A 56,165-nucleotide genomic window follows, 5' to 3' on the forward strand; every position below is an offset into this window, starting at 1 on the left:
TGACGCCGACCACATCCCTTACGCAGGCCATCTCGGTGTCGCCGGACCAGAAAGCCCCGGGCAGCGTGCGATCCGCCTCAAGGGCGTTGCTGCGCACATAGTCCTCGCCCTTGAGATCGTAGACGCCCCGGACGAACTCGCGCCACCCGAGGATCTGGCGAACAAAGCCTTCAACGGCGTTCAGAGGCGCCCGGCCAGCGCGGTACTCGGCCTCGGCTCGGCGGCAGATGTCGAGCGGATCCAGGAGGCCGATGTTCAGAGCCGCCGAGATGCGCGCATGCCAGAGGAACGGCTCTCCGCCCTTCATGCTGTCCTGCCAGTCGCCGAAGTCCGGCAGGATATCGGCGATGAAGTGGGCGAGCAGCGACTGGGCTTCGGCGTGCGACGTAGCCCAACCAAACATCGCCGTATCGCCGAAGTGATCGGAGAACCGCGCTTCCACCAGCCGGATAACATCCTGGACCACAGGTCCCGGCGCGATCCGCAGCCGATCGGGCGGACGTACGGTGCGGGGCAGGCGCTTCCGGTTCTCGGCGTCGTAGTTCCAGCGCCCGCCGACGGGCTTGTCTCCGTCCATGAGCAGGCCGGTGCGTCGACGCATGTCACGGTAGAAGAATTCCATGCGAAGTTCTCGTCGATCGCGCGCCCAGGCCTCGAAGACAGGTCTAGGGCAGATGAACCGATCGTCCGGTCGAACCTCCAGCGGGACCGGCGCCTGCAAGACAAGACTCTCGAAGGCGCGTGTCAGTCGATGTTCGCCGGGCTGGGTTGCGACGATCCGGTCGAGACCGCCGTCCTCCAGCGCCCGCAGGACCTCTCCGGGGATATCCTGCGTGTTGTCCGGATCGTCGAGACGCACGTATCGAACATCCACGCCACGCTCGGAAAGCCTGTCGGCGAAGCGGCGCATGGCGGCGAACACCAGGACCAGCTTCTGCTTGTGGTGTCGTACGTAGGTGGCTTCGGCCATCACTTCGGCCATCAGCACCCGATCCCCCGGGGCCAGATCCCGCAGGGCCGAGAGATTGTCGGAAAGCTGATCACCCAGGACCAGACGCAGCGTTCGGGGCATTCCGCATCTATCCCGGCTCTTGGGGCCAACGAAAAGCGCCGCCGCAGTCTCCTGCGGCGGCGCCTCAATTCGAAAGGGTTTGACGCTTAGACGACCCCGAACGCCAGCATGGCGTCGGCGACCTTCTTGAAGCCCGCGATGTTCGCGCCCTTCACGTAGTCCGGCACCTTGGAGCCCGCGCGACCGCCGTACTCCAGGCAGGACGTGTGGATGCCCTGCATGATGTCTTGCAGCAGCCGTTGGAGCTCTTCTTCCTTCCACGAGATGCGGGCCGAGTTCTGGCTCATCTCGAGGCCCGACACCGCCACGCCGCCGGCGTTGGCCGCCTTGCCGGGCGCGTACAGGATCTGGGCGTCCTTGAAGACGTGCACGCCTTCCAGGTTGGTCGGCATGTTGGCGCCTTCAGACACGCCGATGCAGCCGTTCTTCACCAGGGTGCGCGCGTCGTCGCCCAGCAGTTCGTTCTGCGTCGCGCACGGCAGCGCCAGTTGGCAGGGCACGCCCCAGGGCGTCTTGCCGGCGTGGAATTCCGAACCCTTGAACTCCTTGGCGTACTCGCTGATGCGGCCGCGACGCTTGTTCTTCAGGTCCTTCACCCAGTCGATCTTCGCCTGAGTCAGGCCCTCGGGGTCGTAGATGAAGCCTTCGGAATCCGAGAGCGTCAGCACCTTTCCGCCCAGCATCGTGACCTTCTCGGCGGCGTGGGTTGCGACGTTGCCCGAACCCGAGATCACCACCGTGTGGCCGGCGATGTCCTTGCCCTGGTTCTTGAGCATGTTCTGCAGGAAGTAGGTCGCGCCATAGCCGGTAGCCTCGGTGCGGATCAGCGAGCCGCCGTATTCCAGGCCCTTGCCGGTCAGCACGCCCGTGAACTCGTTGGTCAGGCGCTTGTACTGGCCGAACATGTAGCCGATCTCGCGAGCGCCCACGCCGATATCGCCGGCCGGCACGTCGACGTCGGCGCCGATGTAGCGATAGAGCTCGGTCATCATGCTCTGGCAGAAGCGCATGACCTCGCCGTCCGACTTGCCCTTCGGATTGAAATTCGAGCCGCCCTTGCCGCCGCCCATGGGCAGGCCGGTCAGCGCATTCTTGAAGGTCTGTTCGAAGGCCAGGAACTTCAGCACGCTCTCGGTGACAGAGGGGTGGAAGCGGATGCCGCCCTTGTAAGGACCGATCGCGTTGTTGTTCTGAACGCGCCACGCCCGCTGGACGCGCACGTTCCCCTTGTCGTCCTGCCAGCAGACGCGGAAGCTGATCACCCGATCAGGTTCTGCGATCCGGCGCAGGATCTGGGCCTCGTGATACTTTTCCTTGTCCTGGATAAACTCGAAGATGTCTTCGGCCACTTCCTGGACCGCCTGCACGAACTCCGGTTGCCCCGGATTGCGGCGCTTCACCCCTTCGATGAAGGTCGGAAGATCGACGTGATCGCTGACTGCCATGTTTGAATCCCCCAATGTCCGGCGCACTCTCGCCCGGGCGTTTCCCGCGCAACCTTAGCGGCGAATTCGGTACGGTCTAACGCGAATTGCGGACGCACTCGCCTCTCAGACGTTTCGCCCTTCACAAGTCCTCGGAATTTGCGACAACACGTTGTGTTGGGATGGGGGCTATCAAAATGACCAAGGCGTCTGATCTTTTCGTGCAGTGCCTGGAAGAGGAAGGCGTCGAGTACGTCTTCGGCGTCCCTGGCGAGGAGAACCTGGACTTTCTGGACAGCCTTTCGCGCTCCACGAAGATCAAGCTCATCCTGACGCGCCACGAACAGGGCGCGGGCTTCATGGCCGCCACCTACGGTAGGCACACCGGCAAGGCCGGGGTCTGCGTGGCCACCCTGGGCCCGGGCGCAACCAACTTTGTGACGGCTGCGGCCTATGCCCAGCTGGGCGGCATGCCGATGATGATGATCACCGGCCAGAAGCCCATCAAGAAGTCCAAGCAGGGTCGGTTCCAGATCCTGGACGTGGTCGACATGATGAAGCCGATCACCAAGTACACCCATCAACTGGCCTCGGCGGACAACATCCCGTCGCGGATCCGCGAGGCGTTCCGCCTGGCGCAGGAAGAAAAGCCGGGCGCCGTCCACCTGGAATTCCCTGAGGACGTGGCCGACGAGGACACCGACTCCCTGCCCCTGGCCAAGAGCAACGCCCGCCGCCCGGTGGCCGACGAGAAGTCGATCCGCGCCGCGGCCAAGCGCATCGAGCAGGCCAAGGCCCCGATCCTGGTGATCGGCGCCGGCGCGAACCGCACCATGACCAGCCGGATGCTCACCCAGTTCATCGAGAAGACGGGCATCCCCTTCGTCTCGACACAGCTGGGCAAGGGCGTTGTCGACGAAACAAGCCCCAAGTTCATGGGCTGTGCGGCGCTCTCGGCCGGCGACTTCGTGCACCGCGCCATCGGCGCGTCGGACCTGATCATCAACGTCGGCCACGACGTGATCGAAAAGCCGCCATTCTTCATGCAACGCGGCGGCTCGGAGGTGATCCACATCAACTTCCGCTCGGCCGAGGTCGATCCGGTCTACTTCCCGCAGTACGAGGTGATCGGCGACATCGGCAACGCAATCTGGCAGATCAAGGAAGACATCCTGCCCCAAGCGGGTTGGGACTTCTCGGCCATGTACAAGGCCCGCGCCGCCGAGGTGGAGCACGCGGCCAAGTACGACACCGACCAGCGCTTCCCGATCTACCCGCAGTACCTGGTGAAGCAGATCCGCGAAGCGATGCCGGACGACGGCATTATCTGCCTCGACAATGGCGTCTATAAAATCTGGTTCGCCCGCAACTACGCGGCGCGGCGCCCCAACACCGTTCTGCTGGACAATGCGCTGGCGACCATGGGCGCGGGCCTGCCGTCGGCCATGGCCTCGTCGATGGTCTACCCGGACCGCAAGGTCATGGCGATCTGCGGCGACGGCGGCTTCATGATGAACAGCCAGGAGATGGAGACCGCCGTCCGCCTGAAGCTGAACATCACCGTGCTGATCCTGAACGACAACAGCTACGGCATGATCCGCTGGAAGCAGGCGAACATGGGCTTCAAGGATTGGGGGCTGACCTACGGCAACCCGGACTTCGTCGCCTACGCCAAGTCGTACGGCGCCAACGGATTCCGCGTCGAGTCGGCGGCCGCGCTGCCCCAGCTTCTTCGTAGCTGCCTCGACACGCCTGGGGTCAACCTGATCGACTGCCCGGTCGATTACTCCGACAACGACCTCATCCTGAACCGCCAGATCAAGGAACTCAGCGCGGCCATCTAGGCGCGGACGCCAAGGACACCGACATGACCGCGCTACGGGATTCCTATCCCCTCTACCTGGCCAACGAGGCCCAGACCCCGAACCTCGATCTCGAGGTGACGGACAAATACACCGGCAAGGTCGCCACGCGTGTCGCGCTGGCGAACGCCAAGATCATCGACGCCGGCATCGCCGCCACCGTCGAGGCGGCCGAGCCGATGGCTCGGATGCCGGCCTACGCGCGCCAGGACGTGCTGGCGCACTGCGTCAAGCGCTTCCAGGAGCGGTTCGAGGAACTGGCCTATGCCCTGTGCATCGAGGCCGGCAAGCCGATCCGCGACGCGCGGGGCGAAGTCACCCGACTGATCGACACCTTCCGCATCGCGGCGGAAGAAAGCGTGCGGATGACGGGCGAGGTCCAGCCGCTCGATATCTCACCACGGGCCAAGGGCTATCAGGGCATGTGGAAGCGGGTGCCGATCGGGCCCTGCTCGTTCATCAGCCCCTTCAACTTTCCGCTGAACCTGGCGGCCCACAAGATCGCGCCGGCGATCGCGGTGGGCTGTCCGTTCGTGATGAAGCCCGCCTCGCGCACGCCGCTGGGCGCCATCATCATCGGCGAGGTGCTGGCCGAGACCGATCTGCCCAAGGGCGCGTTCTCGATCCTGCCGGCGCAGCGCGACGGAGCCGACCTGTTCACGACGGACGAACGCCTCAAGCTCCTCAGCTTCACCGGATCTCCGGGCGTGGGCTGGGACCTGAAGGCCCGGGCCGGCAAGAAGAAGGTGGTGCTGGAACTGGGCGGCAACGCCGCCGTGGTCGTCGACGCCGACACCGATCTGGACGACGCGGTCGAGCGGATCATCTTCGGCGCCTTCTACCAGTCGGGCCAGTCGTGCATCGGCGTCCAACGGATCATCATCCACGCCTCGATCTACGACGAACTCAAGGACCGCCTGGTCGCCAAGACCAAGACCTTGATCGCGGGCGATCCGCGCGAGGAAGCCACCTTCGTCGGCCCGATGATCGACGTGAAGGAGGCCGCACGGTTGGACAGCTGGATCCAGGCCGCGGTGGCCGACGGCGCCACGTTGCTGGTAGGCGGCAAGCGCGAAGGCGCGATGCTGGAAGCCACCCTTCTGGAAGGCGTGGGCCGCAAGGCTGCGCTCTATGCCGAAGAGGCGTTCGGACCGGTGGCCATCCTGTCGAAGTTCACCGACTTCAAGGATGCGCTGGCCGAGGTGAACGATTCGAAGTTCGGTCTGCAGACCGGCGTCTTCACGCGCGACCTCTACAAGATGCTCGAAGCGTGGGACCATCTCGACGTGGGCGGAGTCGTGATCGGCGACGTCCCCAGCTACCGGGTCGACAACATGCCCTACGGCGGGGTGAAGGACTCGGGGCTTGGCCGGGAGGGCGTCAGGTTTGCGATGGAGGACATGACGGAAATTCGCAATCTCGTCATCCGTCGCCGCTGAGCTTGCGTATCTGACATGGGACGGTGCGCGCTGCTTGGGGAGGCGGCTTGGTGTTGACGATCGCGCAGATCACTGACCTGCACGTGACGACAGACAAAGATCCGCTGAATCAGCAGCGGAACGAAGAACGTTTGCGTCAAGTCATGCGGGCGATTCACGAGTTGCGTCCGCGGCCCGTGGCCATTGTCGCGAGCGGCGACCTGGTCGACCGCGGCGAACGCGAGGAATACCTCGAGCTGGAACGCCTCATGGCGGAGAGCGAGATTCCGATATTCTACGCCGTGGGCAATCATGACAGCCGTGAGGGCTTCCTGTCGGTGTTCTCGGGGCCGGGCGCCCAGACCGACGCCAACGGATACATCCAGTACGCGGTCGATTTCGGCCCCATGCGGATGGTTGTGTGCGACACGCTGGAAGGGCCCAACCACGGTGACTATGACGAGGCGCGGGCGGCCTGGCTTGCCGAGACGCTGGATGCCGAGCCCAACAAGCCCACCGCCGTGATCCTCCACCATCCGCCGATCCCGAGCGGCATCCAGTGGATGGACCCCGACCCGGATTCTCCCTGGATCGGCCGCCTCGCCCAAGTTCTGAAGGGCCGTGACCAGGTCCAGGTCCTGATGTGCGGCCATATCCACAGAGCGTTCACCGGCCTGTTCGCGGGGCACGTTCTGTCGGCGGCGCCCGCGACCTCGATCCAGCTGACCCTCGATCTTACCGAGGTCGATATGCATGTGCCCGACGGCCGCGAAATCCTGGTGGAGGAGCCGCCGGCGTTCGCGCTCCTGATGTGCCACGCCGGCCACCTGACCACCCACACCTGCCAAGCCGGCGACTACACGCCCGCCGTGACCTACAACTTCCCCTTCCGAACCCTCGCCTGATCCATGCCGGGAGACACCAAGCGCCGGGGCCCCATGAACCTGCTGCTAGGCGCGGTGCGTCGCCTGCGGGAGGCCGGTGGGAAATTCTGGGCCGATGTGCTGGTGTTGGGGCTGGCCGCCGCCGCCGCCACGGTCGCTGCGCTCTGGATGGGCAGCACCACTCCGGTCCGGTTCGTTGAGAACCTGACCTCCGACCTGCGCATCGCGACGGCCGCTCCGGCCGTCCAGTCGAAGTTCGTGATCATCAAGATCGACGACGACGCGCTGAACGCCATGAGCGAGTCCTCGCCCTGCAAATGCCTGTCGCCGATCGACAAGGCCTGGCTTGGCGACCTGATCGCGACTCTGGACTCCAAGGGCATCAAGGCCGTGGCCGTGGACTACCTCCTCGACACCTGGAGTTCGCCTGAGGAGTTCGCCGATTTCCAGGCCCGGATCGAGCCGGTCAAGGCCCCTATCGTTGCCGCTGTCGACCCTCAGCGAACGCCGGGCGTCGACTTTCCGGTGGCCAAGAAGCTGGTTTATGCTGACGCCCGCGCGCTGATCGGCGTGGACTATGACGACGTCATCCGCCGCTACGACCCCCTGCCCGGCAAGGTTCCGGCCCTGGCCACCGCCACCGGCATGGTCGCCGAGGGCTATAAGCCCACCAAGCGTGAGTTCGAGATCCGCTATCGCCGGGCCGACCCATCGGTGAAGGCCGAGAACACCGGAGCTATCGCGCCGTCCTACTCGGCAGCCTTCGTGGCCTTCCTGCCCGACGCGTTCTTCAAGGACAAGATCGCCTTCATCGGGCGCGTGACGCGCTCGGCCACCGCCGACGCGACCACGCTCAAGGACGACATGCACACGACCCCGATGCGGTTCATGGCCGGTCACTACGACGGCACGCCGGGCGTCGAGGTGCACGTGCACGCGCTGTCGCAGATGCTGGCGGGCGACCGCATCAAGAGACCCGGCATCGTGCTGAGCGCCCTGCTGGTGTTCGCGACCGCGGTGGGCGGCGCCCTGCTCGGCCGTTCCACCCAACGCTGGCTGATCTCGATCGCCATTCTGCTGGTCAGCATCGGCGTCTACGGCGTGGGATCGTGGTTGGCCTACCAGCAACTGGCCTGGATGGCGCCGATGACCACGCCGGCCATCGGGTTCGGCCTCAGCTTCTTCCTCATGAGCCGTCTGGCCGCGGCCGAACTGCAGACCCAGAGAGCGTTCTATTCCTCCACCCTTGAGCGCTATCTGGCGCCCCAGGTCATCGACCGCATGGTCGACGGCCAGGAGGAGGTGAAGATCGGGGCCGAAGAGCGCGAGATCACCGTGATGATCTCCGATCTGGAGAACTTCTCGAACCTGGTGGCCAGCCTGCCGCTGGAGACGTTCGAAGGCGTGATCAACGAGTACTTCGACGGGGTGATCGACATCCTGTGGAAGCACGAGGCCATGATCGACAAGATGACCGGCGACGGCATCATCGCGATCTTCGGCGCACCCGTGCCCTCGACCGACCACGCCGACCGCGCCATCGCCTGCGCCCGGGAGATCGACCTCTACGCGCTCGACATCCGCAAGAAGATGATCGAGCGCGGGATCAACTTCGGATACACGCGCATGGGCCTGTCGTCGGGCATCGGCCTCGTGGGCAACTTCGGCGGTGAGCGGCGGTTCAACTACACCGCCTACGGTGAGGTCGTCGTCATCGCGGCGCGGCTCGAGGCGGCCAACAAGACGTTCGGCACCCGTATCCTGTTCAGCGCCGACACATTGAAACTCGCCAAGGTCACCGTTCCGATCGAGGCCGTGGGCGAGATCGATCTCAAGGGCGTGCCGGTGCCAATCCCGGCCTATACGACCCCGACAGACGCCGCCGTCTGATCCCGAGCTGCATAACGAAACTTGACGGTACCGATATGGCGTGAGCCTATGGATACCCATGAGTACCGTTATTGCGTCGCCTGTCGGACGCCCTCGCGATCCCGAGACCACCGCTGTCATCCTTGAGGCCACGCTGCGGCTGCTGGCCGAGTACGGCTATGCGGCCACCAGCACCGCACAGGTCGCGGCCCTCGCGCGAGCCAGCAAGGCCACGCTCTACCGCCGCTGGCCCAGCAAGTTCGCGCTGGTGGCCGACGCGATCCGCCACGGCCTGCGCACCGCCAATCCGGTCACGCCGCGCACCGGCGATCCGCGTGAAGACCTGATCCGGGTGCTGGAGAACCTGATCCGGGCTATGGCCGAGACGCCGCTGGGCGGGGCGATCCGTGCGGTCATTTCCGATGCCGCGCACGAGCCCCAGCTGTCGGCCGCGCTCCAGGAGGTGACCACCGAGGCCCGCGAACGCGGTCCGATGCGCGCGCTGGTGCTGGAGGCCCAAGATCGGGGGATGCTGGCCCCAGACGCCGACATCGGCCTGATCCTGGATCTGATGCTGGGCGCGCCCTACTTCCAACTCATCGTCCGGCAGGTCACCCCGCGCCCGGAGCAGGCCCGCGCCCTGGTGGACCAGCTCATTCCCCTGCCCTCCACACCACACCCTGGGAGCCAGCCATGAACCTCGACGGACGCACCGCGCTGGTCACCGGCGCGGCGCGCGGCATCGGCCGTGAGCTGACACGCCATTTGGTGGCCGCCGGTTGTCACGTGGCGGCGGTGGGTCGCTCACCTCAGGCCCTGGCCGAACTTGAGGCCGCGCATCTAGGCCAGGTGTCCGCCTGGCCGGCCGACCTGGCCCGCGCCGACGAGGTCGAGCGGCTGATCCGCGAGGTCCCGGCCCGGCATCCCAATCTCACCGTCTTGATCAACAACGCCGGCGTCCAGGTGACGGCCGACGTGCTGGCCGACGAACCCCGGGCCCTGCGCACGGCGTTCCGCGACGAGATCGCGATCAACCTGGATGCTGTCGTCGGGCTGTCGACCGGCCTGCTGCCTCACTTGGCGAAGCAGCCGTCGGCAGCGATCGTCAACGTCTCAAGCGGGCTAGCGTTGGCGCCCAAGGCTTCAGCCCCAGTCTATTGCGCCACCAAGGCGGCGGTCCGTAGCTTCACGAAGGCGCTGCGCTACCAGTGCGAGGACGCGGGCCTGAACGTCGCGGTCAGCGACGCCGTCATGGCGCTGGTTGACACCGACATGACCCACCGTCGTGGCGGCAGCAAGATGAGCGCCAGCGACGCGGCGGCCGAGGTTCTGGCCGGTATGCGGTCGGGTCGGAGCGACATCTACGTCGGCAAGACGAAGCTGCTGGCTGTGTTGATGCGCGCCGCGCCGAGCTTCGCCGAGCGGATGATGCGCCGGAGTTAGTCCGACCTCAGCGATCCGCCTGCTGCACCATCCCCGGACCCAGCCACGCGGTCATGTCGACCGCGTCGGTGACGCGATACGGACGGCCCCAGCGGTCGGTGAAGAACCGTTCCATCTCGTCGCGCTTGAACGGACGCGAGCCCAGCCGGCCGAAGATCGCCATCTGGTGGCCGCTCTCGTCCACCGCGCGGTCGCGGTCCAGGCCCTTCGACACCGACAGCGCCGCCGACGGAGTCCGCGCCCAGGCAATTAGCTCGGGCTTGGGCGCCGGCGAGAAGCCGTAGAAGTTGGGCTGCGTCGCCGGACCGATCAGCTGCACCACCTTCATGCCGTTCTTGCCGTCGGCGATGTAGGCGAACAGCGAGGCGTTGGTCGAACCCACCACCACGTCTTCGGCATCGTTGATCGCGCCGCCGGCGTCGAACTTCTGGTAGAGGCGCGGCCGCTCGGGGTTCGTCACGTTGACGATGACCAGGCCGTCCTTCTTGGCCGCGACATAGGCGTAGGTGCGGGCCACGTAGACGCGGCGGGCGTCCACCAGGGGGATGGTCGCGCCCTCGACCAGCTTGGGCTGGTCGAGCTTGGTCACGTCCAGCACCTCCAGGCCGCGCTGGGTGGTGACCCAGAGATAGCGGAACTGCAGCGCCGAGCCGCGCACGTCAGGCAGCGCCACGGTCGTCACGTGCCTGGGCTGCAGCGGATTGCTCAGGTCGACAACCACCAAGCCGGCGTCGGCGGCGATGTAGGCAAAGTGTCCGCCCAGTGTGATGTGGCGTGCGCCTTTCAGGACGCCGCCCGCATTCCAGGTGACGGCCCGCTTCAGCTTGTTGTTGCGCGGATCGCCGTCCGCCAGCGTGTTCACGTTGACGAGGATCAGGCCTTCCTCGCTGTCGGTGACGACGGCGTACGAGTAGAGCGGATGGAATTCCTGCTCCTGGTTGGCCTGAAGCAGGGTGATGTCGGCGCCGGCGGCGTCCTTCACCATCATCTTCTTCATGGCCTCGTTCCGGAGCGGGGCGATGTTCTGGTTGGTCGGCAGCGCCATGCAGGTGGCGTTCTTCGACTCGACGCGCGTGTCGTGGCCGAGCGGCGAGAACGGCGCAGTGATGACGCGCTGGGACACACCCTTGTTGGCGACGCTGGCGGCGTCGAACACGTGGAAGCCGCCCTTGCCCTCCGCCACGAACATGTACTCGCCGCGCAATTGCACGCAGCGGGCCGCGCCCTCGGTCTTGTGGGTGAAGTTCGAGAACTCTTCGTAGCTGTCTTCTTCGCCACCCTTCAGGCCATCAACGAACGGCTTGCCGCGAACCCAGTTCTTCAGCTCGCGCTTGTTCTGGTCGACGTGCAGCTTGAAGAAGTCGGGATAGGCGTAGCGGTGCAGGTAGCTGCCGATCACCGCCTGGGGCTCGCTCCACTCCGAGACGCGCGTCGCCTGGATGCCGCCTTCGAGACCCACCCAGGCGTTCTGGCCCACGAAGTTCACGAAGTTGGTCCCGAGCAGGAGCAGCTGGGCCATGATGGCGTTGTTGTCGTTGGCCGCGCTGACGTGGCAGTCCGAACAGGTCTTGGTCTCGGTGGTGCGCACGGTGTGTGGGAAGTGCGGCGCGAAGGCCTGGCTGGAGAAGCCCGACGCCGCGATCGGCGGCTGCTGCACGTAGATCCGCTCGCGGTTCACGTTGGTCGACGACAGCACCAGGGCCGACGACGAGCGAACCGGCGCGATGGTCGAGCCCTTGGTCGTCTGGTGGCGGCCCAGCTGGTACATGTCGTCACGGGCGACCTGCGGGTTGTAGGTCGCGTAGTTCCGGGTCTCCTCGCCCTCGTACTTGTGGGTCGTGGTCTTCCAGTTGGCCTCAATCGGCAGGTGGCAGCCTGCGCATGCCGTGGTCCACGAGGTGTGGCAGGCGAAGCATTCCATCTCATCGTCGTTGTGCGCGCGATCGCCGGGCGCGACACCGGGCCCCCAGGTGAACGGCTTGCCGTCCTGGCTGATCTTGCCCATCAGCTTGGCGCGGGCCGACTTGGCGTTGAAGTCAGGCGAGGTGCGGTCGACCGTGTCCTTGGTCAGCTTGATCCGCCATTCCAGCTTGGGGTCCAGCAGCGAGCGCTGGATCAGGACCTGACGTCCCTCACGCTCGACCCACTCGAACCGGCGCTGGCCGTCGGGGTTACGCAGCAGCGACAGGTCGTTGCCTTTCGGATCCGCGGCGGGGCCCGAGGTGCGCAGCGTCGGATAGGCCTGCGACGTGCCGTGGCAGTCCTTGCAGCGGATCTCCACCGCGTTGGCGACTTCGCCGTAGATTAGACCCGTGCCATGGCTGTCGTTCGAGAAGTGGCAGTCGGCGCACTGCATGCCCTTCTCGGCGTGGATATCCATCATATGGACAGCCTTGCCGGGCGCGTTCTTTCCGACGGGCGTGAACTCGGGGGCGCCCTTCTTGTGGAACTTCTCGGGGTCGTCGTTGGCGACGATCGCGCCGTCCTTGTCCAGTAGGTTGCCTTCGCGGTCGCGCTTGAAGATGGCGCGGAAGTTCCAGCCGTGGCCGTGATAGTCGGCGAACTGGGTGTCCTTTAGCTGCTTGTTCAGCCCGAACACCTCACGCAGGAAATCCAGGTCGGCCCACTTGCCCCGCGGCGCGGCGCCCTCGGGGTTGCGGTCCAGGACGTGGCGGATTTCCTCGCTGGTCGGATACTTCTGCTTCTCGGGCCACATGGACGGGGCGTCGGCCTCGTAGTCCCACATCGTGTAGCCGAGGTAGGTGTTCACGAACATGTTCGGCTGGTGCATGTGGCAGTTCATGCACTGGGCCGTCGGGATGGCGCGCGTGAAGTAGTGCTTGATCGGGTGACCCGATTCCTTGCGCTCCACGACCTCGTTGGTGTGGTGATCCACCGTCCACTTGATCGTCGGGTCCGCCTGCGCACTCTGGCCATCGCGGCCGAAAGGGGCCCAGGTGACGCTGGCGTGCGGCTGGCGGTTGTTGGCGTAGACCACGTGGCACGACGCGCAGCCCGAGGAGCGATAGTCGCCCGGCTGGTCGTTGGTGCCCATGAACCAGGTGAAGGGGTCGTTGAGGCGGGTCTTGTGGATGTTCAGGACCGGGATCGCGACGCGCAGGCCGGTGCCGGGGCCGCGGTTGGATTGCCGCAGATCGGGACGGCCCGGCTCTTCCAGGCGCTGGAGCGCGCCGTTGGCGTTGGGCAGGCCCACTTCGGCGAACTGGGTGTTGATGTTGCGACCACCGCGTTCGAACACGCGGAAGATGTCTCCAGGGGGCACCACCTGCCACGTCGGCAGAGGATAGAGTGTCGGCAAGGCGCCGCGTTTGGCCTGCTCGGGCGTCACGGCGCCGTGCGGGCTGCCGGGCGACAGCAGGCGCGCCGGCTCGCCGTGGGCGGTGTAGGCCTCGCCGAGGACGTAGTTCTTGAACGGCAGAATGCCGTTGTTGTACGAGCCGCCGCCCCACAGCATCGCGCCGGTGGCCATCAGCGAACGCTCGGCCTTCTCGATCAGCTCCAGGTGGCAGGCGCCACAAGCCTGCCGCGCCACCCGATAGTCCGACGGGTTCACGAAGCGGACGAACTCGGGGCTCTCCTTGTTGAGCAGCGTGTAGCTGATCTTCGGGTTCGCCGAGCTCGGGTAGTGCCAGGTCTTCGGATACTTCGGCAGCACGTGGGCCTTGTCGCGCAGGGCCGCATAGCCGGGCGCGTTCATAGCCATGCCGGCGGGCGCGAAGACGGTGGCGTCGCCGCCGTGGCAGGAGGCGCAGCCCAGCTTCACTGCCTGTGACAGGTGCATCGTCTTGGCGTCGGACTCGGTGTGGCACGAGACGCAGCCCTTGCTGGCCGCGTCGACCTCGGCGTCCGTCATGCCCAGCTTGGCGGCCGGCGCGGTCACGTAGGTGCGCTTCACCGGCTTCTCGGCGTCGCTGGCCTTGAGAGACACGGGCGCGAAGACGGTCAGCGCCACCAGCGCCCCCAACTTCAGCCATTTTCTCCCGAATTTCAGCATCTTGTCCCTAGAAGGTCAGAATGGCGTTGAGCAGGACCGAGTAGTACTTGTCGTGCCGGGCGGAATTCGAGAACAGGTCGTTGAAACCCTTGCCCGCGTCGAACACCGCGACCGAGCCGCGGAACACGATGTTCTGCGTCATATGCGGCCTCCAGATCGTCGAGACCGACGCATCCCAGCCCAGCGACTTGGGGATCGATCCCTCCTGGCGCAGCGCCTGGACGATCGAGGTGTCGGCCATGCCGATGTGCTGGATGTTGGTAGAGATGCGTAGCTCGGGCAGCACGTCGAAGTCGGCGCCGCCGCCAAGGACGACCGTGCCCGGGTTGTTGAAGTTGGACTGCCCCTCCTCCTTCGAGGACCGGAGGGAGTTCAGGATGCCGTTGCGCCCGTTGACGCCGATCACCCGACCGCCGCCGGCGAACGGAATGGTCTGACGGATCCAGTAGCTGGTGTCGGAACCGGCGAACTGCGGGTTCTCGAAGATGGCGTCGAAGCCCCGCTCGCGGTTGTCGTAAGGGTTCTTGTCGCCCGAGGCGTAGAGGCCGGTCAGGCGCACCCGGATCCAGTCGAAATCCATCGACGGCTCGGCGGCCACGAAGTAGCTGCGGATCTTCGCCTTGCGGCCAGTAAAGATGTTGTTCCGATCCTCGCCGAACGCATAGAAAGCCGACGCCGTCAGGTTGACCCGGCCGATCCGCCCATCGGTGTTGTAGCCGAGATAGGTCACGTCGTAGTTGCGGCCGCGGAGGTTCCCGATCAGCGCGGGGCGCACCGGGAAGCCGTTGTGGTCGATCTGGATCTCGTCGCCCTCGCGATTGCGATTGTGGGCGACCATCAACTGCGACGTGATGCCCGGCAGTGGAAGATCCTGACGGTACACGCTGCCTATGAAGACGTAGTCGTCGCGCAGCCGCTGGGTGATGTCGTTCAGGCCCGAGTTGGTGTCCTTCTCGATCCGCCAGAAGGCCGCCAGATTGTACTGGAACCGGTTGTTGTCGCGGTTGCCGAAGAGGCGCACGCCCAGCTGGTTGTCCTGAAACAGGAAGCCGCGGAACTCGGTCGAGAATGGCTGGATGCCGACTCGGAGGGAGTCGAAGTCGTACCGTTCGGACACGTTGCGCAGGTGGTAGTCGACGAACAGTTCCTGCAGGCCGATGAAGGCGTCGTTCCGGTGGGTCTTCTTCGAGGGCTCGACGTAGAGGACCCGCTTCTCGGGTACGTCGACGTAGTTATCCTGGAACGCCAGCGCGATGCGGAACTCGAGCTCGGGCGGCTTGAAGGCCGTCGAGCCTTTGACCAGCGAGGCGGCGGCGATGAACGTCTGGGCCACCACCAGGCTCGAGTCGCGCCCGAAGATGTCCAGGCTGCCCGGCCGCGATGTGGTCTGAACACTCACCGGGATCGGGAAGGTCCGGGGTTCGACCACGGTGTCCGAGACACCGGTGAAGGCGAAGAACCAGTCGTGCGTCCCCTTGATGGGGATGTCGCCCTTCAGGAAGTTCTGGTTGTAGGGGTCGAACCAGCGCGGCTTGGTGACACCCAGCGCGCCAGCCAGACGCCAGCGATCCGGGATCGGAACCTCGTCGTGCGGGAACGCCTCGGGCGGCGGCGCGCGCACGGCCCCGGGGTTGGTCTGGTCGATCGCCGGCGGCAGCTCCTGAATGCGCCCTGGCCGGCGACGCCCGTCCAGAGGCTTGTCGTCGGCGGGGACGGGCTCGCTCTCGGGCGGCGGACCGGCGTCGACCGAGGCGGGCGGCGCAGCCTGGGAAGCGGCAGGCGGAGCGTGTTCCTGATCCAGGGCGGCAAGCTGGAAGCGGCCGTCCATCGCCAGCACGTCATCGATGCTGGGGCCCTTGTTGCCGCCCCACACCTGCGCCTGGGCTTCCTGGCCCGCCACCGCGCCAGAGTCCGTCGCGCCGGCCTGGGCGAGGATTTCGTCGATGGTGAGCGCCTTGCCGGCCCCATGCGCCCGCGCCTCGGCCTGCCCGGCGAGGCCGGCGAAAGCGATGAGCGCGATGAGGGAGACTTGGCGCATGCCTACTTCCCCTGGCAGGCGTTCTGGTCGTTGGTATCGAGGAACGGCGCGAACGGGCAACCCACGTAGCGCAGCCGCGCGGGCGCTACCGGCCCCACGATGAGCTGGTCTGCGCGGATGCCCGGCGCCGCATTGCCCACCGAGCCGCCGACTTTCAGGCCGCCGTTGTGAGCGCCCAGGAACGCGATCATGTCGTCCTGGTCGATGCCGTCGCCCGAGATCCCGATACCGCCGACGATGCGGCCTCCCCGATAGATCGGCACACCGCCCGGGAAAATCTGGATGCCGTTGGCCAGACGCTTCTGGCCCGGCGCCACATCGGGTAGCGCAGTGCAGACCTGGGGCGTGTCGGTGGCCGATGCCCCGGTCACGAAACTCAGGTGCTGAACGACATTGCCGATGATCAGCGCCGACTGCAGCCCCGTGGAGAGCGGGCTCCACTGCGTGATCGGCCGCGAGAGCGGCCCGTTCGGACGTCCGACCTCGCCATCCGGATAGTACGGCCGCGATAGGTTGCCGATCGTGCGGGCGCCGAATGCGGTGCGGCCCGTGAACACGTTCGCGTCGGCGAAGAAGTCGCGGGTCTTCTGGACGAAGCTGCGCACGTCAGCGCTGGGGTCGGCCAGCAGGTCGGACGCCGCGAACGGCGCCGAGAAGAACATCGCCGTGCGCGCCTTCTGGGCCGAGACGTCGATGCCGAACACCGGGGCGTCGGGCGAGCGGACGATGCCCAGGATCTGGCCGCGGGTGTCGACCACGCTGAGCGAGACCTCGGCGCGGCTGTCGAGTGGACGGCGAATCTGGGCCCGCGCCCGGCTCATGATGGTGAAGGCCTCTTCCAGGATCGCCCGGACCTCGGCCTGGGTCAGCGGCGTCAGGCCGTCGGCCCCGTCGGTGCCCCCCCGAATCGGGAAGCGGTTCGCGCCCGAGCCATTGGAAAGCACCATTGCGCCGGCGATCGAGAACTCGGCCGTCGTGGCCAGCCGCAGGCCCGAGGCCTCGGTCCCATAGACCTGGCCGGCCAGCGCGCCGCCACCGGCGTAGTAGCCGTTGACGGCGGTGAACGCGCCGGTGCCCGCCGGCAGGCTGGCGAAGGCGGGCGCGCTGGACGGTGTCGAGCGCAGCGTACCCGAGTTGGCGTCGGAGAAGCGTAGCGAGGTGCCATCGACCGTCACCCGGTCGGCGCGGATCTCCTCCGGCGCCAGGAAGCCGGTGGCGGCGGCGAAGGCGATCGCCTCCTCGGCGTCGTCTTCTATGTCGAGAATGTTCTTGTCGAAGCCGTAGTCGCCGTCGGCCATGATGCCGACGCCGCCCACCAGGACGCCGCCCTTGTAGAGCGGCAGGCCGCCGGCGTCGGCCGACAGTCCGAGCGGCGAGCGACGGGGTCCGGTCGCGTTCGCCGCCACGCGGGTGGTCACATCCGAGCACGGGAGCGACGAGAACTGGACGCCGAAAAGCGGGCCGCTCTCGAGACCCACCGTGGTGGGCGCCGGCGGGAAGTGCTCCTGCACAATCTGGCTGGCGGTGCGCGTCGAGAATGCGTTGCCGCCCGACGACAGGTAGGCCCCGGTGATCGCCTTCGCGATCGCAGCGCCGGCGGCGGGCACGACGGCGCCCTGAGCGTCCATGTTCACGCCCGTCGGGCCAGCGCGCAGAGTCGCGGTCGCCCGCGCTCCGGTCATCGAATAGACGGCCAGCACGTTGCCGACCCGGTCGCTGACGGCGATCACGGCGGGCAGGTTGCGGGCGCGCGCCTCGGCCACAGCCTGAGCGATGATCTGCTGCACCTCGGCCGCCGTCAGCGCCTGAGCGGCCGGCAGCGTGTAGAGCCCCGTCCCGCCCGTGGGCGGGGGCGTCGTCACGGGCGGCGTGGTCGAGCCACCGCCGCCGCCGCCGCCTCCGCAGGACGCCAGCGCCAATGCGGCCAGGAACGCGGCCGAACGGGCCAGTGGCTTCATCGCAGCGACCTCGCGGCCTGGGCGACTTGGGTCAGCGAGGCGCGGAAGGCCTCGGGGCGATAGGCGTTGGGATCACGCACCTGGGCATAGGCGCGATCGAGGTTGGGGCGGATACGCGCCACCGCTCCACGGTCGGCCTGGCCGGACGAGACCAGCGAGTTGAGCAGGGTGTCGGCCGCCATGACCGCCTGGGCGCTGCCCGTGTAGTCGGTGTAGCGCCGCGCGATCTCGCCCTGAAGGATGGTGTCGATGATCGCCAGCGTCTCGGCCCGCGAGAAGCTGCGCGCGGCGAAAGCGTCGGAGAGCGCCCGCGCCGTACCCGCCAGCTTGGCCGCGGCCCGCACGGATTCGGCGCGGTCCCGCGCAATGGCGGCGTGGAACGCGCGGCTGTCGGCGTCGAGCCGGGCCGCCAGCCCAGGCGCCACCACCTTCGCGGCCGCGGAGAGCATGATCATGTTCTCGTCGTTGAAGGGCGGCGTGCCAGACGGGATCGGACGGCCCGGATTCGCCTGCCACTGCGGGCGGGCCTTGGGATCGTCGGAAATCTGCCGGTGGCAGGCGTGGCAATCAAAGAAGTAGAGCTCGGGGAACACGCCGCGCGTGCGCCCCGGTTCGCCGTACAGCGTCAGAGCCCGCTCGAGCGCCATGGCCTGGCCCACGGCCCAGGTCTTGACCCCGCCAGCGTGACCCTTGCGCTTCACATAGTCGGCGTCGACGTCCCAATGCTGCTGAAGACTGGAGAAGAGGTCGAGCTCGAAGGCGACGCGCGGGTGGCCAGCGGCCATGATCTCGTGCGTCACGAACTGGCCCTGGCGCGAGCCGCCGAAGTGGCAGTCCAGGCAAACCCCGGCGCGAACCTTCGGGTTCTCGAGCGCCCGCATCCCGCGGGACACATTGTCGGCGTGAGTGCCGCCCACCGCACGGTGGCTGGCCAACCAGTTGCGCGATCCGCCGTGGCAGGCTTCGCAGCCTACGCCGTCGTTCAGTTGGAACTTCGCGCCGCGCAGGTTGGCCGGCGCCGGATCGGCGTGACAGCCCAGGCATTGCCGGGCGACGCCGTCCTCGCCGAGGCCCATCTTGCGGATGATCGCCTGGCCGCGGCCTTCGTACAGCACCTTGTAGGCGCGGCTATGCGCGCCAGTCAGGCTTGAAGGGTCCTGCCAGCTGATCAACTCGTTCTGGCGAACGTTCACGCCCGAATCGACCTGGCGGCTGTGACAGCTGGATCCGGCGCACGAGGCCACGCCTTCGTGCACGGCGGCCATGGATGGATTCTCAGGCGCGGCCGTCGCCGTGCGCCCTGCGCTCAGGGCGAACGCGGCGACGACGGCTGCGACCGTCGCGCAAAGCGCGCCGACGACTCCCGACGCTCGTGCTCCCCCCATAGGCCCTCCCCCGGCTTACAGGCCCCCAGTCTTAGCGGGCTCGCACCCGCTTAGGTAGCCCGAATACGGCGCAATCCTGTCAAAACCAACCCATGACACCCGCCTCAGCGGCGCCTTCGCATGTCAGGAGTCTTCGCTTAACAACGCGTTTTGCGAAAGGTAATACTGTTCGAACTTAGGGTGTGGGGGTGCGCGTATGTTTGGGGGTGCTCGTGCCGCGCGGCGCGCCGGCCAGTGGCCGCGCATTGGGCTGCTCGTACTCGCGACGACCGCTCTTACGACGCCTGCGCTCTCGCAGGCTCCGCCGGGAACAGCCGTGCCTGGAGTCACCGCCCCCGAGCTGGATCCCGGGGCGCGGGTGTCGCGGCCGCCTCCGTCGCGCGGTGGCGGGGCTTTTTCGGCCGAACCGCCCGGCCCGTGCCCGCTAGAATCGTCTGACGTCGAAGTCACGCTGAACAGCGTGAGTTTCCGCGGTGCGACAGCGGTGAGCGAGGCCGATTTGCGCGGCGCCTATGCCGATTTTCTGGGCAAGCCGCAGAAAGTGTCGGTGATCTGCGCCATCCGCGACCGGGCTGCGAGAATCATTTTCGAGAGCGGCGTCCTGGCCCGCGTTGAAATCCCCGAGCAACGGATCGCTGGCGGCGCCATGACGCTCGAGGTCATCGAGGCCCACGTGGTCAACGTCCGCGTCCGCGGCGACGTCGGTCCCGTACAGGAAGCAATCGAGCGCTACGCGGAGAAGCTCAGGGGCATGAAGCCCTTCGACATGGCCAAGGCGCAACGCTACCTGCTGCTGGCGTCCGATGTGCCCGGCGTCCGTGTACGCGCCGCCGTGCGGCCGTCGACCAGCCCCTCGCGTGGGGCCGTTGACATCGACCTCAGCGTCGCCCGTGAGAAGCCGTCCGCCTTCGTGAACATCACCAATACGGGCTCGGAAGCGGCCGGCCGCTGGGGCGCCCTGCTGCGGACCGAACTCGCGGGATACACCGGGTACGGCGAGAGCACCGCGATCACCGCCTTCCACACCATGGACTCCAACGAGCAGTGGCTGCTGCAGGTGGCGGAGAGCGCCCGGTTCGGATCGGAAGGCCTGACCGGCCGCGGCGCCCTCACCTACGGCGAAAGCCGCCCGGGCGGCTCGCTCAGCCCGCTGAATCTGAAGAGCAAATCACTGGTGGCAAATCTCGAGGCCGCCTACCCGTTCGTCCGCTCTCGCAACCAGAACCTGAACCTCGTTGGCGGCTTGGATCTGGTGGACCAGAAGACGACCGTAGGCGGCGTCGGCCGTTTGAGCCACGACGAGCTGCGGGTGCTCTACGCGCGCGCCGACGGCGACTACCGCACCGAGATAGGCGGCCGGCCGCTGCTGGTGAGCGGAGGCGTGGGCGTCCGCAAGGGGCTTTCCCTCCTGGGCGGCAGCGAGGCAGGCGACACCGGCCTGACGCGCGCCTTCGCCAAGCCCGAGGCCTTGGTGGTCAAGGGCCAAGGCGGGATCGACATCGCCATTACAAACCGGCTGACCGGGATGGTCCGGGGCCAGGCGCAGTATTCGTCTAGCCCCCTGCTGCCGTACGAGCAGCTGTCGCTGGGCGGCCTTACGGTGGGACGCGGCTACGATCCGGCCGCCGTGATCGGAGACAAGGGCGTTTCGGGCGCATTCGAGCTGCGATACGGCCCCATGCCCGTACACCCCAAGGTGCAGGCGGCGCCTTATCTGTTCTTCGACACCGGCTACGTGGCCAACAACAACGTCCGTATCACCGGCGTCGAGAAGAGCCGTTCACTGTCGTCGGTCGGCGGCGGCGTGATCTTCCGCGTCAATAACCGCGCCAATCTGGAAGTCACCTATGCCCACCCGCTGGACAGCACGCGTCCCGGCGGGCCGCGTCGAGGCGACCGTGTGCTGATCCAGCTCACGGCCAGCCTGCTTTGATGCGAAAGAGGGAGCAGTAATGTCGCCGCTTATCCGCATCCACGCATCGTCCGGGGGCCGCCGGGGACGGCTGCTCGCGCGCACGGCCCTATGCGGCGCCCTCTGCGGCCTGCAGGCGCTGGCGTCTTCGGGAGCCTCGGCCGCGCCTGTCGGCGGCATTCCGGAAGTCAATTCGGGCGGCGGCGCCCCGGTCATCTCATCCAGCGGCCTCAACACCAACGTAACCCTGAACGCCCAACGGACGGTGCTGAGCTGGGCGACCTTCGACGTTAAGCCCGAAGAGACGGTCACCTTCAACTTCGGGGCCCGCAACTGGATCGTCCTCAATCGGATCACGACCCTTAACCCGACCAAGATCGAAGGCGTCATTGAGGGCAAGGTCGGCAGCGCCTTCGGCGGCAACGTCTGGTTCGTCGGCAATAACAGCATCATCTTCGGCAAGACCTCGCGCGTGGACGTGGGGGGCTTTCTGGTCGGCATCGGCACGCCCGATACGGCCAACTTCCTGGACCCGTCGAAGAACCTGTTCTCGTTCAGCGGCGACGACGCCTTACCGGGCGCACGAGTCTTTGTTCTGTCGAACGCCGACATCACAGCGCACGGCGGTTCGGCGGTATTCGCCGGCCCCAGCGTCGTCACGCGCTCGGGCTCGTCCATCCTCGCGGCCGACGGCAGTGCGGTCTACGGCGCGGCCCGCACTTACCAGATCCGCTTCGCCCCGGGGGTTGGGGGCGACTTCGACCTGGTCGACTTCATCATTCCCAGCGTCAGCGCCGGCACCGACAGCGCCGTCGCCCTGGATCTGGCCGGCGAGAGCCGCGCCAACTCGGTCTTCATCGCCGCGATGAACCGCTCGGCGGTCGGCAGCGCGGTCATCAACCTAGAAGGCCTGATCACGGCGACCGGCGCCAAGGCGGAAGGCGGCGACATCGTCCTATCGGGCGGCGGCAGCATCGTTGACCGCGCGCCCACGGCCGCGACCAGCGGCGCCGGTTCAGCCGACGTGTTCCTGAACCGGGCGAACGCGGCGCGCGACCTGCGCATCAACAACGTCGGCCAGATCTTCCCGCGGCCGTGGCTGCGGCCCGCCGAAGACGCCAAGGATCCGCTGACGATCTCCGAAGCCGCCGACTGCGCCGCCGGCATCCTCGCGGGCTGCGAAGTCAGCAATGGGAACGGAAACGGAAACGGCTTTGGTAACGGGAACGGCTTCGGGAACGGCAATGGCTTCGGGAACGGTCTTTCGGACTTTGCGCTAGAGACAGTCGTTCTGGAACGGGCCCTGGTCTCCAGCCTGTTCGACCCTACCGCCGTCTCGACCATTAGCAGCGGTCGGGACGCCAGGATCGCCGCGACCGCCAGCATCGAACTGGGCCGCATTGTCGCCGGGCGAGATATCGACACGAAGGCGGGGTCGGTCAAGGCCAACAGCCTGATCGCCTCGGGCGCCCTCACCGCGACAGCCACCGAGGGCGATGTCGTGCTGGCCGGCGTCGGCGTCATGCGCGACGGTTCGATCTCGGCCAAGTTCGATGTGAAGATCGATGCAGTCACCGCCACCCAGAAACTCAGCATAGCGTCTGGTCGCGACATCACGCTGGGTGACGGGACCTCGGCGGTCACCGGCGCGATCTCGCTGAACGCCACCCAGAACGTGCTGGTCGATCTGGCCTCGGCCAAGATCGACGCCATCACGGCCGGCAACGTCAACCTGCGCGGCGGTGCGCTCGAGGTCGGCATGATCACCGCACCCCGCGTCTTCGCCCAGGCGGCCAGCGTGAAGCTGGGGACCGTCTCCACCTCGGGCGACCTCTATGTGGTCGCGACGAACGGCGACGCGATCGTTGGCACGGCGCGGGCCGGCGACGACATCTTCATCCTCGCCAACCATGGTACAGCGTCGCTGGGCGACGCGACGCTGACAGGGGCCTCGCCCGACGTCGTCGGCGTCGAGTTCGTGGGCAACCCCGACACGGCGGGCAACGGCCGCGTGGTGCGCGTGGAGTCTCAGGACTTCGACGCCAAGCTCGGCCTCGGCACGGGCGGCGTCACCGGCGCCACGGCGATCGCCGTGCGCGGCGGTCGGGATGCGGCGCTGGACATCACCCGTCAGTCGGCCGCCTCGGTTTCGGTCGTGTCGGCGCGCGACGCCACACTGCGCGCGCCGTCCATCCAGCTCGACAACGTGACGTCGGGACGCGACCTGACGATCGGAAGCACCACCACCGACTTCACGCTGAGCAGCCCGCTGGTTGCAGTGCGGAACATCACCGTCACCGCGCTCGGCGCGCTTCGCGTGGGCGACGTGCGCGCCGACGCGGGCTCGATCATCTTGCAGGGCGGCACGGTGCAAGCGGGCAACGTCTCGGCCAGCGAAGACCTGACCCTGCGCGCCACCACCGGCGGCGTCACCACCGCCAGCTACCGCACCGGGCGCGACCTGATCCTGCAGGGCACGACGTTGTCGCTCGGCGCCGCCATCGCGCCAGTCGTTCGTGATCTTTCAATCACTTCGCTCGGTAATTTCACGTCCACCAGCCCCCTGACGGCGGGTCGCAACGTCAGTATCGACGTTGCGGGCAAGGCGACGCTGGGCCAGACCACGGGATCGAGCGTCGTGCGCATCGCCGCGAGCGACCTCGACCTTACCGGGACCGTCACGGCGCCTACCGTGCAGATCGAGTCGCGCGGCGGCGCATTGCAGGTCGGAGGCGCCGGGGGCACCAGCGGGTTCGTCCTGGACAACACCGAGTTCGGCCAGATCCGCGCCTCCAGCCAGGTGAAGATCTACGCTGGCCTCACCACCGGCGGCACGCGCGGCGATCTCTCGCTGTTGGACCTGGCGATCAACACCACGAACACGCCGAACGTGACCTTCCTGGTGGGATCGGCGGCGACCGCCCGTGTGAGCGGCATAGCAGCTCCGACCACCAGCGGCGGCATCCTGCGCATCGGGGACGCTACGGATCTGAGCTGGCGACCGGGCTCCATCCTGGTGACCGGCGGCTTGGGCGCGGCCACCTTCTCGGGCGGCCAGTACAGCAACATTCGCGCGTTCAATGAGGTCCGCCTCGCGGCCCGCCAGGACATCCTGATGGGCTCGCAACGCTTCATCACGCTGATCCAGGGCGCCGCGGTCGAAAATATCGACCTCGCGAAGCTGCTGCCGGCCGGGGTCGCGCCGACGGGCGATGAGTTGTCGAAGGTCTATGTCTCGACCGGTCGTCTCGAAGTTTCGGCCGACAACAAGGTGGTCCAGCAGAACGCAGCGCCCTCAGGTACGCTACAATCGGTGGGACTGCTGTTCACCGGTCAGTTCTCGCCGGCCTTGATCATCGATCCGCCCAAGGTCGTGGACCTATGGGGCGCGTTCGCCAACAACGGTCAGTTCCTGAGCGGCCAGCAGGCCAATGGCGCACTGACCTTCACCGTCGTCGACAACAACGGCAACCAGATCAGCCAGCCTTTGGGCGCCACGTACCGCTTCAACAGCTGCGACGTCGGCACCGCGAACTGCCAGGTCACCGCCGGGGGACTGGGTGACGGGTTGGGCGGCGATAACGGCGCCGGCGGGTTGAGCTCGGGCATGGCCGACGGATCCTTGCGTATCCGGGACACCCTCGGCGACAGCGATCTGTCGGACGAAGGGCAGTCCGACGCGGTCTCGTCGGAGAGCCTTATCAACCCCCCGGTCATCCTGGGTGTGGCCCCGCCCAGTGCGGACGAGATCGTCACCGATCCGGTGGTGGCGGGCACGGGCAGCGAAGAAATCTGGCGCAAGCGCAGGCAGAAGAAATGATCGGCAAGACCCTCCTCCTCCTGGGCGGCGCGGTTCTCCTGACCGGCGCTGCATCTGCCGCCGGCGCCCAGACGCGGGCCGACCTCATCCCCCTTGGGCAGAGCGCCGCCTCGGGCGCCGTGTGCCAGGCCGTACGCGACTATGACGACCCGGCCGTACAGGCCGCCGGTCGTCGCGCCTGGAACATCCGCTGTCGCGGGTGGGAAGGCAGCCTGGGCCGCATCTATGTGTTGCCCAAGGCGGCGGACGCCGGTGTGTGGGAGACCTCCCTGGCCTCACGCGCCAGCTGCGACGCGACCAAGTCCGAGCAGGTGGCTGGCCTGGGCGGCGTGAGCCGCCGCGCCTGCCGCAGCAATGCCGGCAAGGCCCCTTATCTGGCCTATTCGTCGAACAGGGGCGGCGGGCTCTACGCCGCTGAAGGCCCGGCCCAGATCGCCGACGTGCTCGAGACCGGTCTGAAGGTGGTTTCGGGCGCGATGAAGCCGCCATCAGCCTCCGCGGTTCAGACCTCGGCGGCGAGCGCCGAGATCGCCGCCGACTTTGGCGGATCGACCGGCGGCCTCGCCCGGGCCCAGGCCGCCGCCGCAGCCGATCCCGCCCGCTTGCGGGCCCGCGCCTATGTCCAGAACAACGAGTGGCGCTTCGAGGCGGCCGAGACCGACTTCCAGGCCCTGGTCGCCGACGCCGAAGCGCGCCGCGCCCCCCCGGCCGAAATGGCTGAGGCGCTGCTGAACCTGGCTCTCAATGTGTCGAACAACGGTCGCTTCGCCGAAGCGGACCGGCTGTTCCGCGACGCCGACGCCCAGGTGGCCGCCGCGGCCGATCCGCTGCTGAGCGCCCAGGCTCGCACCTATCGCGCGCTCCACCTGCGCAACGCCGGCCGTTTCGCGGAAGCGGCCGAGGCCGGCCAGGCCGCCCTCCGCGCCAACCAACAGGTCCGAACCGCGCGCGGCCTGGGCGCCGGAGGCCCCACGCCCGTCGCCGATGCGTCCGGCGACATCGCCATCGGCCCCGAACTCTCGCAAGCTCTCAATCGCCGCCCCGCAGGCCGCGACGTTATGGGCGGCAGCCAGGTCTCACTTGCCGATCGCCTGGCCGTCCAGGACGCACAGGCGCTCGAAGTGGTGGGCTCTTCGCTCGCCGCACAGGGCGACGCGGCAGGCGCGCGTGAGGCGCTGGCGCGCGCCGGCCGGCTGCTGACCGCGGCCGAAGCCAGCGGCGCGCTCAACGTCTGGCTCCGCGCCCGTATCGAGGCCGATCTCGCCGAAATTGACATGGATGCCGGCCAGCCTCTCCAGGCGATCGCCAAGTACAACAACGCCATCCGGATCATCCGCCTGCGCCACGCGGCTACCGCCGCCGAGGGTGGGCTGCTGCTCGACCTGGGCCGCGCCCAGGTGGCCGCGGGCCAGGAAGAGGCCGCACTGGTCACGTATGCCCGTGCCTTCGAACTGTTCCAGGAGCAGCGCGGCGCCCTGGGCGCGTCGGCCGACGACGCAGCGCCCTACTTCGACCTGCTGCTGAAGCGCATCAAAAGCGACCCGGGCAAGGCCGACGACTACAAGTCGCGCTTCTTCAACGCCGCCTCCAGCGTGGTCTCGAACGCCACGGCCCAGACGGTCTCGAAGCTGGCTGCCCGCGTGGCCTCGGGCGACAGCGCCGTCACCGGACTCGTGCGCGCCTTGGACGACACGCGCCGCGAACTGCGCGCCGCCGAGGCCCAGGCCGCAAACCTGCAGGCGGCGAACGCCTACGTGGGCCAGGAACGCGCCGACCTCGAGGCACGTCTCAAGACGCTTCAGGAGCAGTCCGACGGCCTGGAAAGCCAGTTGCTGTCGGCCAATCCGCGCTACTCGCAACTGGTCTCGTCGCAGGCCTCGCTGGCCGACCTCCAGAAGGTGCTCGCCAAGGACGAGGCCTATGTGAAGGTGCTGCTGCTCGACAGCCGCGGCTATGGCCTGCTGGTGACGCCGAGCAAGGTCGAGCCCTACGCCATCGGCTTGAACCGCGGCACGGCCGGAGCCGAGGTGCGCCGGCTGCGCGCGCCGTTCGAGGCCGAGGACTCTCTGCCAGCCTTCGACGTCGCCCGTTCACATCAGCTGTTCAAGCAGTTGTTCGGCCCGGTCGCCACGGACGTCACGGCCGCCAAGCACCTGATCTACGAACCCGACGGCCCGTTGATCTCGCTGCCGGTCGCCACGCTGGTCACGGAAGACCCCACGGCGCTTCTGGCCGGCGTCCCGGCGGGCGGCGATCCCGACTACCGAAAGGTGGCCTGGCTGGGCGCCAAGACGGACTCAGCGCTCGTCCTGTCGGCCGCCAGCTTCATGCAGTCGCGCGCTTTCGCGCCGTCGCGGGCCAAGCAGAGCTTCCTGGGCTTCGCCGACCCCGCCACGCCGGCCAAGTCCGACACCCGCGCCTACGCCGGGATGGTGAAGCGGGCGGTCAGCCTGCGCAGCGAACGCGACCTGTCGAACGTCTGTGAGAATACCCGGCTGGCGCTGTTGCAGATGCCACCCCTGCCCGACACGGCCGACGAGGTGCGCGCCGTCGGCGCCAGCATCGGCGGCGCGAGGCCCGAGGACATCATCGTCGGAGCGCAGTTCACCGACGAGAAGGTCAAGGACCGCAAGGACCTGTCGGACTACAAGGTGCTCTACTTCGCGACCCACGGGCTGCTGCCGCAGCCGTCGGCCTGTCTGCCCGAGCCGGCGCTGATGACGTCAGTGGGCATCGGGGACTCGGACGGCCTGCTCGACACCAGCGAAATCCTGGACCTCAAGCTGGACGCCGACCTGGTCGTGCTATCGGCCTGCGACACCGGCGGCGCCGGCGGCGACACCGCGGCCAGCGGTCTGCAGGGCGGCGGCGAAGCGTTGGGAGGTCTGACCCGGGCAGTGATCTATGCGGGCGGCCGCTCTCTGATCGTCTCGCACTGGTCGGTGGACTCGGTGGCGACCGTGCGCCTGATGACCGGGATGTTCTCGGCGGCGGCGCCCAGCAAGGCGGAATCGCTGACCCGATCTCAGGTGATCCTCCAGCAGAGCGTGGAGTTCTCGCACCCTTACTTCTGGGCGCCTTTCACCATCGTCGGCGACGGCTCCAAGCCGCTGCCCGCCGCGTCGGCGCGGGAGGCGGATTGATCCGGTAGCGGCGCCCGTGCGACGCCGCCTTCCGTGATGTCCAACGCCGTCATCCAGCTCGATGTCGAGGCCTACGACGCCTCGATCCCCCGCCCGATGGGTCGCAACTCGGCGGGCGAAGGGTTCCTGCGCGGCTTTCTGAAGCATGCCGACGTCGACGTCTTCCACTTCTGGAACGTCCGCGCCCTGCCCCAGGAAGAGCTGGAGGCCTTGCTGGAGCGTCTAGGCCCCGTGAACCGCCCCATCCGGTGGCTGGGCCGCGGCGATCGCCCTGACGTGGCGGCCGCGGGCGCGCTCTACATCCCGACGCCGGAGATGAAGGGCGAGGCGTGGGCCCGTCGAGCCCTGGGCTCTCACAATCACTCGCTGACCGGCGTCACCCATACGATCGCAGAGACCTACATTCTGGACGAGCTGGCGGCCCTCCTCCTGGCGCCGCTCGAGCCGTGGGACGCCTTGATCTGCACATCCGATCCGGGGCGCCGCGCGGTCGAGAGCCTGCTGGAGGGCGTGGCCGGCTATCTCCAGGACCGCTTCGGCGCCACCCGCATCCCGCCAGCCCAGCTGGTGACCATTCCGCTGGGCGTCCACGTCGAGGACTTCGGACGCGACGAGGCCCTGCGCCGCAAGTGGCGCGAGCGGCTAGACATCCCCGAGGACGCGCCCGTGGCTCTGCACATGGGCCGCTTCAGCGTCACGACGAAGCTGCACCCCGGTCCGTCAGGTCTGGCGCTGCAACAGGCCGCCGAACGGCTGGGACGCCCTGTCTACTGGCTCATGTTCGGCGGCGCCCGCAAGGCTGAGGAGGAGCAGGCGTTCCTGGCCGCCGCCGCCACGTTCGCCCCCGACGTCCGCATCCGCCAGGGGCCCGACGCCACCGCCGGGACGCGCAACGAGCTGGTCTCGGCTGCGGACGTGTTCCTCTCACTATCGGACAACGTGCAGGAGACCTTCGGGCTGACCCCTGTCGAAGCAATGGCTGCCGGCCTGCCGTGTGTCGTCAGCGACTGGGATGGCTATCGCGATACGGTCCGCCACGGGATCGACGGGTTCAGGATTCTGACCACCCAGCCTCGGGCGGGGCTGGGGTCGGATCTCGCCTACGCCTACGCCATGCGCCTGATGAGCTATGAGGACTACGCGGGCTCGGCCTCGCTCATGACCGCCGTCGACGTCGATCAGACGGCCGAGGCGCTGACGTTGCTGTTTTCCGACCCGGACCTCCGCGCCCGGATGGGGGCCGCCGGCCAGGCACGGGCGCGCGAGGTGTTCGACTGGGGCGCGGTCATCCCACAGTACCAGGCGCTGTGGGCCGAGCTTGCGCGCCGCCGCGCGGCCGCAGGACGACAGCCCGGGCTGGAGAACCCCTATCGGCCAGATCCTTTCCGGATGTTCGCAGGCTATCCAACGGCGGTGCTGGAGCCCGACGATCTCGTCGCGGCGGCGCGACCGTTCGTCGAGGGCGAGGCGCCGTTCCTTCTGGATCTGCCGGGAGTCCGCAACGCGGCCGCGCGTCTGCCCACGACCGTCGAGGCCGAAGCGCTGATTGCAGCCGTGACGGTCCGACCGCAATCGGTTGGCGACCTTCTTGCGGCGTTCCCATCAGACCGGAGACCCTTCCTCGAACGAGGAATCCTTTGGCTGGCGAAATTCGGGTTTGTGCGTCTGAGCGGCAAATCGCCGCGTAACTGAGGCGAACCGGAGAGTTGTTCAGGTACCGTTCAAGCGCTGAGTGTGCTAGCTACGGAGCCGGGGCGTCCACGATCCGAAATATGGTACGGGGAATGAGATCTATGATCCGTAAGCTTCTGACTGGACTGGCTGTTTCACTGGTCTGCGGCGGCGGCGCGATGGCCAGCGACTACATCGTCGTTGGCTCCACCGACCCTGCGATCAAGCGCGGCCAGGCGTTCGACGCCGGCGCCCGCGTACAATTGGGCGTGGGCAAGACGATCACCCTGATGCGCGCGTCTGGCGAGGTCACCACGCTGAAGGGCGCCGCCAGTGGCGTCGTGGTGCCGGCCAATCGTCTCGCCGCCGCCGACACTGCGCGGTTCGAAACACTGCGCGCTCTGGTCGAGCCCCCGCCTCAGGGCCGCACGTTCGGGGCCCGCCGCGGCGGCATCTGCCCGGCCGTCGAAACCCTCACGACGCTGGACGACATTCTTCGCACCGCGGAAGCCAGCGGCTGCAAGACCGTCGCCCGCCAGGCCCTGGAAAACTATCTGGCCAAGACCGGCCAGTAGTCCCGGGTTCATCACGCTTGGAGACGCCGCCCGCATCACGGGCGGCGTTTTCGATTCCAGGGTCTGTGAAGACGGAGATTGGTAGGCCGGGTGAGGTTCGAACTCACGACCATTCGATTAAAAGTCGAATGCTCTACCACTGAGCTACCGGCCCTCTTCGCGAGCGTTGCTCGGGCGAAGCGGCGCGGAACCTAGAGGGCGCCGGGCGAAAGGCCAAGCGCGTTCTTACCGCTGCGGCCTTAACAGCCGCGCGGGCGGGCGTATGGTGTCGGCATGCGTAGTTCCGCCCTTCACCTGATCGTCGCCGCGGCGCTGCTGGCCGCGCCGGCCGCCGCCCAGACCAACAGGACCCCGGCAAAGACGCCGCCAGCCAAGAGTCAGCCCGCAAAGACCCCGGCCTCCAAAGCGTCGTCCATGCCGCCGCCTGACCCGCCACCGGCGTCGGCCGATCGGCTGAAGACCTCGGATCAGATGAAGCGAAGCAGCGTGGAAGGCGCCGCAACGACCCCTCTGCGGGACCTGGGCGTCATGAAGGTGGAGATCCCGCAGGTGCTGCTGGATGCGCTGGAAGACCCTTACGCGCGGCCCCCAAGGACGGCGAAGTGCCCACAACTCATCGCCCTGATCCGTCCGCTCAACGACGTCCTGGGGCCCGATATCGACACCATCCCCTCGGAGGACGAGGGCCTGACCGCCAAGGGCAAGTCCACCGCGTTGGGCGTCGCCGGCGACCTTGCCGGAGGGGCGATCCCGTTCCGGGGCGTCGTGAGGAAGCTGTCGGGCGCCGAGAGCCATGACCGGCAGGTTTCGGCCGCCATCATCGCCGGCCACACGCGCCGGGCCTATCTCAAGGGCCTGGGCGAGGCTCGCGGGTGCGGTCCCCCCGCAACGCCCAGCCACGAGCGGACGGCGTTCAAGCAGGCCGCGGCGACGCAACAGACCGCCAGCGCGCCCCCGCCGCCAGCCCAGCCGGCGGCCAAGCGCGGGCCTACGCCGAAGTATCCGACCCGGTAGCGCCCTGCCGGGCGGCGAACCCGCGACGGAAGCTCTCCATCCTACCCTCGGCGATCGCCGAACGGAGTTCAGACATCAGGGACTGGAAGAAGGCCAGGTTGTGCCAGGACAGAAGGACCTGTCCCAGGATCTCGGCCGACTTCACCAGGTGATGCAGATAGGCCTTGGAATAGTCACGGCTGGCCGGAACATCGCTCTGCGGATCCAGCGGGCTTTCGTCCTCGGCGAAGCGCGCGTTCTTCAGATTGATCGGCCCATCCCAGGTCCAGGCCTGCCCATGGCGCCCCGAACGGGTCGGCAGTACGCAGTCGAACATGTCGACCCCGCGATAGACCGCTTCCACGATGTCGATGGGCTTGCCGACACCCATCAGATAGCGCGGCCGCTGCACGGGCAACATGCCTGGGGCGAAGTCCAGCACCTCGCACATGGCCTGGTGCCCCTCGCCCACCGCCAGGCCGCCGATGGCGTAGCCGTCGAAGCCCGTCTCGATCATCCGCTCGGCCGATTCGCGGCGCAGCACCTCGGAAGTGCCGCCCTGCTGAATCCCGAACAGGTTCTGCGCATCACGTTCGCCGAACGCGTTCTTCGAACGCTGTCCCCAGCGCGCCGAGCGGCGCATGGCGTCGGCCATCCGGTCGTCCGAGGCCGGCAACGCGACCAGCTCATCCAACTGCATGACGATGTCTGAGCCCAGAAGGTCGGCCTGGATCTCCATGGATCTCTCGGGCGAGAGTGCATGACGGCTGCCGTCGAGGTGGCTCTGGAAGGTCACGGCCTCCTCGGTCACCTTCGAGATCTTGGACAACGACATCACCTGGAAGCCGCCCGAGTCCGTCAGGATGGGCTTCTCCCACCGCATGAACCGGTGCAACCCGCCCAGCCGCCGCACCCGCTCGGCCGAGGGCCGCAGCATCAGGTGATAGGTGTTGCCCAGGATGATATCGGCCCCGGTGGCCGCCACCTGCTCGACGGTCAGCGCCTTGACGGTTCCGGCCGTTCCGACGGGCATGAAGGCCGGCGTGCGGATGTCGCCGCGCGGCGTGCTCAACACCCCGGTTCGGGCCTTGCCGTCCGTGGCGCTGACCTTGAACGGAAATGCGGTCACCGATCGGCCCTCCAGAGCAGGCTGGAGTCGCCGTAGGAATAGAACCGATAGCCGCCGGCGATGGCGTGGGCATACGCCGCGTGCATGGTCTCGAACCCCGCGAAGGCCGAGACCAGCATGAACAGGGTGGATTTCGGGAGATGGAAGTTGGTCATCAGCCCGTCCGCCGCCCGGAATCGGTAGCCCGGCGTGATGAAGATCGACGTCTCCGCCATGAAGGGGCGCACGGTCCCGTCCGCATCGGCGGCGCTCTCCAGCAACCGCAGGGACGTCGTTCCGACGCAGACGATCCGGCCGCCGGCGGCGCGGGCCGTGTTCAGGCGCTCGGCGGTGGCTGGATCGATCTCGCCCCACTCCGCGTGCATGCGGTGCTCGGCGATGTCGTCCACCTTAACCGGCAGGAAGGTGCCGGCGCCCACGTGCAGGGTCACCCACTCCTGTCGCACGCCCATGGCCTTCAGCCGCGCCAGCAGCTCGGGCGTGAAGTGCAGCCCCGCGGTGGGGGCCGCGACCGAGCCGTCCTCGGCGGCGTAGACCGTCTGGTAGTCGGAGAGGTCCTGGGCGTCCTCCGGCCGCTTGGCCGCGATGTACGGCGGCAGCGGCATCACGCCCCGCTCGGCGATGGCGGCCATCAGGTCCGGGTCCGAAAGGTCGAAGGCCAGGGTGATCTCGCCCCCCTCCCCCTTCTCCCGCACGGTCGCCTCGAGGGCGCCCAGCAGGCAGGCGCGGTCTTGCGGCTCGCCGAAGACGACGCGGTCGCCCACCGCCAGCTTCTTCCCCGGCCGCATGAAGGCGGTCCAGACGTGACCCGCGGTGTGGCGGTGAAGGGTCGCCTCGACGGACACCCGACTCTCGCCACGCAGCCGCACGCCCTTCAGGCGCGCCGGGATCACGCGGGTGTCGTTCATCACCAGAACGTCGCCGGCGCGCAGCAGGTCGGGCAGATCGCGCACGTGCAGATCGTCAAACGGCTGGCCCGGCGCGACCAGCAGCAGGCGCGCCGAATCCCGTGGGCTGACGGGCCGGAGCGCGATGCGGTCCTCGGGGAGGTGGAAATCGAAGTCGGCAAGCTGCATGAAGGGCGAGGTGAAACACACGCGAGGCGTCTCGCGTCAAGGTCGGGGCGGGGATGACGCGGGTCGCAGGCTGGGTGAATGTCGCCCTGACCCTCCTGGTGCTGACGGTTGCGGTGGCGGCAGGCCTAAGCCTCCTGGGAGGCCGGTTCCACCACCTGGACCTGCTTTCGCACTTTGCGCCGCTCTACGCGATCACAGCTGCGCTTGGCCTCGTCTGGTCGATCGTGGCGGGCCGTGGTCCGATCGTCGCCGCCTCGCTACTGGGTCTTCTGGCCAGTGGAATTCTGATCGCGCCCGAGTTCAGGCGGGACGCCGGACCGGCGGCCTCCGTTACGGCGCCGGGCCAGATCAAGGTGATCCAGTTCAACGCCGGCCGCGACAACAGCGACATCCAGGGCGTGGCCGACTGGCTCATCGCCCAGGACGCCGACGTGATCACCCTGACCGAAGGCCGCCGACAGCTACGCAGGCTGATACAGAAGCGAACCGGCTGGCGCACCGCGGGCGGCCACGGCCAGCTGGTGATCTACACCCGGGACCAGTACGTCGGCATGGTCAGGCCCCGCCCCCCGAAGCCCGACGTCGCCACCTTCGTCAACGCCACCTATGACCGGCCGGGCGGGCCGGTCGAGGTCATCACGGCGCATCTGACGTGGCCTACGCGACCCGACATCACGCGTCAGATGCGCGCTATGGCGTTCGTTGCGGCGGCCAGGCCCCGAGACCGGATGATCCTGACCGGTGATCTCAATGCTTCGCCGTGGTCGGCGCAATTGCGCAGGCTTGACGCCAGCCTGGGACTTACCCGCCGAGATCGAGCTGTGGCGACATGGCCGGCGCAGGTGATGGGCCGGCCCTGGCCCCTGCCCTTCCTGGCGATCGATCACGTCTACGCCGGCCCCGGCTGGGCGACAGTCAAGGTCGAGCGTGGTCCGCATCTGGGCTCGGACCACTATCCCTTGATCGTCACCCTGGCGCCCGTCGGCCGCTAGGCGTCGGCCGCCACCTTCATCGAGACGATCTTGCCGGGCGCGCGGGGCGGCTCGCCCTTGGGCAGCGCGTCCACATTGTCCATGCCCTCGGTCACCTCGCCCCAGACGGTATACTGGCCGTCGAGGAAGCGGGCGTCGTCGAAGCAGATGAAGAACTGGCTGTTGGCCGAATTCGGGTTGGCCGTGCGCGCCATCGAACAAACGCCCCGCACATGCGGCTCGCGGCTGAACTCGGCCGGCAGGTTCGGCTTGTCAGAACCGCCCATGCCCGAACCGGTCGGGTCGCCGCCCTGGGCCATGAAGCCCGCGATCACCCGGTGGAACACGACGCCGTCGTAGAAGCCCTCGCGAGCCAGTTCCTTGATGCGCGCCACATGCTGGGGCGCCAGGTCGGGCCGCAGCTTGATGGTGACCGGACCGGTTTCCAGCTCCACGAGCAGGGTGTTTTCGGCGTCCATGTTCTATTTCACCTCGACAGGAATGTTGACGTCACAGGCCGAGACGCTTGTCCCGACCGGAGCTGCGGCCTTGACCCGAGCGATCTCGGCCTTGAACCAGGGGCCGGCCGGGTCGATCACGCGGATCTTCGGGCGGTCCTTCTCGGGCAGGTCGGACAGGACGCGCACCGTCAGCATGCGGTCCTGCGGATCGGCCACGGGCTCGCCCACCTTGATGGCGCGCACCACGTCCAGGCCCGAGATCACGCGACCGAAGGCGGCGTACCGGCGATCCAGCGCCGGATAGTGGTCGCGCATCAGATAGAACTGGCTGTTGGCCGTGTCGGGATCCTCGCCGCGCGCCGCGCCCGCGACGCCCTGGCAGAAGTTGACGAAGCCCGACACCTTGCCATCCCGCGTCAGGGGCGCCAGCGCCATCGACTGGGTCTGGACCGGCATGGTCTTGATGAAGCCCAGTTCCGACACGCTCTGATCGGCGAGCAGCGCGAACGGGGTCTCGGGCCCGCGTCGGAATTGAAACTCGCCCGGCACGTTCGGCTTGTCGGACTGGCCGGTGCCGCGGTTCTCGGGATCGCCCGTCTGGGCCATGAAGCCGTCGATGACCCGGAAGAAGGTGAGCCCGTCGTAGAATTTCGCCTGCGCCAGCTCTCGCACGCGCGCGGTGTAGAGCGGCGCCGTCTCCGGCGTCATCTCGACGATGACGCGGCCCTTGTTGGTGTCGATCACCAGGACATCGGCCGGATTGGGCGTGCGCCAGTCAGCGGCCGTCGGCGCCGGGCTCGCGGTCGCCGCAGGTTTTGCGGGCGCGGGGGGAGCCGGCTTCGGCTGGGAAAGCGCGGGACTCGCCGCGAGCGCGGCGCTGATCAGGACGGGCACGAACCTCATGGCGCCTCTCGTAGCGACCGATTTGGGCGACGGCTAGGCCCTGCCCGCCAAACGCTGCGGCGCGGCCGGCGGCCGGCCGTCAGGCGCCGGCCGCCGTCAGGGCCTGATCCAGGTCGGCGAGGATATCGTCGATGTGTTCAAGACCGATCGAGAGGCGGACGTAGCCAGGAGAGACACCGGTGGCCAGCTGGGCCTCGGCGTCGAGCTGCGAATGGGTGGTCGAGGCCGGGTGGATCGCGAGGCTCCGCGCATCGCCGATGTTGGCCACGTGGTAGAGCAGCTTGAGCCCATCGATGAAGCGGCGCCCCGCGTCGACGCCCCCCTTGAGCTCAAATCCGACCAGGCCGCCGAAGCCGCCCGACAGATAGCGATCCGCCCGCGCGCGGGCCTCGCCGGTCTGCTGGCTGGGATGGATCACCCGCGTGACGCCGGCGCGGCCGGCGAGCCAGGCGGCCACCTTCGTCGCGTTCTCGCAGTGGCGAGGCATGCGCAGCGGCGCGGTCTCGACGCCCTGCAGGATCTGGAACGCGTTGAACGGCGAAAGCGCGGACCCGAGGTCGCGAAGCAGCACGGTTCGGGTGCGCATGATGTAGGCGACCGGGCCCAGCGGCTTGACCGCCTCGGTCCAGACGGCGCCGTGATAGGAGGGGTCGGGCGCGTTCAACGCGGGCTGCCTGTCGCCGGCCGTCGCCCAGTCGAAATTGCCGCCATCCACGATGAGCCCAGCGATCGATGTGCCATGGCCGCCCAGGTACTTGGTGGCCGAGTAGACGACGACTGCGGCGCCATGCTCGAACGGCTTGCACAGGAGCGGCGCGGCGGTGTTGTCCATGATCAGCGGCACGCCGTTGACCCGCCCGATGGCCGCCACCTCCGCGATCGGGAAGACCTCGAGTTTGGGATTGGGCAGGGTCTCGGCGTAGTAGGCGCGGGTCTTGGCGTCGGTGGCGCGCGCGAAGTTCTCAGGGTCGGCGGGGTCGACAAACCGGACCTCGATGCCCTGGTCGCGCAGGGTGTTGGCGAAGAGGTTCCAGGTGCCGCCATACAGCGCCGTGGAACTCACGATGTTGTCGCCGGCCTTGGCCAGGGTCTGAACCGCAAGCGCCGAAGCCGCCTGACCGGAGCTCACGCCCAAGGCCGCCACGCCGCCCTCCAGCGCCGCGACACGCTGCTCCAGGACGTCGGTCGTCGGGTTCATGATCCGCGTGTAGATGTTGCCAAGCTCCTGCAGCGCGAACAGCGCCGAAGCGTGGTCGGTGTCGCGGAACTGGTAGGACGTGGTCTGGTGGATCGGCACCGCCACCGACCCGGTCGACGGATCCGCGCGCCAGCCGGCGTGCAGCGCGAGCGTGTCAGGGTGCAGCTTGCGGTCGGACATCGTTCACCTCGTGGTTCTTGCGTGGGCCGGCCCGTCGGGGTCCGGTCAGCGGACGGAGCAGTTTGAGAGGGCCGCGCACGGCGCGCAGGCCCCGGGCCCGGTGGACTGCGGGGGCGCGAAGAGCAGCCCTTCGATTACCCAGCCCAGTCCAGGTTTTGCGACGGTTCGATGCATGAACGCCTCCATCCGTCACTCGGCAACGCGTACCGCCCACAGTCCAAACCCGCTGCGGCCTAGGTTGTGGCCCGGAACGACCCTCGCCCATTGCGCTGTCCTAGCCGGGCCCACGGCTCAGGGCTAGGCCCCTTGCCGCCGCTCAGGCGCCCGCGGCGTAGTCGCCTATGTAGGCGGTCTGGCCACGCCCCATGATCACGTCGCAGTAGTTTCCATCCGGCATCCGGTGTGGATCCACGCTCAGCTCCGACACGAGGTCCTCGTCGAGGTCCACCCCCAGTCCCGGTCGCTCGCCCAAGACCAGCTGTCCGTCCTCCAGTCGCAACGGACCTCCGAGTTCCTCGATGAATCGGTTGCCGGTCTGGTCGACCTCGCAGGTCACCCCGTTCGGGCTTGCCGCCACCACGTGCGCGTTGGCGGTCACCGCGACGATGTCGCACCATGTGTGCGGCGCAAGGCCGATCCCGTGCGCCGCCGCCAGCTGTCCGATCCGCATGACCTCGCTGACCCCCCCCGCGCGGCTGGCGTCGGCCTGGACGATGTCGACGGCGCCGGCTCGGATCAGCTCGCGGAATCCGTGGAAGGCGAACTCATTCTCCCCCGTGGCCAGCGGCACGCCCAGCGGCGCGAGGCGGGCGCGCAGGTCGACGAAGGCGTCCAGTTCGTCGGCGCCGAACGGCTCCTCGAACCAGAACGCCCGAACCTCGCCCAGCACCGGAGCCAGCGCCGCGGCGGTCTCGGGCGTGAAGCGGCCGGTCCCGTCGACCATGAGGTCGTGCTCGTCCCCGATGGCGGCGCGGGCGGCGCGCATGGCGGCCACATCGTAGGCATAGTTCCAGCCGACGCGCATCTTCACTCGCCGGAACCCGCGCGCGATGCTGCGCGCCGCACCCGCGGCCACCGCCTCAGGGCTCGAGTAGAGGTTGCCCGAGGCGTAGGCCGGCGCACGATCGCGCGTTCCACCCAGCAGCCGCCACAGCGGCTGGCCCTCACGTTTGCCCTTCAGGTCCCACAGGGCCGTATCGATGCCGCTGATCGCCGCCAGCGCCGCGCCCTTACGGCCGTACCACCGGCTGACGATGTGCAGCCGCTCCAGGATCGCCGGAATGGGGTCCGCGCGGACGCCAATCAGCATCGGCCCCATATGATCTATACAGGCCTGCACGACGCCGGGATGCGCGTAGGCCGATCCGACGCCCTCAAGTCCGTCGTCGGTCCGGATACGGACCAGCGTGCAGAAGCGCGCGTGCACCGGGCCGGCCGGGGTCTGGAACGTCGTCGCCGGGTCGCAGGGGAACCGCAGGTGAACGCATGTCACCTCACGGATGCGGGTCATGGCTTGGCCTCGTCGGCGGCGGCTGCGAAGAATGGGAAGTGCCAGGGTCCATCGGCCATGACCTGGTTGACCGTGCCGGCCAGCACGAGCTTCCGCTGTGGATCGCACCACATCCGTGCGCCCCAGGCGCCGGAATGGCCCCATAGCTCTCCGCCGGGATACGCCACGCGGAACAGACCCAGGCCCACGCCCGTCCGAGGCGCCGCAAGGCCGGGAGGCGCGATCCAGGACGTCATGGCGTCGAAAGTCGAACGGTGACGGAACAATTCGCCGCCCGCGAGGCCTCGCCAGAGGCGGGTGAGGTCGCGCGCCGGCGAAACCGTACCACCACCTCCCCAGTCGAAGGACAGGCTGAACCCGCCCGACAGCAAGGGGCGCGGCCCGAACCACACCTCCGCTTCCGGACTGCGCGCGGGACCCAAAGCCTTTGGATCGTCTCGGTAGGCGACGTAGAGGCCGCTCAGTCCGAGCGGAACCGAAATCCGCCGCCGTACAAGCTCATGATACGGCGCGCGCCCCATTCGCTCCGCCAGGAGCGCCAGAAGCACAAAGGCCGTATCAGAGTAGTGGAAGCGGGCGCCCGGCGTGGAGAGACCCGCGAGACCCATCCCCCGCGCGAGGTAGAGGTTGAGCACGCCCGCGTCGGCGTCTTCGGGCCGCCTGGGATCCCACGCAATCCATCGCTTGCCCGGGTCCCGTCCTGGCCCAAGCAGGCCGCCCATCAATGACTGCGGCGCCGGGCCGCCAATCCGTTCCGCATCGTCGACGATGGCGTCCCGCATGCCGCTCGTGTGCGTGAGCAGATGGCGCAGGGTGATGTCGGGCGCGACATCACGGCCGTCGACCCGCAGCAGGCGCGCCTGGACGTCCCGGTCGAGAACGCCCAACTCCGAAAAGCGCGCGTCGATCCCGCGTCGTCCGAAGGCGCCCGCTTCCGCCATCTGGAGGATGAGGATGGCCGTGCACACCTTCGACACGCTGGCGTGGTGGAACGGGGTCTGGGCAGTCATGAGCGCGCGCGTATCCGGCCGCGCCTCGCCCGCCGCAGCCTCGAAGATCGCATCGCCGGACATGCGCTCGATCCGCACCACCGCGCTGCGCGGACTGGCCGCTCCCGCGCCCACCAGTCCCTCGGCCAGGGTCCGCAATCGCGCGGACTGCGCCGCGCCGCGCCCCCCGAGCCCCAGGGCGATAAGGCCGCCCGCCACCGCTGACCGACGGTTCACGTTCGCGAAGTCCAGATCCGCGAGGGATCCGTGGAGCCGTCGCCCCCGTGCGCCGCGCGCCGCGCGCCGAGGCCCAGGTCTGGCCCCAGGGCCAACAGGCACAGCCCGGCGGCGATGACCCAGGCCCAGATGGCGGGGCTGACCAGATCACTTCTGATCATCGGCTGCGTCGTCTCGAAAGCCGAGTAGAGCAGGTTGAATAGCCCGTGCAGCACAATGGCGGGCAGCACACTGCCGCCACTGAGGTTCACGAAGCTGGTGAACACGATCGTGCCGGCGCAGCATCCAGCGATGAACACCGCCTGGCTGGTCGCGAGGGCCGTCAGGTCCTGCCCGCCCTGGAGCAGGCTCGGAATCTCGCGAGGGAAGTGCCACAGCGCCCAGATGAGCCCAAGGAACAGCGCCGCCGCGAGGGGCGACCTCAGCCGATCCATCAGAAGCGGCAGGGCGTAGCCGCGCCAGCCCAGCTCCTCCAGCAGCCCGCCCTGGTTCAGGAGCAGCGCTGTGGCGAAGGTCACCACGACGAAGCGGGCGTCGAAGAAGCCCATCTTCTCGATGAAGTTTTCCCGCCCTGCCACGTCGCCCTGCAGGTGCAGGACTAGCAGCGAGATCGCGCACGCGGCGATCACGAATGCCCCGAGCGTGAGATAGAGGGCGGTGGCCCTCCGCCACCCGATATCGCCCCGCACCGGCCGGTAGGCCCCCAGCAGCGCTCGGAGGCCCTCCCCTCGCCACCCGAGCCAGACGATCACCAGCGCGGCCACCGTCGGCGCAAACGGGAAGAAGAGGAATGGAGCGGCCCGAGGGACAGCCCAGTAAGACATCAGCGACACGATCACGCTGTCCCCGTGATGGGTCAGCAGCGGGTATTCGGCCTGGATCGCGGCCTTCGTGGCGTAGAAGTGCGCCACCTGGCTTCCACCGGGCCAGGATGGATCGTGGAGCACCAGCTCCATGACGATCATGTAGGTGAAGAGGATGACGGGAAAGGCGATCGCCAGTCCGTAGAAGCTCAGCAGCGGCCGCCGCCGCACGAATGCTCCCAGTCCCTTACCCATGGCGCGCGCCCCCGCAAGACCTGCGAGAGATCATATGACCGACGGGTCATGTTTATCAAGGGAGCCTCAACGTGCGCGCTGAGAGAGCAGAATTCTCAACGGGCTGTCCGCCGGCAGGCTGTCCGCCGGCGGGTCGCGCCCCGTCAGGGCGCGATAGTTCAGCAGGGCGTGCAGATCGATCAGCAGATCGGGGTCTTTCGGCTCGTCCAATCCGGGGCCGAGCTGAACGCCGAAGCGCTCGAACAGACTCTGGTCCAGCATGCCGCCGGCCGCCCGCAACGCCCAGCGGCGAACCTCCAGCGCCTCCGGCGGGTCCCGCTCGGCCCGTGGCGCCATAGCGCGGTCGACCAGCCTCCCATTCCGCAGATGCCAGAGCTCGCGCATCGCGGCGTCCTCTGCGCCCATCTGGACGATGCACCTCAGGATACCGACGTTGGCGGCGAACATGCCCTCGTACCAGGCGATCCAGCGCCGGGAGCTCGCGAAGCCGCCGGGGCCATCCGGGAAGGCGGGATAGGTCTCGAGCTCGAACGCCACATACGCCTCGCCCAGCGCGCGCAGGAACAACTCCTTGCTCGAAAAGTAGATGTAGAAGGTGCCTTTCGCCACGCCGGCCCGCTGGCAGATCGCCTCGACCAGAAGATCCCGATAGGACGTCGCCTCCAGCAACTCGCAGCCGGCCGCCATGAGCCTCAGCCGTGACTTCTCACCGCTGCGCGAGCGCTGGATGGCCCCGGCGCGGGCGTGAAGTGTGGCGGCCAACCTTGGCGCGCCCTCGGAGGGCGGGCCCTCGCCCGTCGGCGTCGCGTGGTCCTGATCGGTCAGCGCCCGACCTTCTCCAGCAACCTCGACTTCACCGAGGGGCTGACAAACTTGCCGACCTCGCCGCCGAGGGTCGCGATTTCCTTCACCAGCTTGGAGGCAATGGCCTGGTGGCGGGGGTCGGCCATGAAGAACACGGTCTCGATCTCGCGGTCGAGCTGCTGGTTCATGGCGGTCATCTGGAACTCGAACTCAAAGTCGGCCACCGCCCGCAGGCCACGCACGATGACGCTGGCCCCGACCTCGCGGGCGAAGTGCATGGTCAGGCCCTCGAAAGGCTGGACCACGATCTCGCACTGATTCCGAAGCGGATTTACCGCCTCCTCGACGATGGCGACGCGTTCCTCGAGTGAGAACAGCGGCCCCTTGCCGGCATTGATCGCTACGCCGATCACCAGCTTGTCCACCAACTTGGCGGCGCGGCCCAAGATATCGGTATGGCCATTGTGGATGGGGTCGAACGTGCCCGGATAAAGGCCGACGCGGGTCATGCGGCAGAGGTCCCCCAACACACCTGTTTGCCCTTTCGCCCGCCGCCGACGCATCTGGCAAGCGAAAATCGCCGTCCCGCTAGGTGACCCTCGATCAGTTGGCGTGCGAAGGCGCTGGCCGACAACGAAAGGGACCCGCCTGCGTCGCCGCCGCGGGTCCCTATTGTTTGCGCGCTGACGAACGCGCGGGAAAGTGGAGTGGACCTAACCCTCCCCGCCCTCCGGCGGCGCCTCGGGGACGTCAGGCGCTTCGTCGCCGGTATCCCCGGCCGCCTCGACATCGTCTTCACCGGCGTCGGCCAAGCGTTCGACCGAGACCACGTGCTCGTCGGCGCTGGTTCGGAAGATGATCACGCCCGAGGTGTTGCGTCCCACCATCCGGACCTGGCTCACCGGCGTGCGGATGAGCTGCCCCTGGTCGGTGACGAGCAGAATCTGGTCGCTGTCCTCCACAGGGAACGAAGCCGCCAGCCGCCCCCCGCGCTTGGTCAGATCCTGCGCCAACAGGCCCTGGCCACCGCGGCCGGTGCGACGGAACTCATAGGCCGACGTACGCTTGCCGTAGCCTTCGGTGGAGACTGTCAGGATGATCTCCTCGGCGGCGCCCAGTTGCGCGAAGCGCTCGACCGACAGGGCGGCCTCGTCGGCGACATCTTCCTCGTCGTCCGGCGCCGCGACGTCTTCCACCTCATCGCCCTCACCGGTGGCGCGGCGATTGGCGTTCGACTGCTTCACATAGGCCGCGCGCTCGGCCGGAGTCGCCGGGACGGCGCGCAGGATGGCCATGGAGATGACGCTGTCGCCCTCGGCGAGGCGGATGCCCCGCACGCCCGTCGAGTCGCGGCCCGCGAACACGCGCACCTCCTCGGTGGCGAAGCGGATGCAGCGGCCCAGCGCGGTGGTCAACAGAATGTCGTTCTGCTCGGCGTTGCAGACGCCGACGCCGATGATCGCGTCGCCCTCGTCCAGCTTCATGGCGATCTTGCCGTTGCGCTTGATGCCGATGAAGTCGCTGAGCTTGTTGCGGCGCACGTTCCCTGAACGGGTGGCGAACATCACGTCGAACTGGTCCCAGGTCGCCTCGTCCTCGGGCAGCGGCAGGATCGAGGTGATGCTCTCGCCGGGCTCGATCGGCAGCAGGTTCACCCACGCCTTGCCGCGACTGGTGGGCGTGCCCACGGGAAGACGCCACACCTTGAGCTGGAACGCCTTGCCGCCGCTGGAGAAGAACAGCATCGGCGTGTGCGTGTTGGCCGAGAACACGCGCGTCACGGCGTCCTCGTCCTTTGTCGCCATGCCCGAGCGGCCCTTCCCGCCCCGGTGCTGGGTGCGGTAGATCGCCAGCGGCGTGCGCTTCACGTAGCCGCCGTGGGTCACGGTGATGACCATGTCCTCGCGGGCGATAAGGTCTTCGTCCTCGACGTCGGCGTCGCCCTCGATGATCTCGGTGCGCCGCGGGACGGCGAACTGGTCCTTCACCTCGACCAGTTCCTCGCGGACGATGGCCATGAGGCGCTCGCGCGACGCCAGGATCTCAAGGTGACCCTGGATGGTGCCGGCGAGTTCATTGGCCTCGCCGAAGATCTCGTCGCGGCCCAGGCCGGTCAGGCGCGACAGGGTCAGCGCCAGGATCGCGCGCGCCTGTTCGTCAGTGAGCCGGATCAGGTTCTCGTTGATCACCAGCGTGCGCGGGTCGGCGATCAGCTCGACCAGGGGCAGCATGTCGCCCGCCGGCCAGTCCTTCGCCACCAGGCGCTCGCGCGCCTCGGTCGGGTCCTTGGACGAGCGGATGATGTGGATGAACTCGTCGATGTTGGCCACGGCGATGGCCAGGCCCACCAAGACGTGCCCGCGGTCGCGAGCCTTGTTCAACTCGAACTTGATGCGCCGGACGACCACCTCTTCGCGGAAATCCACGAAGGCCTTGATCATCTCGTGCAGGCCCATCTGCTGGGGCCGGCCGCGGTTCAGCGCCAGCATGTTGACCCCGAACGAGGACTGCAGCGGCGTGAAGCGATAGAGTTGGTTCAGCAGGACGTCGGCCGAGGCGTCGCGCTTCATCTCGATGACGATGCGCATGCCCTGGCGGTCGCTCTCGTCGCGCAGGTCGGCGACGCCTTCGATCCGCTTCTCGCGCACCAGCTCGGCGATGCGCTCGACCAGGGCGGCCTTGTTCAGCTGATAGGGGATCGAGTGAATGATGATGGCTTCGCGATCCTTGCGAAGCTCCTCGACCGTGGCCACGCCGCGCATGATCACCGAGCCGCGGCCGGTCATCAGCGCCGTGCGCGGACCGGTGCGCCCGACGATCTGGCCGCCGGTCGGGAAGTCGGGACCAGGCACGATGTCCAGCAGCTCGTCCAGGCCGATCTCGGGATTGTCGACATAGGCCAGACACGCATCGACAACCTCACCCAGGTTGTGCGGCGGGATGTTGGTGGCCATGCCGACGGCGATGCCGCCCGCGCCGTTCACCAGCAGGTTGGGGATGCGCGACGGCAGCACCACCGGCTCCTGTTCAGAGCCGTCGTAGTTGTCCTTGAAGTCGACAGTGTCCTTGTCGAGGTCCGCCAGGATCGCCATGGCGGCGCGAGTCATGCGGCTCTCGGTGTAGCGCATGGCCGCCGGCGGATCGTTGTCGACCGAGCCGAAGTTGCCCTGGCCGTCGATGAGCAGCAGGCTCATCGAGAACGGCTGGGCCAGACGCACCATGGTGTCATAGATCGCGACGTCGCCGTGCGGGTGATACTTACCCATCACGTCCCCGACGACGCGGGCCGACTTCACGTACGGCCGGTCGGGCGTGTGGTTGTTCTCGCCCATCGAGAACAGGATACGGCGGTGGACCGGCTTCAGCCCGTCACGAACATCCGGCAGCGCGCGGCTGACGATCACGCTCATGGCGTAGTCGAGATAGCTGCGGCGCAGCTCGTCCTCGATCGCGATAGGGGCGATGCCCCCGTGGCCGTGCTCGGGGGGTGTTTGAGTGTCGTCGGTCAAGGGAAGGAAAAACCGTGAGAATCGGACGGGTCAGTTAGGCTCTTCAGTTAGCACCTGCAACAACCCAAGGCCACCTTGCGCGTGCGTACGTGCGTGCGCGTGCGCGTACGCGCGGGTGTTGCGGCGTCGCGACCCTGGTGACCTTTGCGCCGCCAGTGTCTAGGTTGCGCGCCATGTCCCTGTCTCCCGGCCAGACGGCGCCGTGGTTCTCCGCGTCGACGCCGTCCAATTCCCAGTTCGTTTTCGACAGCGCCGCGGGGCGATACGTGCTGCTCGTGTTTCTGCCGGTCGAGCCCGAGGCGCAGGGACCGGCCATGCGGACGCTGGCGGCCCACCAGCGCCTGTTCGACGACGCCAAGGCCTCGGCGTTCGTCGTGATGCGCAGCGCGGGCCTCGTGGCCGGCGTACGCGACATGCGGGGCCTGCGCTGGATGCACGACCGGACCGGGGCCATCACCGACCGTTTCGGACCAGAACCCCACTGGGTGCTCCTGGATCCGATGCTGCGGGTGCTGGCGGCCGAGCCGATCGAGGCCGGCGAGGCGATGATGGCCCGCGTGGCCGCCCTGCCCCCGGTCAACGATCACGCCGGCGTCGCGCTGCACGCGCCGGTGCTGATCGCGCCCCGCATTTTCGAGCCCGAGTTGTGCCAGGCGCTGATCGAGCGCCACCAGCAGACCGGCGGCGGCTTCACCGGCGTGATGCGCGACGACGGCGACCGCACCGTCGCTGTGATGGACGATCTCAAGAAGCGCCGCGACATCTGGCTCGACGATCCCGATTTGCAGGCGGCGATCCGGGCGCGGCTGGAGCGGCGGCTGTTCCCGCTGATCAAACTCAGCTTCGAGTTCGACGCCACCCATATCGAGCGCTACCTGGTGAGTTGCTACGACGCCGCCGATCAGGCCGTGTTCCACCCACATCGCGACAACACCACTCAGGGCACCGCCCATCGCAAGTTCGCCTGTTCCCTGAACCTCAACGACGATTTCGAGGGTGGCGACCTGCGGTTCGCCGAGTTCGGGACAGCCACCTACCGGCCGCCACCGGGGGGGGCGGTGGTCTTCTCCTGCACGCTGATGCACGAGGCCCGGCCGGTTACGGCGGGCAAGCGGTATGCCTTCCTGCCCTTCCTGTTCGATGCTGCCGGCGCCGAGGTCCGGGCCGCGTATGAGGCGCGCACGGCCGCGCCGCAGGTGACACGGGCATGAGCGACCGCTGGGCCCTGCCGCCTCTGTCCGTCGGCGAATTCGCGCCGGAGTTCTTCGCCCCCACCCGCGCGAACCCCGCTTTCCACTTCAACACCGTCGCCGGCCGCTATGTGCTGCTCGGGCTGATGCCCCGCGACACGGCAGCGGAGGCCGAGGCCGCCGCCGCGCTGGACCAGATCCGCGCGCAGCTGAACGACCGCCACGTCTGCGGCATGATGATCTCGCCACAAGGCGACTTCGCCGACGTGCCGCCGGATGTGGTACCCGGGGTGCGCTGGTTCCTGGACCCCGACCGCAAGGTCGCCGCCCTGTTCGGCTCCGAACCCGGCTGGTGGCTCCTCGACCCGACGCTGCGGGTGATGGCCAGCCTGCCGCTCAAAGAGACCCAGGCCATGCTTCGGCATGTCGCGTCGCTGCCGCCCGTGTCGATGCACGCGGGCGCCCCCCTGATCGCGCCGGTGCTGGTCGTTCCAAGGGTGTTCGAACCCGAGTTCTGCCGGAAGCTCATCGCCTACTATGACGCCCAAGGCGGACAGCGGTCAGGCGTGATGCGCGACATCGGCGGGCGCACCGTGGGCGTGCTGGACGGCATGAAGAGCCGGCGGGACGTGAACGTGACCGATCCTGAGTTGAAGAACGCAATCCTGACCGGCCTGGACCGCAACCTCGGGGGGATGATCCGTCGTGCGTTCCACTTCAACCCGACGCGGCTCGAGCGCTATCTGATCGCCTGCTACGACGCTGGCGAAGGAGGCTTCTTCCGGCCCCACCGCGACAACCTTTCGATGGCGACCGCCCATCGCAAGTTCGCCGTGTCGATCAACCTGAACGCCGAGGAATTCGAGGGGGGCGACCTGCGTTTCCCCGAGTTTGGGCCGCGCACCTATCGTCCCCCCACCGGGGGCGCGGTGGTGTTCTGCTGCAGCCTGCTGCACGAGGCGACCCCGGTCACCCGAGGTCGGCGCTATGCGGTGCTGCCGTTCCTCTACGACGCCGCTGGCGAGGTGATCCGCCAGCGGAACATCGACAAGCTGGACACCGGACCGGCCCTGCGCCTGGACACCCGGTAAGCCACCGTTCATCCGACTCTCGCCACCCTCGCGCCGGAATCCAAAGCCAGAGTCCGACGCGATGCCCCGCCCCACCGTCTCCCTTATCCTGGCCGCCGCGCTCAGCGCCGGCGCCGCCCAGGCCGCTCAGCCGCCGATCCAGCCGGGCTACTGGGAGTCGACCAACAAGCTCCTGTCGCCGATCAAGCAGAGCAAAACCGAGCGACGCTGCATCACCCCGGCTGACGTCGACAAGTTCGTATCGGGTCCGTCCAACCGGCACTATGCCTGCACCTATCCGACCAAGGTGTTCGCCGGCGGCAAGATCGCCCTGAAGGGGACCTGCGTCTCCAAGAAGGGGCACAGGGTGGCCGTAAAGGGCGCAGGCGCCTACACCCCCACCAGCTTCACCCTGACCGCCGAGATCGCCACCGAATTCCTGGGCCTCGACATCACCGGCAAGGCCTCGACCGACGCCCATCGGATCGGCGACGTCTGTCCGCCTCCCGAGACCAAGGGCGAGAACTGACGAGGGCGTCAGCGGTCCAGACTGGGAATTTCGGATCCGTCGTCCGTCGGGCGGCGCGACGCACCGGACGGCTTGACTTGCAGCCACCGAGCCGCTCCCTCTCCCGCTCGTGACCGACAAGACCATCACCTATGCGGGCTACCTGGGCCTCGATCGGCTGCTCAGCGCCCAACACCCCGCCAGCGATCGCCACGACGAGTTGCTGTTCATCGTCATCCATCAGACGAAGGAGCTGTGGCTCAAGGAGATCATCCACGAGGTGAAGCTGGCCAAGCGGCTGATCCGCGAGGGCGACGTGGAGCCCGCGTACAAGGCGCTCGCCCGGGTCTCACGGATCCAGACGATCATGACCCTGTCGTGGGACGTGCTGGCCACCATGACGCCGGCCGACTACCTCACCTTCCGAGGCGGCCTTGGGACGAGTTCCGGATTCCAGTCCTGGCAGTTCCGGACCGTGGAGTACCTGCTGGGGCTTAAGGACGCCTCGTTCCTCGCCTTCCAGGAAGAGGGTAGCGACGCGCTCGCCGAGCTGAAGACGGCGCTGTCAGCGCCCAGCCTCTACGACGACGCCCTGGCGCGCATGGCGACGCATGGCCTGAGCCTGCCGCCTAAGGTGCTCGACCGCGACGTTTCGCAACCCTACGAGGCCTCTGCCGAGGTGGAGGACGCCTGGCTCGCCGTCTACCGCGACACAGCCCGCTACTGGGAGCTCTACCAGCTGGCCGAGAAACTGGTGGATCTGGACGACGCCCTCCTGACCTGGCGGCACAAGCATGTGCTGACCGTCGAGCGGATCATCGGCGGCAAGCGCGGCACGGGCGGCACCGACGGCGCGAGCTACCTGCAGAGCACGCTCAAGCGCCGTTGCTTCCCCGAGCTCTGGTCGTTGCGGACACGGTTATAGCGCGGCCTCATTCATCGCTCCTGCCGAGGCAGGGGTTGCGCCGTCCATTCCCCTTTTGGGAGATTTCAGAGCACGACTTTCCCCTCTAGCGGGAATATCGAGTATCTGGAACCAGCTCGGCCGCACAAAGTTGACGCCCCACGGCAAAGCGCAGGGCGCAGGCGACTTCGCTCGCCTCGTCAGCCGCGAGCGGCTCTAGAACGGGATTTCGTCGTCCAGGTTGGCCGAGAAATCTTCGCTGGGGCGCGAGGCGCCGCCGCCCTGGCGTGAACCCGACGAAAAGCCGCCACCACCGCCGCCGGAATACCCACCGTCATAGCCGCCCTCGCCCTGGGCAGCGCCGTCGCCGCGGCCGCCTAGCATGGTGAGCTCGCCGCGGAACTTCTGCAGCACGATCTCGGTGGAGTACTTCTCCTGGCCGGACTGGTCGGTCCACTTGCGGGTCTGAATCGACCCCTCGATGTAAACCGTCGAGCCCTTCTTCAGGTAGTTCTCGCAGACCTTCACGATGTTCTCGTTGAACACCACCACGCGGTGCCACTCGGTCTTTTCCTTGCGCTCGCCGGTGTTGCGGTCGCGCCAGGATTCGGAGGTGGCGATGCGCAGGTTGGCGACGCGGTCGCCCGACCCCAGTGACCGGATTTCAGGATCGGCCCCGAGGTTGCCGATGAGAATGACTTTGTTGACGCTGCCCGCCATCGATCTGTTCCTTGGTTTCCGTAGGAAGCGGGCCTCATGCCCATCGCGACGCTAGCGCGCCGGCGACGCATTGCCAAGGAATTTGTTCCCGATTCGTTCTCAATCCACAGCAGAATTGCCGCGCCTACTGAGGCATGGCTCCTGGGATGGCCAGACGCCCGTCGCCGGTTCGCACCAGGGCGACATAGCGCGGGCCTTCCAGCGAGGTGGCGGTCAGCACCCCCTCCTTCTGCAAAAACAGGAAGTTGGCCTGGTAGGCGCCGTAGATCTCCTGGCGCGTCCCCCCCAGGGTCAGGAACTTGATGCGCATGGCCTCGAGATTCGCCGCGCATTTCTCGAGGCTGTCGGTCTCGACGAGCTTATTGAACTTAAGCGACTGATCTTTCTGCGGAACCACGTGGTAGCAAATCCGGGGGTCGCCGGGTGGCGTGGTCTTCTTGGCGCAGGCGCTGACCCCGAGGGCGGCGGCGCAGAGGGCCAGGGCGACGAGCGTGGATCTTACAGCCATGATACGAGCCTAGCAGGCCTACCCCACGGGCGGAATGGCGCAGTCGGCGGATTGCGTGATCAGCGTGCGGAACGTCCGGTTGTCGTCCGAAACCTCGACCCGACCGGCCACCAGGCGCAGCGTCTGGGCGCCGAAGCGGCCGTAGCTGGCGCCGACGCCCTTTTCGCACCGGCCCGCGAACAGGGTTTGCACACAGGCATTCAGATCGCCGTCCGACGCCACCTTGCGCCAACGCCCGCCCCCGTGGCGCCAGCAGATGTTGGCGGGGGGCGGCGCGGGTTCGTCGGCGTCCTCGGGCGGCAGGGCGGACTCGACCTCCACCGGGGGATCGGCCTCGACAGGGGGCAGCGGCGTCAGCACCTGGCCGGCCTGCTCGGCCGCCGCCAGGGCCCCGGTCTCGTCCAGACCCACGTCCAGGGCGTCGGTGGCGACGCCGTTGCGCTGCGCGCAGGCGGTCAGGCTGAGTTCGCCCACGAACTGGCCCTGTACGAAACAGCGGAGCAGCTTACCCGGTTGGGACGTCCCGTCGTCGGGCCCCATCGCGTCGATCACCAGCCCGCCTTCCGACGCCGGCGGCGCGCGCTCGGGACTCCCGCCGTCACCCATCAGCATCCAGGCGGCGCCCAGTCCGGCGACGAGCGCAGCCAGTCCGCCAATCACGACGACCGGGATGCCGCGCTTCCGCGTCGTCTGAGGGGATTCGGGCGGCGTCTCCATCTGTCCTGGCTAGACCCCGCGCCCGGCGCTTTCAAGGCGCCGCGCTGGTGGGCTAGCCGCCGAGGCGCGAGAGAGCGGCCTGATAGTTGGCGATCTGGTTGTTCAGGTAGGCCGGCACGGGTCCCGAGGCGGCCTTGGCGGCGATGGCGGACTGCGGCTGGGACGCCGCCACGAGGTCCTTGTAGACCTGACGCACCACACCCATCGCCTTGCCGACCACGGCCAGCGCGTGATTTCGATCCATGTCCCCGGTGAGGTTCAGCCCGTCCTCAAGACCCAGGCCGTAAAGCATGGCCTTGCCGTCGGCCGGGAGGGTCTTGCCGTCGACGATTCTGGTTTTGCGGACCACGCCCTCGGGAATGCCGAGCATCGCCAGGGCGTCGCGGTCGGCCTTGCCGGCTCCGAACTCGATGATATTGCGGTCGGTGGTGGGCTCCACCCGCAGGCTGCGCATGCCCTCGGACGTCGAGATCGTGACCTTGGCCTGGAAACCCGACGCTCGGCGGATCTTGACGGCCAGGGTGTCCAGCGTCTCGGCCGCATCGATGGTGATGGTCTGGGTCCGGCTGCCGACCTTCAACGTGAACGTGTCGCCGGTCCGCAGGCTGGACTGGGCCGTAAGGCGAGGCGAGTCGGTCAGGTCCATCTCGCCCTTCGGCAGGCCGATCCGGTCGAGGACGCTCGCGCCGGAGGTGTCGACGGCGATCGAGGTCGGGGCCGCGCGGCCATCCTTGCCGGTGAAGCGTCGTGACCAGTCGATCGAGCCGCCCGCGATGTCTAGCTTGGCGAGGAAGCCGTCCTTGACGCCCAGAGCCGTCGGCGCGCCGGGGAGATCCGTGCCCGCCGCGCCGCCGATCCAGACCTGGCCGCCCGACACCGCGAGCGAGGTCGCCCGGTCGTCGCCGGCGCCGCCGTAGTACGCCACCTGGCCGCCGCCCGAGAGATTGGCGCTCATCCGCGCGGCGAAGGCGTCGCTGCCGCCGGCGTGCGCGCGCGTCACGCTGAGACCGTTGAGGCCGGGATTGCCGGTCGAGCCCGCCACGACGATGTTGCCGCCGTCCAGCGCAAGGCCCGTGATCGTCCCGCCCTGGAGGTCGCCCAGGTCGCGGGTCGCAGTGAGCACCGGTGCGCCACCCGACAGGTCGTAACGGCGCAGGACGCCGCGGCCGTCTTCCATGCTGGCCACGACGATGTTGGTCCCGTCGACGACCATGCCCGCCGGCTTGTCGGCCCCCGCGGTCCCGATTGTCGAGGTGAAGAGGCTCTGGATCTTGCCTTGGGCGTCGGCCTTGAAGGCCTGCAGATAGGTGTCCGAGCCCCCTGCCCCGGGCGCGCCGGGCATGCCCGAACTGGTTCGTCCCTGGACGTAGACCGTGCCGTCGGCGCCGAACGCGACTTCGCTGGCTTCATCGGCCGCGCGTGCGCCGCGGCGCTGGGTCCACAACTCCTGCCCGTCGGCGTCGTAGACGGTGACGAAACTGTCGGCCTGTCCTTCGAACGATCCGGTCGAGTTCAGCGGACCTTCGACCGCGCCGCCCAGATCGCCCTTCACCGAGCCCGCCACGGCGATCTTGCCGTCGGCCGACAACGCCAGACCCAGGCCGCTGGCCTCGTCGGATGCGCCGAGCGTGCGGGTGAAGATGAGCTTGCCGGCGGCGTCGTACTTCAGGAGCGCGACGTCCTGATCGCCCTTGATCTCCTGGCCGGCCGTCTTGTTGGTCACGTCGGCGAGCATGTAGACCGAGCCATCGGCGGCGATCTTGGTGTCGCGGACCGTTTTGACCTCAGGCCCCATCGTCTGGGCGAAGAGCCGGCCATCCACCCAGTTGGCCTCACCCGGCTTCTGCAGCGGCGCCGGAACCGAGGTGGTGTCGGTCTGGAATTTCAGCAACTGGCTGGCCGCCGTCGAGTCCTTGGTCGACGCCTTGCCGTCGGGATCGGGATTGCCAGTGTCCTGCGCCACATAGACGGCGCCCGCCGTGGCCGGGGCCGAGAAGTTGAGAACCTCTCCGGTCGGCACGTTGAACTTCAGCGAGAACTGGTCGGGATTGGTCCCGATGGTCACGTCCTTGCCGTTGATCTTGGTGGTCTTCGGACCGCCTGCGGTGCGCTGAGACGACACCCGGGCGTCGACGCCGGCCGCCTGCAGCTCCTGGTTCATGTAGTTGATCACGTTCACCAGCGAACGCGTCTGGCCGCCCATGTCGGCCAGGTTGATCGGCACATTAACTATCGCGCCTGAGCGCTTGACTGCAATCGTGAATTGGACATCCCCGACGAAGGCGGGAACCTCGTTTGCGCTGGACCCGCTGACGAGCGGCGGCGTCACGTACTCGGTCTTGTTGCGAGGCACCCCCAGCTTGGTCTTCGCCGATGTGCTGGCTGTTCCCTGGATAATGCGCGACTTTTCGAGGTCGAGCCCGGCCACGTAATCGTTGATCTCGGCGACGCCGCGCTCGAAGGCCTTGTTGATCTTGGCGCGGTCGGCATCGCTGATGAGCTTGGCGCCTGACTGCTCGGCCACGCCCATTAGGGTCGAGAGGCCCGAATAGAGCGCGAACATCTTGCGATAGTCCGCACTCGCGCCGGGAAGATCCAGCTTGGCGCTGTTCTCGTTGACGAACTTGCGGCCCTGCAGCGCCGACTTCACCGCAGCGCTGGCCTCGGCGGCCGAGGTGGCGCCGTTCCACGGCGCGGTAGGAGCCACCTTCTTGGTCAGGCTCGCAGACAGCGATGCGCCACCAGACGTCAGCCCGGCGCGGGATTGGTAGAATCCCAGGAGCGCACTGGTGTCGAGCGGTGTGACCATTGTCCATCCACGCGGGAATCAGACTCCCGCCAGCCAAACTAGGCCGCACAACCGTAACGGGTCGTTAAGCGACCAAGAGAAAAGGGCCCGATCGCCTGGACCGGGCCCTTGTTTCTGCGCCCTGTCGGCACGCAGTGGAGCGGCGAAATGCTCCGCAGTTCCTGGATTTAGCCGCCGCGGAAGAGCTGGAGAATGATCTGCGGCGCGGAATTCGCGATCGATAGCGCCTGGGCGCCTAACTGCTGCTGAACCTGCAAGGCCTGCAATCGTGCGCTTTCCTTGGCGAGGTCGGCGTCGACCAGGTTTCCAACCCCCGCCTCCAGCACGTCCGTGAGCTTGGAGACGAAGTCGAGGTGGGCGTCGACCTGCTTGGCCTGCGAGCCGAGGTTGCCCAGGGCCTGGTTGACGTTGGCGATCGAGGCCTCGAGCCGCGCCAGCACCGTCGTCGCCTTGGCCACCGAGGTGATCGAGGCGTTGGCGGTGAGCGTGATGTTGGCGCCGCCGAGGGCCAGGGTGCGGGTGGACAGCGTGAGGCTGGAGGTCGCGTCAGCGTTCGCCAGGAACTGGATGTTGCCGCCCAGGCCGTCGAACAGGTTGGCGCCGTCGAACTCGGCGTTGTCGACCACCTGCCGGATCTGGTTAAGCAGCGAGCGGAAGTCGGAGTTGAGCGCGGTCCGCGAGTTGGTGTCCAGCGAGGTGTCCATCGCCGCGACCACCTTCTCCTTCAACTGCACGAGCAGGTCGGAGACCGTTTCGCCGGCGGCCAGAGACACCTGTGAAATCGAGCTGGCGCGCTCGAGCGAGAGGCGTACAGCGCCCAGGGCGCCGATGTCGGCCCGCTGCCCCTGCGCAATCGCCCAGATTGCGGCGTTGTCCTTGGCGTTTCCGATCTTCAGGCCGGTGTTCACGCGGTTCTGAACATCGGCCAGTTCGTCGTTGGTCCGATTCAGATTCTGAAGCGCGGTCAGCGCGGACTTGTTCGTGTGGACGCTGATCGTCATCACGCTCTCCTAGCGGCGGCGGCAGTTCCCGGCTGCGACTCGCAACCGTGCCGTGAACAGACCGTAGAAAGACGTGGTGAGCAGATGGTTAATAGGATTAACGACAAGCGCCGCCGCCGGGCGCTCCCGGGGCGGTTGGGACAATATGTCCTACGGGTCGCGCGGGCCGCGCGCGCCCAATCGACTCAGGCTTCGGTCGAGATCACGTCCCCGGCGGCGTACTGAGCTTCATTTCTGAGCTTCAGGACTTCGGCTCTGGGCAGTTGGCTCAGAACCTCGCCGGTCAAGCGGTTGATGGTCTTGTAGACGTACGACCCGCTAGCCTTGTCCAGTTCGATGACCAGTCGCATCTCGGCCTCATCCGGCCCCTTTTTGGGGGCATCGACCTCGGCCTTCCTCTCGGCGGCCCGGGCCTCGATCCGCGCGGACGCGGGGGTCTTGGCGACGGGAACGACCGGGACGACAGGCTTGGGGTCCGGCGTGATTGCGACGATGGCGGCTTTGGGTTCCATCGCTCCTTTCGCTGTTCGGTGCAGCGCTCCTGGCTAAGGCGATCGGCGGACGGGATGACCCCGCCCGCCGACGCATTGAGATCCGCCACGGAGCCGCGAACGGCTCCGCGACGTGCAGGGCTTATCGGAAGAGGCCCAGCAGGATCGACGAGGACTGGTTGGCGATCGAGAGCGCCTGGACCCCGAGCTGCTGCTTCGTCTGCAGCGCCTGGAGTTTCGCACTTTCCTTCGCCAGGTCGGCATCCACGAGGTTGCCCACACCGGCGTCGATCGTGTCCTGGAGCTTGCCGACAAAGTTGAGGTGGCCGTTCAGAGCCTTGGCGCCAGTACCGAGCGCCGACAGCTTGCTGGACACTTCGGTGATCGCAGCGTTCACCGCGCCGATGGCCGTCGAGGCCAGGGTCTTCGTGGTGATCGTCGAAGCGGCGATCGACAGCGCCGACAGGGTCAGCGTCTGGGCCGCCACAGTGATCCGCGAGGTCGCATCGGCGTTGGCCAGCGACTGCACGGTGTTGCCGGCCTGCTTCAGCATGTTGCTGCCGTTGAATTCGGCATTGCTGACCGCCTTCGTGATCTGACCCTTCAGCGAAGCGAACTCATCGGCCAGGGCCGCACGGCTCGTCGTATCCAGGCCCGCATCCGCGGCCGCCAGAGCCTTTTCCTTCATCTGCAGCAGCAGATCCGAAACCGACTCGCCGGCCGAGATCGCGACTTCCACG

41 protein-coding genes and 1 tRNA gene are annotated in these 56,165 nt (G+C 67.8%); 17 read left to right on the forward strand and 25 right to left on the reverse strand.

The annotated features are described in order from the left end of the window. Together EPN98_RS00005 and gdhA are read right to left on the reverse strand one after the other, a co-directional pair. The coding region (locus EPN98_RS00005; protein WP_293358499.1) for a cryptochrome/photolyase family protein at window positions 1-1,072 on the reverse strand (1,072 nt) is incomplete at its 3' end. A gap of 86 nt (window positions 1,073-1,158) precedes the next feature. After that, a complete protein-coding gene (gdhA, locus tag EPN98_RS00010; RefSeq protein ID WP_293358502.1) occupies window positions 1,159-2,517 on the reverse strand; it encodes an NADP-specific glutamate dehydrogenase in 1,359 nt (452 codons plus the stop codon). A 176-nt stretch (window positions 2,518-2,693) separates the two neighbouring features. On the opposite strand from gdhA, the gene EPN98_RS00015 reads away from it, so the two are divergent. The 6 genes from EPN98_RS00015 to EPN98_RS00040 are packed head-to-tail and all read left to right on the forward strand — an operon-like array spanning window position 2,694 to window position 9,972. Next, window positions 2,694-4,340 (forward strand): acetolactate synthase large subunit, encoded by a 1,647-nt coding sequence (locus EPN98_RS00015; RefSeq protein WP_293358505.1) that lies wholly within the window; start codon window positions 2,694-2,696, stop codon window positions 4,338-4,340. A 23-nt stretch (window positions 4,341-4,363) separates the two neighbouring features. Beyond that, on the forward strand, window positions 4,364-5,797 hold the full coding sequence (locus EPN98_RS00020) for an aldehyde dehydrogenase family protein (RefSeq protein ID WP_293358508.1): 1,434 nt from the start codon (window positions 4,364-4,366) through the stop codon (window positions 5,795-5,797). A gap of 50 nt (window positions 5,798-5,847) precedes the next feature. Then, window positions 5,848-6,681, forward strand: coding sequence for a metallophosphoesterase (locus EPN98_RS00025; protein ID WP_293358511.1), 834 nt, complete (start codon window positions 5,848-5,850; stop codon window positions 6,679-6,681). A gap of 33 nt (window positions 6,682-6,714) precedes the next feature. Further along, window positions 6,715-8,550 (forward strand): adenylate/guanylate cyclase domain-containing protein, encoded by a 1,836-nt coding sequence (locus EPN98_RS00030; RefSeq protein WP_293358513.1) that lies wholly within the window; start codon window positions 6,715-6,717, stop codon window positions 8,548-8,550. 58 nt (window positions 8,551-8,608) lie between these two features. Next, on the forward strand, window positions 8,609-9,226 hold the full coding sequence (locus EPN98_RS00035; protein ID WP_293358516.1) for a TetR/AcrR family transcriptional regulator: 618 nt from the start codon (window positions 8,609-8,611) through the stop codon (window positions 9,224-9,226). Next, window positions 9,223-9,972, forward strand: coding sequence for an SDR family NAD(P)-dependent oxidoreductase (locus tag EPN98_RS00040; protein ID WP_293358518.1), 750 nt, complete (start codon window positions 9,223-9,225; stop codon window positions 9,970-9,972). Before EPN98_RS00035 ends, EPN98_RS00040 begins: the two co-directional genes overlap by 4 nt. Before the next feature lie 7 nt (window positions 9,973-9,979). Here EPN98_RS00040 and EPN98_RS00045 read toward each other — a convergent pair whose 3' ends face one another. From EPN98_RS00045 to EPN98_RS00060, 4 genes are read right to left on the reverse strand one after another with little or no spacing between them, the layout of a single operon-like run. Next, the gene (locus EPN98_RS00045; protein ID WP_293358521.1) at window positions 9,980-13,987 is read right to left on the reverse strand and encodes a hypothetical protein; all 4,008 of its coding nucleotides are present in this window, start codon (window positions 13,985-13,987) and stop codon (window positions 9,980-9,982) included. A 7-nt stretch (window positions 13,988-13,994) separates the two neighbouring features. Next, window positions 13,995-16,025: a hypothetical protein gene (locus tag EPN98_RS00050; protein WP_293358524.1), complete on the reverse strand. Its 2,031-nt coding sequence runs from the start codon at window positions 16,023-16,025 to the stop codon at window positions 13,995-13,997. 2 nt (window positions 16,026-16,027) lie between these two features. After that, window positions 16,028-17,983: a heme-binding protein gene (locus tag EPN98_RS00055; RefSeq protein WP_293358527.1), complete on the reverse strand. Its 1,956-nt coding sequence runs from the start codon at window positions 17,981-17,983 to the stop codon at window positions 16,028-16,030. Next, complete coding sequence (locus EPN98_RS00060; protein ID WP_293358530.1) at window positions 17,980-19,248, reverse strand: multiheme c-type cytochrome; 1,269 nt, start codon at window positions 19,246-19,248, stop codon at window positions 17,980-17,982. Before EPN98_RS00060 ends, EPN98_RS00055 begins: the two co-directional genes overlap by 4 nt. A gap of 316 nt (window positions 19,249-19,564) precedes the next feature. On the opposite strand from EPN98_RS00060, the gene EPN98_RS00065 reads away from it, so the two are divergent. The 5 genes from EPN98_RS00065 to EPN98_RS00085 all read left to right on the forward strand — a co-directional run bounded on the left by EPN98_RS00065 (window position 19,565) and on the right by EPN98_RS00085 (window position 30,489). Then, the gene (locus EPN98_RS00065) at window positions 19,565-21,301 is read left to right on the forward strand and encodes a ShlB/FhaC/HecB family hemolysin secretion/activation protein (RefSeq protein ID WP_293358533.1); all 1,737 of its coding nucleotides are present in this window, start codon (window positions 19,565-19,567) and stop codon (window positions 21,299-21,301) included. 19 nt (window positions 21,302-21,320) lie between these two features. Further along, window positions 21,321-25,100: a filamentous hemagglutinin N-terminal domain-containing protein gene (locus EPN98_RS00070; RefSeq protein WP_293358536.1), complete on the forward strand. Its 3,780-nt coding sequence runs from the start codon at window positions 21,321-21,323 to the stop codon at window positions 25,098-25,100. Continuing rightward, a complete protein-coding gene (locus EPN98_RS00075) occupies window positions 25,097-28,243 on the forward strand; it encodes a CHAT domain-containing protein (protein WP_293358539.1) in 3,147 nt (1,048 codons plus the stop codon). Before EPN98_RS00070 ends, EPN98_RS00075 begins: the two co-directional genes overlap by 4 nt. A gap of 36 nt (window positions 28,244-28,279) precedes the next feature. Beyond that, window positions 28,280-29,935, forward strand: a complete 1,656-nt coding sequence (locus tag EPN98_RS00080; protein WP_293358542.1) for a glycosyltransferase family 4 protein — start codon at window positions 28,280-28,282, stop codon at window positions 29,933-29,935. A 101-nt stretch (window positions 29,936-30,036) separates the two neighbouring features. Beyond that, window positions 30,037-30,489: a hypothetical protein gene (locus tag EPN98_RS00085; RefSeq protein ID WP_293358545.1), complete on the forward strand. Its 453-nt coding sequence runs from the start codon at window positions 30,037-30,039 to the stop codon at window positions 30,487-30,489. A gap of 79 nt (window positions 30,490-30,568) precedes the next feature. On the opposite strand, the gene EPN98_RS00090 is transcribed toward EPN98_RS00085, so the two are convergent. Beyond that, window positions 30,569-30,643: transfer RNA gene (locus tag EPN98_RS00090), tRNA-Lys, on the reverse strand. A gap of 119 nt (window positions 30,644-30,762) precedes the next feature. Here EPN98_RS00090 and EPN98_RS00095 point away from each other — a divergent pair. Next, window positions 30,763-31,503 (forward strand): hypothetical protein, encoded by a 741-nt coding sequence (locus tag EPN98_RS00095; RefSeq protein WP_293358548.1) that lies wholly within the window; start codon window positions 30,763-30,765, stop codon window positions 31,501-31,503. Here EPN98_RS00095 and tgt read toward each other — a convergent pair. Beyond that, window positions 31,478-32,611, reverse strand: a complete 1,134-nt coding sequence (gene tgt, locus EPN98_RS00100) for a tRNA guanosine(34) transglycosylase Tgt (RefSeq protein WP_293358551.1) — start codon at window positions 32,609-32,611, stop codon at window positions 31,478-31,480. The genes EPN98_RS00095 and tgt overlap by 26 nt on opposite strands. After that, entirely contained in the window at window positions 32,608-33,687 is a 1,080-nt protein-coding gene (gene queA / locus EPN98_RS00105) for a tRNA preQ1(34) S-adenosylmethionine ribosyltransferase-isomerase QueA (protein ID WP_293358612.1), read from the reverse strand. The genes tgt and queA overlap by 4 nt, the downstream gene beginning before the upstream one ends. Before the next feature lie 53 nt (window positions 33,688-33,740). On the opposite strand from queA, the gene EPN98_RS00110 reads away from it, so the two are divergent. Then, on the forward strand, window positions 33,741-34,679 hold the full coding sequence (locus EPN98_RS00110) for an endonuclease/exonuclease/phosphatase family protein (protein WP_293358553.1): 939 nt from the start codon (window positions 33,741-33,743) through the stop codon (window positions 34,677-34,679). Here the strand turns inward: EPN98_RS00110 and EPN98_RS00115 are convergent. The 9 genes from EPN98_RS00115 to gyrA all read right to left on the reverse strand — a co-directional run bounded on the left by EPN98_RS00115 (window position 34,676) and on the right by gyrA (window position 45,507). Further along, window positions 34,676-35,137, reverse strand: a complete 462-nt coding sequence (locus EPN98_RS00115) for a peptidylprolyl isomerase (protein ID WP_293358556.1) — start codon at window positions 35,135-35,137, stop codon at window positions 34,676-34,678. The genes EPN98_RS00110 and EPN98_RS00115 overlap by 4 nt on opposite strands. A 3-nt stretch (window positions 35,138-35,140) precedes the next feature. Beyond that, window positions 35,141-36,022 carry a peptidylprolyl isomerase gene (locus EPN98_RS00120; protein WP_293358559.1) on the reverse strand — a complete coding sequence of 294 codons (882 nt, stop codon included), beginning with the start codon at window positions 36,020-36,022 and terminating at the stop codon, window positions 35,141-35,143. 79 nt (window positions 36,023-36,101) lie between these two features. After that, entirely contained in the window at window positions 36,102-37,400 is a 1,299-nt protein-coding gene (locus tag EPN98_RS00125) for a PLP-dependent transferase (RefSeq protein WP_293358562.1), read from the reverse strand. A gap of 316 nt (window positions 37,401-37,716) precedes the next feature. Then, complete coding sequence (locus EPN98_RS00130; protein WP_293358565.1) at window positions 37,717-38,910, reverse strand: mandelate racemase/muconate lactonizing enzyme family protein; 1,194 nt, start codon at window positions 38,908-38,910, stop codon at window positions 37,717-37,719. Beyond that, entirely contained in the window at window positions 38,907-40,136 is a 1,230-nt protein-coding gene (locus EPN98_RS00135; protein WP_293358567.1) for a serine hydrolase domain-containing protein, read from the reverse strand. Before EPN98_RS00135 ends, EPN98_RS00130 begins: the two co-directional genes overlap by 4 nt. Further along, a complete protein-coding gene (locus tag EPN98_RS00140; protein ID WP_293358570.1) occupies window positions 40,133-41,194 on the reverse strand; it encodes a CPBP family intramembrane glutamic endopeptidase in 1,062 nt (353 codons plus the stop codon). The genes EPN98_RS00135 and EPN98_RS00140 overlap by 4 nt, the downstream gene beginning before the upstream one ends. A 66-nt stretch (window positions 41,195-41,260) precedes the next feature. After that, window positions 41,261-41,956, reverse strand: a complete 696-nt coding sequence (locus EPN98_RS00145; protein ID WP_293358572.1) for a TetR/AcrR family transcriptional regulator — start codon at window positions 41,954-41,956, stop codon at window positions 41,261-41,263. 59 nt (window positions 41,957-42,015) lie between these two features. Further along, a complete protein-coding gene (coaD, locus tag EPN98_RS00150; RefSeq protein ID WP_293358574.1) occupies window positions 42,016-42,507 on the reverse strand; it encodes a pantetheine-phosphate adenylyltransferase in 492 nt (163 codons plus the stop codon). Between the two features lie 204 nt (window positions 42,508-42,711). Further along, the gene (gene gyrA, locus EPN98_RS00155) at window positions 42,712-45,507 is read right to left on the reverse strand and encodes a DNA gyrase subunit A (protein WP_293358576.1); all 2,796 of its coding nucleotides are present in this window, start codon (window positions 45,505-45,507) and stop codon (window positions 42,712-42,714) included. A 173-nt stretch (window positions 45,508-45,680) separates the two neighbouring features. Here gyrA and EPN98_RS00160 point away from each other — a divergent pair, with 173 nt between their 5' ends. The 4 genes from EPN98_RS00160 to EPN98_RS00175 all read left to right on the forward strand — a co-directional run bounded on the left by EPN98_RS00160 (window position 45,681) and on the right by EPN98_RS00175 (window position 49,200). Next, window positions 45,681-46,718, forward strand: a complete 1,038-nt coding sequence (locus tag EPN98_RS00160) for a 2OG-Fe(II) oxygenase (RefSeq protein WP_293358579.1) — start codon at window positions 45,681-45,683, stop codon at window positions 46,716-46,718. After that, window positions 46,715-47,788 carry a 2OG-Fe(II) oxygenase gene (locus EPN98_RS00165; RefSeq protein ID WP_293358582.1) on the forward strand — a complete coding sequence of 358 codons (1,074 nt, stop codon included), beginning with the start codon at window positions 46,715-46,717 and terminating at the stop codon, window positions 47,786-47,788. Before EPN98_RS00160 ends, EPN98_RS00165 begins: the two co-directional genes overlap by 4 nt. A 61-nt stretch (window positions 47,789-47,849) precedes the next feature. Further along, complete coding sequence (locus EPN98_RS00170) at window positions 47,850-48,296, forward strand: DUF3617 family protein (RefSeq protein ID WP_293358585.1); 447 nt, start codon at window positions 47,850-47,852, stop codon at window positions 48,294-48,296. 109 nt (window positions 48,297-48,405) lie between these two features. Continuing rightward, window positions 48,406-49,200: a tryptophan 2,3-dioxygenase gene (locus tag EPN98_RS00175; RefSeq protein WP_293358588.1), complete on the forward strand. Its 795-nt coding sequence runs from the start codon at window positions 48,406-48,408 to the stop codon at window positions 49,198-49,200. A 195-nt stretch (window positions 49,201-49,395) separates the two neighbouring features. On the opposite strand, the gene ssb is transcribed toward EPN98_RS00175, so the two are convergent. The 7 genes from ssb to EPN98_RS00210 all read right to left on the reverse strand — a co-directional run. Then, window positions 49,396-49,899, reverse strand: a complete 504-nt coding sequence (gene ssb / locus EPN98_RS00180) for a single-stranded DNA-binding protein (protein ID WP_293358591.1) — start codon at window positions 49,897-49,899, stop codon at window positions 49,396-49,398. A gap of 124 nt (window positions 49,900-50,023) precedes the next feature. Further along, complete coding sequence (locus EPN98_RS00185; protein ID WP_293358594.1) at window positions 50,024-50,407, reverse strand: hypothetical protein; 384 nt, start codon at window positions 50,405-50,407, stop codon at window positions 50,024-50,026. Window positions 50,408-50,425: 18 nt separating this feature from the next. Next, the gene (locus EPN98_RS00190) at window positions 50,426-51,124 is read right to left on the reverse strand and encodes a hypothetical protein (protein WP_293358597.1); all 699 of its coding nucleotides are present in this window, start codon (window positions 51,122-51,124) and stop codon (window positions 50,426-50,428) included. A 52-nt stretch (window positions 51,125-51,176) separates the two neighbouring features. Next, window positions 51,177-53,933, reverse strand: coding sequence for a hypothetical protein (locus EPN98_RS00195; RefSeq protein ID WP_293358600.1), 2,757 nt, complete (start codon window positions 53,931-53,933; stop codon window positions 51,177-51,179). A gap of 167 nt (window positions 53,934-54,100) precedes the next feature. Then, window positions 54,101-54,934 (reverse strand): flagellin, encoded by an 834-nt coding sequence (locus EPN98_RS00200; RefSeq protein WP_293358603.1) that lies wholly within the window; start codon window positions 54,932-54,934, stop codon window positions 54,101-54,103. Between the two features lie 185 nt (window positions 54,935-55,119). Beyond that, window positions 55,120-55,446 carry a flagellar protein FlaG gene (locus EPN98_RS00205; protein WP_293358606.1) on the reverse strand — a complete coding sequence of 109 codons (327 nt, stop codon included), beginning with the start codon at window positions 55,444-55,446 and terminating at the stop codon, window positions 55,120-55,122. A gap of 121 nt (window positions 55,447-55,567) precedes the next feature. Next, a partial coding sequence (locus EPN98_RS00210) for a flagellin (RefSeq protein WP_293358609.1) occupies window positions 55,568-56,165 on the reverse strand: 598 nt, incomplete at its 5' end.

Source organism: Phenylobacterium sp., from assembly GCF_004299445.1.
GTDB lineage: Bacteria > Pseudomonadota > Alphaproteobacteria > Caulobacterales > Caulobacteraceae > Phenylobacterium.

What these genes read in the sequence shown, in the direction of transcription:
- gdhA (WP_293358502.1), bottom strand. Translation starts at nt 2,517, where the DNA reads ATGGCAGTCAGCGATCACGTCGATCTTCCGACCTTCATCGAAGGGGTG.
- EPN98_RS00015 (WP_293358505.1), top strand. Translation starts at nt 2,694, where the DNA reads ATGACCAAGGCGTCTGATCTTTTCGTGCAGTGCCTGGAAGAGGAAGGC.
- EPN98_RS00020 (WP_293358508.1), top strand. Translation starts at nt 4,364, where the DNA reads ATGACCGCGCTACGGGATTCCTATCCCCTCTACCTGGCCAACGAGGCC.
- EPN98_RS00030 (WP_293358513.1), top strand. Translation starts at nt 6,715, where the DNA reads ATGAACCTGCTGCTAGGCGCGGTGCGTCGCCTGCGGGAGGCCGGTGGG.
- EPN98_RS00035 (WP_293358516.1), top strand. Translation starts at nt 8,609, where the DNA reads ATGAGTACCGTTATTGCGTCGCCTGTCGGACGCCCTCGCGATCCCGAG.
- EPN98_RS00040 (WP_293358518.1), top strand. Translation starts at nt 9,223, where the DNA reads ATGAACCTCGACGGACGCACCGCGCTGGTCACCGGCGCGGCGCGCGGC.
- EPN98_RS00045 (WP_293358521.1), bottom strand. Translation starts at nt 13,987, where the DNA reads ATGCTGAAATTCGGGAGAAAATGGCTGAAGTTGGGGGCGCTGGTGGCG.
- EPN98_RS00050 (WP_293358524.1), bottom strand. Translation starts at nt 16,025, where the DNA reads ATGCGCCAAGTCTCCCTCATCGCGCTCATCGCTTTCGCCGGCCTCGCC.
- EPN98_RS00055 (WP_293358527.1), bottom strand. Translation starts at nt 17,983, where the DNA reads ATGAAGCCACTGGCCCGTTCGGCCGCGTTCCTGGCCGCATTGGCGCTG.
- EPN98_RS00060 (WP_293358530.1), bottom strand. Translation starts at nt 19,248, where the DNA reads ATGGCCGCCGTGCACGAAGGCGTGGCCTCGTGCGCCGGATCCAGCTGT.
- EPN98_RS00065 (WP_293358533.1), top strand. Translation starts at nt 19,565, where the DNA reads ATGTTTGGGGGTGCTCGTGCCGCGCGGCGCGCCGGCCAGTGGCCGCGC.
- EPN98_RS00070 (WP_293358536.1), top strand. Translation starts at nt 21,321, where the DNA reads ATGTCGCCGCTTATCCGCATCCACGCATCGTCCGGGGGCCGCCGGGGA.
- EPN98_RS00075 (WP_293358539.1), top strand. Translation starts at nt 25,097, where the DNA reads ATGATCGGCAAGACCCTCCTCCTCCTGGGCGGCGCGGTTCTCCTGACC.
- EPN98_RS00080 (WP_293358542.1), top strand. Translation starts at nt 28,280, where the DNA reads ATGTCCAACGCCGTCATCCAGCTCGATGTCGAGGCCTACGACGCCTCG.
- EPN98_RS00085 (WP_293358545.1), top strand. Translation starts at nt 30,037, where the DNA reads ATGATCCGTAAGCTTCTGACTGGACTGGCTGTTTCACTGGTCTGCGGC.
- EPN98_RS00095 (WP_293358548.1), top strand. Translation starts at nt 30,763, where the DNA reads ATGCGTAGTTCCGCCCTTCACCTGATCGTCGCCGCGGCGCTGCTGGCC.
- queA (WP_293358612.1), bottom strand. Translation starts at nt 33,687, where the DNA reads ATGCAGCTTGCCGACTTCGATTTCCACCTCCCCGAGGACCGCATCGCG.
- EPN98_RS00110 (WP_293358553.1), top strand. Translation starts at nt 33,741, where the DNA reads ATGACGCGGGTCGCAGGCTGGGTGAATGTCGCCCTGACCCTCCTGGTG.
- EPN98_RS00115 (WP_293358556.1), bottom strand. Translation starts at nt 35,137, where the DNA reads ATGGACGCCGAAAACACCCTGCTCGTGGAGCTGGAAACCGGTCCGGTC.
- EPN98_RS00120 (WP_293358559.1), bottom strand. Translation starts at nt 36,022, where the DNA reads ATGAGGTTCGTGCCCGTCCTGATCAGCGCCGCGCTCGCGGCGAGTCCC.
- EPN98_RS00125 (WP_293358562.1), bottom strand. Translation starts at nt 37,400, where the DNA reads ATGTCCGACCGCAAGCTGCACCCTGACACGCTCGCGCTGCACGCCGGC.
- EPN98_RS00130 (WP_293358565.1), bottom strand. Translation starts at nt 38,910, where the DNA reads ATGACCCGCATCCGTGAGGTGACATGCGTTCACCTGCGGTTCCCCTGC.
- EPN98_RS00140 (WP_293358570.1), bottom strand. Translation starts at nt 41,194, where the DNA reads ATGGGTAAGGGACTGGGAGCATTCGTGCGGCGGCGGCCGCTGCTGAGC.
- coaD (WP_293358574.1), bottom strand. Translation starts at nt 42,507, where the DNA reads ATGACCCGCGTCGGCCTTTATCCGGGCACGTTCGACCCCATCCACAAT.
- EPN98_RS00160 (WP_293358579.1), top strand. Translation starts at nt 45,681, where the DNA reads ATGTCCCTGTCTCCCGGCCAGACGGCGCCGTGGTTCTCCGCGTCGACG.
- EPN98_RS00165 (WP_293358582.1), top strand. Translation starts at nt 46,715, where the DNA reads ATGAGCGACCGCTGGGCCCTGCCGCCTCTGTCCGTCGGCGAATTCGCG.
- EPN98_RS00170 (WP_293358585.1), top strand. Translation starts at nt 47,850, where the DNA reads ATGCCCCGCCCCACCGTCTCCCTTATCCTGGCCGCCGCGCTCAGCGCC.
- ssb (WP_293358591.1), bottom strand. Translation starts at nt 49,899, where the DNA reads ATGGCGGGCAGCGTCAACAAAGTCATTCTCATCGGCAACCTCGGGGCC.
- EPN98_RS00185 (WP_293358594.1), bottom strand. Translation starts at nt 50,407, where the DNA reads ATGGCTGTAAGATCCACGCTCGTCGCCCTGGCCCTCTGCGCCGCCGCC.
- EPN98_RS00190 (WP_293358597.1), bottom strand. Translation starts at nt 51,124, where the DNA reads ATGGAGACGCCGCCCGAATCCCCTCAGACGACGCGGAAGCGCGGCATC.
- EPN98_RS00195 (WP_293358600.1), bottom strand. Translation starts at nt 53,933, where the DNA reads ATGGTCACACCGCTCGACACCAGTGCGCTCCTGGGATTCTACCAATCC.
- EPN98_RS00200 (WP_293358603.1), bottom strand. Translation starts at nt 54,934, where the DNA reads ATGACGATCAGCGTCCACACGAACAAGTCCGCGCTGACCGCGCTTCAG.
- EPN98_RS00205 (WP_293358606.1), bottom strand. Translation starts at nt 55,446, where the DNA reads ATGGAACCCAAAGCCGCCATCGTCGCAATCACGCCGGACCCCAAGCCT.